Here is a 56994-nt window from a genome sequence, read left to right as displayed (position 1 = left end):
GGCGTGCGCGGCGAACACGGCGTCGAGCCGCACCCGCGCGTCGGCGGGAGCCGCGACGAAGGCCTGCCGGCAGGAGCGGCGCGACGCCACCCAGGCCGCGAGCGGATCGGCGACGGCGCCCGGCGCGAGCGTGGCGCGGGCGCGGCGGCGCGGCACCGTGGGCGGCGGATACGGCGCCGCCTCCGGCTCGGGAAGGCCCAGCTGCCAACCGTCGGCGCCCGCGGCGAGCTGCATGCCTTCCCAGGCCATGCCCAGGCCAAGGCTGGCGTCGCGGCCCACCGGATCGCCGGCGGCCAGCCAGCACGCCGGGTCTTCCCAAAGCTCGAGCTGCGCCCCCGCGAGCCGCCAGCGGGCCGGCTGCACGTTGTGCGCGCTCGGCGCACGCGCGGCCTGCGCGACCCAGTGCAGCAAGCGATCAATGCCGGGGGCGTTCATGGCAGGGATTTCCCGAACAGATGCAGGCGGTGGAGCGGGCGCGCGCCCAGCTTCTCGAGCTGGCGGAGGCTGGCGGCATTGCCGTCCGACACCCAGCTCACGCCCAGCTTGGCGTACCCGCCCGCGCGCAGCCCGGCGAACAACCGGTGCAGCATCACGCCGTTGACGCCGAGTGCATGGTGGCTGCGCCGCACCGAATAGAACACGATCGCGGCCCGGTCCGGCCGGCGGTGGCGCAGGAAATGGCAGGGCGCGCGCCAGCCGATGCGGTAGCCCATCGCGTGCATCATCGGGTTGAGGTCCGGCAGGCACAGCAGCACGCCCACCGGCTCGCCGCGGTGGCGCGCGAGGCAGCCCAGCCGCGGATCCATCACCAACGCCATGCCTTTGCTGGCGAACAGGAACTCGGCTTCGGTCAGCGGCACGAACATCGGGTTTTCGGCGAAACCGTCGTTGAGCACCGCGCAGGCGGCCCGCAGCGAGTCATCCAGTCGCCAGCGCCGGATCGGCTCGAAGTTCCAGTCGGGATCGGCCAGCAGTGCCTGCTGCCGCGGCCCGAGCAGCGCCGCTTCGGTCACGCCGGCGACATCCACTTCGAAGGTGCGCATCGGATACGACGGCGTGAACCCGCAGGCCGCCAGCAGGCCCGGCAGGTAGGGCGGCGACCAGTCCTGGTAGGTGTAGGGCGCGTGCTCGTGGCCTTCGGTCAGGGTGCCGATCATCTGGGTGATGGTCAGGTTGAAACTGCCCATCAGCTCGTCGCAGCCGCGCGCCGCGACCCAGCCGGCGCAGGCATCGAGCAGCGCCCGGGCGACCGCCACGTCGTCGATGCAGTCGAGCATGCCGAAACTGCCGCGGCGCCAGCCGTGCAGGCGATTGGACGCATCGTGAACCGAGGCGACCACGCGCCCGACCACCGCGCCGTCGCGGTGCGCGGTGAACCACGTGAGCCGAGCGCGGCCCTCTTGCAGCAGCGGATTGCGGGCCGGATCCAGCGCCGCGCGGAGGTCCGGCTCCAACGGTGACGAAATCCGGGCGTCCGGGCCGTAAACGGCGAAGGGCGCGGCGAAGAAGGCCGCGAAGTCGCCTTCGACGATCCCCGGCGCACTCATCCGCGCGCCGCCAGCGAGCGGCCGAGGCGCTGGACCACCGCCGCCCGGAGGTGGGCCAGGCTGCCGGCCGACGACGCCGACAGGTCGACCAGCACCACCAGCGGCGGATCCGCGCGCAGCGGCAGCGCGTGGTTCATGTCGTGCCGCTCCAGCAGGTCGCGCCATTGCTCGCCCGCTTCCGCCAGGGCGGCATCGGGCGACGCCGCCGCGGCGCGGGCGCGCACCAGCGAGACCGGCGCATCGGCCAGCCGTCCCAGCACGGCGGAGTCGTAGCCGGCGAGGTCGGGCCCCTGCAGGCGAAGGTGCTTGCGCATCGGCAGGTAGTCGCCGAGCGCGCCGAGCAGGCGGTCGAGGTCGTCCAGCGGCGCGGCGCGCAGCCAGCGCAGGAACTGGCCCTCCGCGCTCGCCAGCGACAGCGCCCGGCTGCTGGTGACGATGGCCGCCAGCATCAGCATGGCGATCGCCGCGGGCCAGGCCGCGAGGGCATGCCGCCACAGCGCCTCGCCGCCGAAGCCCATCACCCAGGCAAACGCCAGCGCCAGCGCGAAGCCCTGCACGGCCCACGCGAAAATGCGCCCCACCAGCTCGCGCAGCAGGCTCAGGCGCGCCTCGGCCGCCAGCATCACGTGGATGAAAAGCATCGCCGCGAGGCTGCCCAGGCGCACCGGCGGCCAGCCCAGCAGGGTCCGGAAATCGCTGACGATCAGCGGTGCCGCGATCAGCGCCACCAGCACCAGCACGCGCGCCAGGCGCCGCTGCTCGACGCCGAGGTCGCGGTCGGTGGCGCGCAGCAACAGCAGCGCGTTGCAGGCCATCACCGCCGCGAACGCCCCGGCGAAGGCCACCGTCCACGTTTGTCCCTGCGCCAGCGGCGTGACCAGGTTGATCGTGAAGAAACCAGCGGACACGCCCAGCGCCAGCACCTTGAGCCACAGCGGATGGTGCCGGCGCAGCAGGCGCTCGCAGAACAGCGTGGTGACCAGCGGCAGCCAGGTGGCGACCGCAAAGGTCAGCCGCCCCAGCCAGGGCGCGACCTGCAGCCAGTCGAAGCCGCGCAGCGCCAGCAGCAGCCCCATCAGCACCACCAGCGCCAGCGCGGCCCGACCGCCCGCGGGGGATTCCGCGCGCCACAGGAAGCGCAGGTAGGGAAGGCAGGCGAGCGCCGCGATCCAGGTGAGCGCGACGTCGCTGGCGAGCGCGTCAGTCATTCATCAGCCTCGCCATGAACCGCCGGACCAGCCAGCGGCGCACCGCGGCCACCGGCGCCGGGTACGGCCGCTCGACCCGCATCGTCCACGGATTGAAGAAGTAGCCGCGCGCATCCGCGGCCGGCCGCCGGCCCAGCAGTTGCTTGGCGACCTCGAAGGCCATCAGGTTGCCGGTGGCGATCACCATCGGCGCGAACGACATGCGCTTGCGGGTGCCGGCGATGAGCGCCCTGGCGACGCCGAGGTCGATGTGATTCGCGGAGCTCGAGTGCACCATCACGTACTCGACCTCGCGCTCGAAGCAGGCGCGCAGCATCGCCTCGTCGAAGCCTTCCGGCGGCACGCCGAGCGTGGGGTAGCCCAGCCGCCGTTCGGGCCGCGGGTCGCCCGGCCCCACCACGATCACCGAGGGCAGCGGCGAGGTGTAGGCATCGATCACGGTGGCGCCGTGGCGCGCGGCGGCGCGGTAAAGCCGCACGCCCATCGCGATGTCGTCCATGCCGTTGACCACCACCCGGTGCGTCGCCAGCAGCTCGTCCAGCCGGCCGGACCACTCGGCGCCCAGCACCTGCAGGTCGAGACCCGGGTTGATGCGGCGCAGCGCCGCGGCGGTGGCCTGCGCCTTGTCCTGCCCCACGGTGTCCAGCGTGGCGAACACCTGGCGGTTGAGGTTGGAGACCTCGAAAGTGTCGATGTCGGCCAGGGTCAGCGCGCCCACGCCCATCCGGGCCAGGGCCTGCACCGCCGCGCCGCCCATGCCGCCGACGCCGATCACCAGCACGCGGGCGGCGCGCAGCCGCGCCTGCTCGTCGGCGTTGATGAAGCCCAGGTTGCGGTCGGTGAACTCGGCGTAGTCGAAGGCGTGCATCGGGCTCAGTCCTCGCCGCGCGGGCGCAGCGCGCCCATCGCGACCTGCGGGTCGAGCCAGTGCAGCAGCGGCAGCAGCACCTGGCCCAACATCAGGAACAACAATCGGAACGACAGCGCCGGCAGCGAGTGGCGCGGCACGTCGCGCAGCAGGTAGCGGCGCGCGGCCGGCAGGTCGAAGCGGGCCACCTGCAGGAAGTCGTCGCCGCGGGCGTAGTCGAGGCTGTCGCGGCACAGCGCGTTGGCGCGCTCGTCGCGGTGCTTCTGGGCCTGATCGAAGGTCTTCTTCAGGTTGTCCGAACCGCCGGTGTAGGCATCGGTGATCACGAAGCGCGCCTCGTCGAAGCCAGCCTCCGGCCCCACGCCGAACACGGCGCGGTGCCGGCGCATGATCTCCCGCGCCACGCTGAGGTGGTCGAAGCTGCGGCGGACGCTGGCGAACGGGTTCGGCCAGGCGGTGACGAAGGCCTCGGCGACCTTGCCGATGATCGCCGGCACCTGGGTCACGTTGCTGATCCACAGCGGGCGCAGGCCGCGGCGCACGAAGATCAGCATGCAGGTCAGGCCGTACAACACCCAGGACAGGCCCTGCGTGCGGAACGCCGGGTCCACGACCACCAGGCCCAGGTGCAGGGCCCGCGCCGGCACGCCGCGCAGCTCCAGGTCCATGTACGACAGCGCGTTGAACGCGACCGGCTCGCCGGTCTTCGCATCCGACAGGATCGTGATCACCGCCTGCCGCAGGCGCTCGGGATCGCCGGTGACGATGCCGTAGTCGAGGTCATGGCCGATGCCGCGGCGCACGATGCCGCGAAGCTGAGCCAGCAGCGACTCGAGCTCTTCCGGCGCCATCCACAGCCCGGGCTGCTCGACCACCCGCACCTGCACCCCGCCCCGCACCTTCCAGCGCAGGTCGAGGTGGCGCATGCGGCGGGTCAGCCTCCCCAGGCCAGCCACGGGGCGCGCTTACCAGACCAGGTCGTCGGGGACCTGGTAGAGCGGGTCCGCGTAAGGGTCCTCGCCCGCGGGCGCGTTGGGGTCCACGCGCAGGGCCACGGCCGGTGCGAAGACCTTCTCCGCCTCGTCCAGCAGCGCGGCGGTGACCAGCAGGTAGCGGCCGTCGAGCTGCAGCACGCCCAGCTCGCCGGCGTTGAGCTGCTTGAGCTGGGCCGCGGTGACGTGGATACGCTTGATCTTGCCGCCGTAGGGGAAGTGCCGGGCGATGTCGGCGTCCTTGTCGTTGAGGCCCTGGTCCTTCACCAGCTCGGCGAGCTTCGCCTTGGCCTCGCGGCGCAGGCGCGCCTCTTCCTGCTTCACGCGCTCGGCCTCGATGCGCTCTTCCTTTTCCTTCTGGGCGCGGATCGCGTAGGCCTTGGCCAGGTCGATCTCCTCCTGGCTGCGCGGCTTGCCGCCGCGGCCTTCGCCGGGCTTCCCGGGACCCCGGCGTGCGCCGGTGCGCTGCTCACCCGCCCCGGCCGGACGCGGGCCACGGCCTTCACCAGGCTTGCCGTCGGGGCGCGGGCCGCGGGATTCGCCGGGCTTGCCGTCGCGACGCGGGCCGCGCGACTCGCCGGGCTTGCCGTCGCCACGCGGGCCGCGCGACTCCCCCGGCTTGCCGGGCGGACGCGGACCGCGGTGCTCGCCAGGCTTGCCGCCGCGGTGCTCGCCGGGCTTGCGTGCCTGCCCGCCCTCGCCCGGGCGACCGGCCGGCTTGCGCTCGGGCCTGGCTTCCGGCTCGGGCGCCTTGAAGCCCAGGCCCATCAGTTTCTCGCGCAGCGAATTGCTCATGCTTGGATCGTACTCAGTAGTGGGGCGGCGGCGGCTCGGCGCCGGGGTCGGCGTACAGCAGGCCGCGCAGTTGCTTCAGGTCGCCCAGGGCGCGGACCAGCTGTTCGCTGGCGCGCGCGGTTTCCATGCGGGTTTCGGCCAGCGCGTCGCTGAGTTCGGACAGCGCCAATTCCTGGAAGGCGATGCGCGACTCCAGTTCGGCGATGCGGTCCTCGAGTTCGGGACCGCTGGCAGGCGTGTGGGACATGGCGGGGGTCTCAGTCGTGCCGCAGGGTGCGGCCGCGTCCGATGCCATAGTAGGCCAGGCCGGCTTCCTCGACGGCATCGGGCGAGAACAGGTTGCGGCCGTCGAAAACCACCCGCCCGGCCAGGCGGCGGGCCATGGCCTGGAAATCCGGGCTGTTGAAGGCCTTCCATTCGGTCACCAGCACCAGCGCATCGGCGCCCTCGACCGCGGCGTCGGGGCTGTCGCAGAACACCAGGTCGCCGCGCTCGCCGAAGATGCGCGCCGCCTCGTCCATGGCCTCGGGGTCGTGCGCCCGCACGCGCGCACCGGCCGCCCACAGCTGCGCCAGCAGCGTGCGGCTGGGCGCCTCGCGCATGTCGTCGGTGTTGGGCTTGAAGGCCAGGCCCCAGACCGCGAAGGTCTTGCCCGACACATCGCCACCGAAGTGGCGCGAGATGAGTTCGAACAGCTTGCCCTTCTGCGCGTCGTTCACCGCCTCGACGGCAGCCAGGATGCGCGCCGGGTAATCATGCTGGCGGGCGATGCGCTCGAGCGCCTGCACGTCCTTCGGGAAGCAGGAGCCGCCGTAGCCCGGGCCCGGGTAGATGAAGTGGTAGCCGATGCGCGGGTCGGAGCCGATGCCGTGGCGCACCATCTCGATGTCGGCGCCAACGCGCTCGGCGATGTTGGCCATCTCGTTCATGAAGCTGATCTTGGTGGCCAGCATGGCGTTGGCCGCGTACTTGGTCAGCTCGGCCGAGCGCTCGTCCATCACCACCACGCGGTCGTGGCTGCGGTTGAAGGGCGCGTACAGGCGCCGCAGCTGCTCGACCGCGCGCGCGCTCCGCGAGCCGATGATGATGCGGTCGGGGCGCATGCAGTCGTTGACCGCCGCGCCTTCCTTCAGGAATTCGGGGTTGGACGCCACTTCGAAGGCGACGTCCGCGCCGCGGGCCGCCAGGGCGGCGCTGATGGTGGCGCGCACCTTGTCGGCCGTGCCCACGGGCACGGTGGACTTGTTGACGACCACCGCCGGGCGCGACAGGTGCTCGCCGATGCTGCGGGCGACCGCCAGCACGTATTGCAAGTCGGCGCTGCCGTCCTCGTCGGGCGGCGTGCCGACGGCGATGAAGATCGTGTCGCCGTGCGCGATCGCGGCGGCGGCATCGGTGGTGAATTCGAGGCGGCCGGCGCCGTGGTTGGCGCGGACCATGGGCTCCAGGCCCGGCTCGTAGATGGGGATGACGCCGCGGTTGAGACCCTCGACCTTGGCCTGGTCGATGTCCACGCAGACCACGTGGTTGCCGACCTCGGCCAGGCAGGTGCCCGTGACCAGGCCGACGTAGCCGGTGCCGAAAACAGTGACTCGCATGACTTTCCCCTACGGTGCCCGGCAGGGCCGGGACCGGGTGTCGCGCGGCCGGTGGCCGGCCGCGCGATTTTCCGCGGACATCGTTACTTGACGATTTCCAGCAGCTCGACTTCGAAGGTCAGCATCGAGTTCGGCGGGATCGGACCGCCGCCGCTCTCGCCATAGGCCAGCGAGGCCGGGATCCAGAAGGTGTACTTGCTGCCGACCTTCATCAGCGCCACGCCCTCGGACCAACCCGGGATGACCTGGTTGAGGCCGAACTCGGCCGGCTCGCCGCGATCGTAGGAGCTGTCGAACACGGTGCCGTCGAGCAGCGTGCCCTTGTAGTGCACCTTCACCACGTCGGTCGCGGCCGGCTGGGCGCCGTTGCCCGCGCGCACGACTTCGTACTGCAGGCCGGACTCGGTGGTCTGCACGCCCGGCTTGTCCTTGTTGGCAGCCAGGAACTCGTTGCCCTTGGCCAGGTTCTCGACCGCGGCGGCCTCGGCCTTGGCGGCGGCCTGCTCCTGCATCTTGGTGGTGAAAGCCTGCTGCACCTGCACCATCTGCTCGTCGGTGAGCTTCGGAGCTTCGCCGTTGAAGTGGGCGACCATGGCGTCGGTCATCACTTCGATGTCGAGGCTGTCCTTGATCGGCGCCAGCGACTTGGCCATGTCCAGGCCGATCATGTAGCTGACCTGCTTCTTCTCGGTCTCCTGGCCTTCGATGCCGGCGACCACGGCCGGCGCATCGGCGCCCGCTTCGCCTTCGGCGGCTTCGGTGGTGGCGGTTTCGGACTTCTCTTCGGCTTCGGGCTTGCAGGCGCTGAGGGAGAGCACCAGGCTGGCGAGGACCAGCGGCGCGGCGTAACGCAGGGCGGAATTCATTGCGGAAGGACTCCTGAGGGGGCGGGCCGGAACGGCGCGTCGCGCGCTATTGTCGCGGCGCGCGGGCCGGACGGCAATGCGCCGGGCCGGAATCGTTCAGCCGGGCCCGACCACCAGTGCCACCAGCGCCAGCGCATGGCAGGCCACAACCGCCAGCCCGAGGCCCAGCCGCAGTCGCCGGAAGGCCGTCGGGGCCGGGAGCGCGTCGCCGCGCGCGTCCCAGGCGCCGGCCAGCACGAAGCCCGCGGCCAGCGCCACCAGCGCCGGCTCCAGCGACAGCAGGCACCAGGCGGCCCAGGCCCACAGGCTGGGAACGACGGCGCGGGCGTACTGCCACGCGCCTGCGCCCGCGGCCAGCGCCCGGCCCCAGCGCACGCCGCCGAGGAAGGACAGGATCGCCACCGAGTAAGGCAGGAATGCCGACATGGCCTGCGCCCGCCATTCCGGCGAAAAGCCCGCGAGGGCCAGCACCAGGAAAGGGACCACGCCGGCCCAGCCCAGGACCAGGGCGCCCGGGGCCATCGGCGGCGTCGAATCGATGCGTGCTTCGGTCATGCTGTCCTCACCTGTCCGGGAGTGGAATGCCGCCATGGAAACGCTGGAAAAATTAAAGCAGATTCGCAGCCGCCACCCCGCCCCGCCCGCCGGAAGCGCGGCGGAAGCGCAGGCGCTGGCCCGGTTCGCGCAGTTCTTCTCCAGCTTCGCGCCGGACCGGGTCGACAAGCTCGTGCCGCAGACCTATGCCGAGGACGTCTACTTCAACGACACGCTCAAGGCCATCGAAGGTCGCGCCGCGCTGTCGCACTACCTGCGCGAGAGCGCCGAGGCCGTGGAAGCCTGCCGCGTCGAAATCCACGAGACCACGCGCACGGCCAACGACGAACACCTGGTGCGCTGGTCGATGATGATCCGCTTCAGGAAATTCCGCCGCGGCGTCGACACCTGGACGGTCGGAATGAGCCACCTGCGCTTCGACGCCGAGGGCCGCGTGGTCTACCACCAGGATTACTGGAACGCGGCCGACGGCCTGTACCAGCACATCCCGGTGCTGGGCACGCTCATCAACGCGATCAAGCGCCGGCTCTGAAGCCGGCGCTGTCGCGCCTCAGGCCTTGGGCGCCGGCTTCGCGGGCGCCGGCGTGGCGAGCAGCTTCTCGATCTCGGCCACCAGCTTCGGATCATCCGGCTTGGTGCGGCTGCCGAAGCTGGCCACCACCTTGCCCTCGCGATCGATCAGGTACTTGTGGAAGTTCCAGCCCGGCGCTTCGCCGGTGGCCGCGGCGAGCTCCGCGTACAGCGGCGTGGCGCCGCTGCCGCGCACCTGCACCTTCTCGAACATCGGGAACTTCACGCCGTAGGTGAGCGTGCAGAACTCCTGGATTTCCTCCTCGCTGCCCGGCTCCTGCCCCATGAAATCATTGGACGGGAAGCCCAGCACGGCGAAGCCCTGCTCCTTGTACTTCGCGTACATCGCCTCGAGGCCTTCGTACTGCGGCGTGAAGCCGCACTTGCTGGCGGTGTTGACCACCAGCAGCACCTGGCCGCCGTAAGCCTCCTGCAGGTTCACCGTTTCCTTGCCCGCCAGCTGGCGGAAGCTGCGGTCCAGCAGCTTTTCGCCCGCCAGCACGGGGGTGGCGGCCAGCAGGCCCGCCATCGCGACACTTGCCCAGATCTTCATTCGACGCCCTCCCCCGGGGCCATCCCGGGTCTATGCCATCAGTTTGGGCGCTTTCACGTGCAGGAGGTGTTGACAGGTCTTTTTGTAGTGTTATAGTTACCTACAACACCTATCCAATACGTCACCAAGACGGGAGGCGCCATGTACGCCAAGTTCAAGACCAACCTGATCGGACTGACCGTAGCCCTGGGATTCGTCCTGGCCGGCTATGCCCTCGGCGAGCCGCCGATGGCCAGCCAGGCCCTCGCCTCCCCGGAGGCCGGCCTGGCCCAGGCCGACGAGGCCGCCGGCAAGGCCCGCCGCGGCGCCCTCAAGCGCCACCTGGCCATGCCCTACGTGTCGCTGGCCGCGCTGCTGCCGCGCCGGGAGTCCTGAGATGAACATCGCCTGGAATGACAGCGCGCCGATCTACCGGCAGCTCAAGGACAAGGTGGTGGCCATGATGCTCGACGGCGACCTCAAGGCGGGCGAGGCCCTGCCCTCGGTCCGCCAGATCGCCGCCGAGTACCAGCTCAATCCGATCACCGTCTCCCGCGCCTACCAGGAGCTGGCGGACGAAGAACTCGTGGAAAAACGAAGGGGACTTGGCATGTACGTGACCGAAGGGGCGCGCGAGAAACTCCTGGCTTCCGAGCGGGACCGCTTCCTGAAGGAAGAGTGGCCGCTGGTCGTCGAGCGCATCCAGCGCCTGGGGCTGGACTTCCAGAAGCTGGTGGATCGCGCCGACAAGGAGAACAAGTGATGAGCGCCGTGATTTCCGCCCGCAACCTCAGCAAGCGCTACAAGGGCAAGCCGGCCGTCGACGGCATCAGCTTCGACATCCCGGCCGGCCGCATCGTCGGCCTGATCGGCCCGAACGGCTCCGGCAAGACCACCACGCTGAAGGCGGCCCTGGGCCTGGTGCCCTTCGAGGGCGAGCTGAAGGTGCTGGGCAAGGACCCGCGCGGCGAGCGCGATGCGCTGATGCAGGAAGTCTGCTTCATCGCCGACGTGGCCGTGCTGCCGCGCTGGCTGAAGGTCAAGGATGCGGTGGACTTCGTCGCCGGCGTGCACCCGCGCTTCGACCGCAAGAAGGCCGAGGCCTACCTGGCGCACACCAAGCTGGCCCCGAACATGCGGGTCAAGGAGATGTCCAAGGGCATGATCGTGCAGCTGCACCTGGCGCTGGTGATGGCGATCGACGCCAAGCTGCTGGTGCTGGACGAGCCGACCCTGGGCCTGGACATCCTCTACCGCAAGCAGTTCTACCAGAACCTGCTCGAGGACTACTTCGACGAACAGAAGACGATCGTCGTCACCACCCACCAGGTCGAGGAGATCGAACACATCCTCACCGACCTGATGTTCATCCGCGACGGCAGGATCGTGATGTCGGCGACGATGGACGAAGTGGGCGATCGCTTCACCGAGGTGATGGTCGGCGCCGACAAGGCCGAGGCGGCCCGGGCGCTCAAGCCGATCGATGAACGACAGGTGTTCGGCAAGTCCGTGATGCTGTTCGACGGCATACCGCGCAGCCAGCTCGCCCAGTACGGCGAGACCCGCAACCCCGGCATCGCCGACCTGTTCGTCGCCACCATGAAGGGAACCTACGCATGAACACTTTCAAATGGCTCCTCAAGCGCGAGTACTGGGAAAACCGGGGCGGTTTCTTCTGGGCACCGATCGTAGTGGGCGGCATCACGGTGCTGTTCTCCACCGTCGCGGTCGTCGCCGGCGCGATCCTTGCCCGCGAAAACCAGGTCAGCGCGCATCTCGAGGGCAGCCCGGCAGAGTTGGCCGAGCACTCGGCGCAGCTCGGAGGTATGGGCGACCTACTGCTGGCCAGCGGAGTCATCACCGCGCTTCTGGTGATGGCTTTCGTGATCTTCTTCTACGCCCTGGGCTCGCTCTACGATGACCGCCGCGACCGCAGCATCCTTTTCTGGAAGTCGATGCCGATCACCGACGCTCAAATGGTGATGTCCAAAGCAGCCTGGGCCCTGGTGCTGGCCCCGCTGGGTGCAGTGGCTATCGGCCTGCTGATTGGTGTGATCCTGTGGCTGGTGGTCCTGGTCGGCAGCGCAGCATCGGGCGTACCTGGCGCGACCAGTGTTATCACCCACTCCCATCCACTGAAGGTTCTTGCCACGCTGTTCGCAGCGCTGCCAGTGCAGATCCTGTGGTCGCTGCCGACTATCGGCTGGCTGATGTTCTGCTCGGCATGGGCCCGCCGCCTGCCTTTCCTCTGGGCTACGGCCGTACCCCTGCTGACCTGCGCGATGATCAGCTTCACCGACATCTTCCCGGGCATCGAGATCCCGCACGACAACCTCTGGTACACGGTGGCTTACCGCGGCCTGCTCAGCATCGCCCCGGGCGCCTGGATCCCGACCATTGCCCAGGAACCGACCGGCCCGTTCGATGGCCCCAAGGACATCTCCGGACTCGTGGACATCACCAGCAGCTGGGCCACCTTCGGCCAGGCCGATATCTGGATCGGCGCTGCGATCGGTGCCCTGCTGATCTACGCCGCCGTCTACTTCCGCCGCAACCGCGACGAAGGTTGACGAGACGCCCCCGGGCGGGAGGCCCTGGCCTCCCGCCCGTTTTCCTTCCCGGAGAACGCCATGACCCGCCTGATTGCACAGCCCCTCCTGCTCGCCGCCCTCCTCGCGACCGCCGCCTGCTCGGGCAAGGACGAAGCCCCCGCCGCCGACGCACGCGACGGGTTCGCCGGCCTGGCCGACAAGGCCGTCAACGAGATCCGCGAAGAGTTCGCCACCGAGGACATGGACCTCGGCCGCGGCCGCAACGACGAGCCCGCGGCGAAGCTCAGCCCGCAGGGCGACCTGGTCATCGGCGGCGACAAGGTCGCCATGGACGACGGCCAGCGCGAGATCGCCCTCGCCTACCGCAACGCGCTGGCCAAGGTCGCCGAGACCGGCGCCCGGATCGGCCTGCAGGGCGCGGCGCTGGCCGGCGATGCGCTGAAGCTGGCCGCCGCCAGCGCACTCAGCGGCGACGGCACGACCGTCGAGGAACAGCTCAAGGGCCAGACCGCCGAGCTCGAAGCCGAGGCCAAGGCCCTGTGCGGCCTGCTGCCCGACCTGTACGCACGCCAGCAGCGCTTCGCCGAGGCCGTGCCGGCCTTCGCGCCCTACGCCAACATGGACGAGGCCGACATCGAGAAGTGCGGCGACGGCAAGTTCACGCCCTGACCGCGGCGGGCCGGCTCAGCCGGCCCCGCCCCCCGGCTTGCCGTGGATGCCGCCCCGGGCGAGCCCCGCCGGATCCAGCATCTTCCTGAGCACCTTCTCGTCCAGCCCCGTGGCCTCGCGCGCCACCGCGAGCACCGGGCGGCCCTCGCGGTAGGCCTGCTTCGCGATGGCGGCTGCTTTCTCGTAGCCGATCACCGGATTCAATGCGGTCACCAGGATCGGATTGCGCGCCAGCGCCTCGTCCAGCCGGGCCCGGCGCACCGTGAACCCGGCGATGGCCGCGTCGGCCAGGTGTCGCGCGCCGTTCGCCAGCAGTCCGATCGACTGCAGCAGGTTGTGCGCCACCACGGGCAGCATCACGTTCAGTTGGAAATTGCCGCTGGCCCCCGCGATCGTCACCGTGGCGTGGTTGCCCATCACCTGGGCGCAGGCCATGCACACGGCCTCCGGGATCACCGGGTTGACCTTGCCGGGCATGATCGAACTGCCCGGCTGCAGTGTCGGCAGCTCGATCTCGCCCAGCCCGGCCAGCGGGCCGGAGTTCATCCAGCGCAGGTCGTTGCCGATCTTCATCAGCGCCACCGCCAGCACGTTGAGCTGGCCCGACAGTTCCACCGCGCCGTCCTGGCTGGCGATGCCCTCGAACAGGTTGCCGGCCTGCACGAAGCGGGCGCCCGAGCGCGAGGACAAGGCCGCCGCGACCTTCTTGCCGAAGCGCGGGTCGGCGTTGATGCCGGTGCCCACCGCGGTGCCGCCGATCGGCAGCCGGCGCAGGCGTTTGAGGCTGTCCTCGATGCGCTCGATGGCGCTGGCGAGCTGGGCTGACCACGCGCCCAGCTCCTGCGCCAGCGTCAGCGGCATGGCATCCATCAGGTGGGTGCGGCCGGTCTTGACCACCTTGCCCAGGCCGCGGGCGCGCCGGTCGATGGTCGAGCGCAGGTGTTTCAGCGCCGGCAGCAGCTGCTCGCGGCAAGCAAGCACGGCCGCGACCTGGATCGCGGTCGGCACCACGTCGTTGGAACTCTGGCCCATGTTGACCTGGTCATTGGCGTGCACGGGCTTGCCGAGGCGCCGCGTGGCCAGGCTGGCGATGACCTCGTTGGCGTTCATGTTGCTGGAGGTGCCCGAGCCGGTCTGGAACACGTCGACCGGGAACTGGCCGTCGAGGTCACCCGCGGCGACCTGCTCTGCGGCGTCGGCGATTGCGGCCGCCACGCCCTTGGGAAGATGGCCCAAGGCCGCGTTGGCGTCGGCGGCCGCGGCCTTGACCAGCCCGAGCGCCCGGATGAAGTCGCGCGGCATGCGCAGGCCCGAGATCGCGAAGTTCTGCACCGCGCGTTGGGTCTGGGCCCCGTAAAGCGCCTCGGCGGGGACCTGCAGTTCGCCCAGGCTGTCCTTCTCGGTGCGGGTGGTGCGGGCCATGGTGGTCTCCCTTCGAGATGCCCGGAGCATACCGCCCCTGTAGGAGGGACTTCAGTCCCGAAGCTTTCCGGCCAAGGGCTTCGGGACTGAAGTCCCTCCTACAGGGAGCGGGTAGAATGGCGGCCTTCCCCGCCTTGCCGAGCCCGACGATGTCCGATCCCGCCCTCACCGCCCTGTCGCCGCTCGACGGCCGCTACGCCGCCAAGGCCGAGGCCCTGCGGCCGATCTTCTCGGAGTACGGGCTGGTCAAGGCCCGGGTGCGGGTCGAGGTGGAGTGGCTGCTGGCGCTGGCCGCCGAGCCGGGCATCGTCGAACTCCCCGCCTTCGGCGACGCCGCCGCGGGGCGCCTGCGCGCGCTGGCCGAAGGCTTCTCGGTCGCCGATGCGGCCCGGGTGAAGGAGATCGAGCGCACCACCAACCACGACGTCAAGGCGGTCGAGTACTTCATCAAGGAGCGCCTGAAGGACGACGCCGAGCTGGGCCCGGCGCTGGAGTTCGTGCACTTCGCCTGCACCAGCGAGGACATCAACAACCTCAGCTACGCGCTGATGCTGCACGAGGCTTACACCACGGTCATCGCCCCGAAGACCTGGGAAGTGGTCGAAAAACTGCGAGCGATGGCGCACGAGCACGCCGCGCTGCCGATGCTCTCGCGCACCCACGGCCAGACCGCCTCGCCGACCACCGTGGGCAAGGAGATCGCCAACGTGGTCGCGCGCCTGCAGCGCCAGGTCGCGGTGATGCACGGCATCGAGTTCCCCGGCAAGATCAACGGCGCCGTCGGCAACTACAACGCGCACGTGGTGGCCTACCCGGAAGTGGACTGGCCGGCGCTGGCGCAGCGCTTCGTTGAATCGCTGGGCCTGGACTTCAACCCCTACACCACCCAGATCGAACCGCACGACGGCATCGCCGAGCTGTGCGACGCCCAGCGCCGCATCAACACCGTGCTGGTGGACCTGTGCCGCGACGTCTGGGGCTATATCTCGCTGGGCTACTTCAAGCAGGCGGTGAAGGCCGGCGAAGTGGGCAGCTCGACTATGCCGCACAAGGTCAACCCGATCGACTTCGAGAACGCCGAGGGCAACTTCGGCCTGGCCAACGCGCTGCTCTCGCACTTCTCGGAAAAGCTGCCGATCAGCCGCTGGCAGCGCGACCTCACCGACTCCACGGTACTGCGCGCGCTCGGCACCGCCTTCGGCCACTCGCTGATCGCGCTCGATGCGCTGATGCGCGGCCTGGGCAAGCTCAGCGCCAACCCCGAGCGCCTGGCCGCCGACCTCGACGCCGCCTGGGAAGTGCTGGCCGAGCCGGTGCAGACCGTGATGCGCCGCCACGGCCTGCCCAACCCCTACGAGCAGCTCAAGGCCCTCACCCGCGGCCAGGGCATCACCGCCGAGTCCATGCGCGCCTTCATCGAATCCCTCGACCTCCCGGCCGACGCCAAGTCCCGACTGCTGGCGATGACCCCGGCCTCGTACGTGGGCCACGCCGCGTCGCTGGCGCGGGACATCTGAGTTTGAACGCGGATCAGAGCGGATGGGCGCGGATAACAGCGGATAAAGCGATTGCTTGCTTTGGCCCCGGGAACCTGGGGCGGCTCCGCACCGACGAGCACCTCCGGACACCCGCGCCCCAAACTTCAACTGATCCGCTTTTATCCGCGCCCATCCGCTCTGATCCGCGTTAAGACCTTTATGCCCCCACTCCCGATCGAAGTCACCGGCACGCCGGACCAGCCGCTGGGCATGGCGCCGGAGGTTTTCCTGCGGGATTACTGGCAGAAGCGGCCGCTGCTGATCCGCGCGGCCTTCCCCGGGTTCGTGTCGCCGATCTCGCCCGAGGACCTGGCCGGGCTGGCCTGCGAGGAGGCGGCGCTGGCGCGGGTGGTGTTGCACGACCGCAAGCGCGATCGCTGGGAGCTGCGCACCGGCCCCTTCAGCGAGGAGTCCTTCCCGAAACTGCCGAAGCAGGACTGGACCCTGCTGGTGCAGGACGTGGACAAATGGGACATGGACATCCGCGCCCTGCTCGGCGCGTTCCGGTTCCTGCCGGCCTGGCGGGTGGACGACGTGATGGTGAGCTTCGCCGCGCCCGGCGGTTCGGTGGGCGCGCACGTGGACCAGTACGACGTCTTCCTGCTGCAGGCGCACGGCCATCGCCGCTGGCAGATTGATACCCGTCCGGACGCGCCGCGCGGCTTCCGCCCGGATGTCGAGCTCAAGCTGCTCAGCCAGTTCGACCCCGACCACGACTGGGTGCTGGCCCCGGGCGACATGCTTTACCTGCCACCGGGCGTGCCCCACCACGGCGTCGCCGAGGATGCCTGCCTGACCTTTTCGGTCGGCATGCGCGCCCCCTCGCAGGCCGAACTGATGGTGGACCTGGCCGAGGAGCTGGCTGCCGCCCTGCCCGAGGACTCCCGCTACGCCGATCCGGACCTGGCCCTGCCAACGGACCCCTGGGAAATCGACGAAGCCGCCTTCGGGCGCGTGCGCGCGGCGCTGCGCGGCCTGCAGGACCTGGACGAGGCCGCGCTGCGCCGCTGGTTCGGCCGGTTCATCACCCAATACCGCGCCGCGGGCGAGCTGGGCCGCCCCGCGCGCCCGCCGTCGCTGGCGAGCCTGGAGGCTGAGCTGGCCAAGGGCGGCCAGCTGCTGCGCCACCCGCACGCCCGCCACGCCTGGGCCCGCGATGGCCAGCGCGCCTGCCTGCACGCCAACGGCCTGTCGCTGCCCATGGGCGTCGCCGCGGCGCGCCGGCTGGCCGGTGCGGACACGCTTTCTACGGACGACGTGGCCGCCCTGGACGCCGACGGCCGTGATGCGCTGGAAAGCCTGGTGGCGGCAGGCCACTATCAGCTGGTCAAGCCACGACGCCGACGGTGACGCCATGATCCCGACCGACTTCCGCATCGATCCCGCCGACTACCAGACCGACTTCCAGGACCTGCGCTCGGTCCGGGAAACGGTCTTCGTGCTCGAGCAGAACGTGCCGCTCGAGGAAGAGTGGGACGAGCTCGACCCGCGCTGCCACCACGTCATCGCCCGCGATGCCAATAACCAGCCGATCGGCACCGGCCGGCTGACGCCCGAACACAAGATCGGCCGCATGGCCGTGCTCAAGCCCTGGCGCAAGAAGGGCGTGGGCGATGCGCTCCTGGTCGCGCTGATGAACCAGGCCCGCAGCCTGGGCTGGACCGAGGTCAGCCTCAACGCCCAGGTCAGCGCCGAGGCCTTCTATGCCCGCCACGGCTTCCAGCCCTACGGCGAGCGCTTCATGGAAGCGGGCATCGAGCACCAGGCCATGCGCCGGACGCTCGAGCCGCTGGCTGCGCCCGAGCGCGGGCCGGCGGCGCCGCGCGGGCCGTCGGTGCCCTCGGTCGAGTTCGATTCCCTGCACGAGGCCACCGACGCGACCCTGGCCGTGGTCCAGGGCGCCCGGCGCGAACTGCGGCTGTTCACCCGCGACCTGGACCCGGTGCTGTACGGCCAGCCCGCCGTGCTCGAGGCCTTCAAGCAGTACGCGATCGCCGGCCGCGGCGGCGTGGTGCAGGTGATCGTGCTGGACCCGGCCGCGGTGCAGGGCCAGGCGCACCCGCTGCTGGGCCTGGCCCAGCGCATGACCTCGGTGTTCCAGTTCCGCACGCCGGTGGACGACGTCGACCTGCAGATTGCCTCGGCCTTCCTGGCCAACGACCGCGACGGCTACCTGTTCCGCGCCCTCGGCAGCCGCTGGGAAGGCGACTGGAGCCCGGCCAACCCGGCCCGCACGCGCCAGCTGCTCGAGCACTTCGGCCGGGTCTGGGAGCGCTCGCGCCCCTGCAGCGAGTTCCGGGCCCTGGGCATCTGAGCCCGCGGCCCCGGCGATTCGACCAAGGTCCAGCCCCAACCGCGGCTGACCCGGGTCCTGATCGGGTTCTAAAGCCCCGTCACGCCAGCTATAATCGCGGACCTCGTCGGCGCCCGCGCCGGCTGCCCGACATCCCATTCCATCAATCACTTACCTGCCATTGCGGCGGGCCAGGCCAGGGTCGTGGACAGTCTGATCAAGCAGTTTAAGCAGACCTCTCAGCTTGCCGGCGGCAACGCCGCCTATATCGAAGACCTGTACGAACAGTACCTGGTCGATCCCGACGGCATCCCCGCCACGTGGAAAACCTACTTCGACGGCCTCAAGGGCCGCGAGGCCGGGGATGTCCCGCACTCGGCCGTGATGGCCAGCGTGCAGGCGGCGGCCAAGGCCGGCAAGCACGCCGGCGGCGGCGCCATGGACGACGAGGCCGCGCGCAAGCAGGCCGCCGTCGGCAAGCTGATCACGGCCTACCGCTCGCGCGGCCACCTCGGCGCCCGCCTCGACCCGCTGGGCATGATGGCCAAGAAGGACGCGCCGGACCTCGAGCTCGCCTTCCACGGCCTGACCGACGCCGACCTGTCGGCCGAGTTCACCACCGACACCTGGTTCCCCGAGAAGAAGTTCAAGCTGGCCGACCTGCTGGCCAAGCTGCGCGCGTCCTACTCGGGCAGCATCGGCGCCGAGTTCATGCACATCGCCGACGCCAACCAGCGCCGCTGGATGCAGCAGCGCCTCGAGGGCGCGGCCGGCAAGTACGGCTTCCAGGCCGAAGAGAAGAAGCGCCTGCTTGAGCGCGTCACCGCGGCCGAAGGCCTGGAGCGCTACCTTCACACCGCCTTCGTCGGCCAGAAGCGCTTCTCGCTCGAAGGCGGCGACGCGCTGATCCCGCTGATGGACACCCTGATCCAGCGCGGCGGCACCGACGGCGTGCGCGACGTGGTGATCGGCATGGCCCACCGCGGCCGCCTGAACGTGCTGGTCAACACGATGGGCAAGCCGCCGCACAAGCTGTTCGATGAGTTCCGCGGCCAGTGGGAGCACAACGACGACCCGGCCCACTCCGGCGACGTGAAGTACCACATGGGCTACTCGTCCAACGTGGTCACGCCGGGCGGCCCGGTGCACCTGGCGCTGGCCTTCAACCCGTCCCACCTCGAGATCGTCGACCCGGTGGTCGCCGGCTCGGTGCGCGCGCGCCAGATGCGCCGCGGCGACGCCAAGCGCCAGCAGGTGCTGCCGGTGCTGGTGCACGGCGACGCCGCGTTCGCCGGCCAGGGCGTGATCATGGAGCTGTTCCAGATGTCGCAGGCCCGCGGCTTCGCGGTCGGCGGCACCGTGCACGTGGTGATCAACAACCAGGTCGGCTTCACCATCAGCCGCCAGGACGACGCCCGTTCCACCTACTACTGCACCGACCCGGCCAAGATCATCGGCGCGCCGGTGCTGCACGTGAACGGCGACGACCCGGAGGCCGTGGCCTTCTGCGCGAAGATGGCCTTCGACTACCGCAAGGAGTTCGGCCGCGACATCGTCATCGACCTGGTCTGCTACCGCCGCCACGGCCACAACGAGGCCGACGAGCCGGCGGCGACCCAGCCGCTGATGTACAAGAACATCCGCGCCCGCAAGACCACCCGCGAGCTCTACGCCGAGCAGCTGGCCGCCGAGGGCGTCGTCGACGCCGCCGGCGCCAAGGCGCTGGTGGATGCCTACCGCGACAAGCTCGACAACAACGTGGTCACCACCGAGCTGGCCCAGGTCGGCCCCGACCCGTTCGCCGTGGACTGGTCGCCCTGGCTCAAGGGCAAGCTGTCAGACAAGGTGGACACCGGCATCCAGCGCGCCGAGCTCGACGGCCTGGCCCAGCGCATCAACCAGCTGCCGGCCACGCTGAAGCTGCACCCGCGCGTCGCCAAGATCTACGAAGACCGCCTGAAGATGGCGTCCGGCGAGCTGGCCATGGACTGGGGCTTCGCCGAGAACCTGGCCTACGCCACCCTACTGGCCGGCGGCTACAAGCTGCGCCTGGTCGGCCAGGACGCCGGCCGCGGCACCTTCTTCCACCGCCACGCGGTGCTGCACGACCAGGCCACCGGCGAAGCGAACATGCCGCTGCGCGCGCTGGCCGCCAACCCCGAACACGTGATGGTGATCGACTCGCTGCTGAGCGAGGAAGCGGTGATGGCCTTCGAATACGGCTACGCCACCGCCGAGCCGGGCACGCTCAACATCTGGGAAGGCCAGTTCGGCGACTTCGCCAACGGCGCCCAGGTCGTGATCGACCAGTTCATCACCTCGGGCGAGTCCAAGTGGGACCGCCTGTGCGGCCTCGTGCTGTTCCTGCCGCACGGCTACGAAGGCCAGGGCCCCGAGCACAGCTCTGCGCGCCTGGAGCGCTTCCTGCAGCTGTGCGCGCTCGACAACATCCAGGTCTGCACGCCCACCACCCCGGCGCAGATGTTCCACATGCTGCGCCGCCAGATGCTGCGCGGCACGCGCAAGCCGCTGGTGGTGATGACGCCGAAGTCCATGCTGCGCAACAAGCTGTCGGTGTCCACGCTGGACGAACTGGCGAAGGGCGGATTCCAGTCGCTGATCCCGGATTCGACCGCGAAGGACGCCAAGAAGGCTCGCCGCGTGATCGTCTGCGGCGGCAAGGTCTACTACGACCTGGTCGAGGCGGCCGAGGCGAAGAAGATCACCGACGTCGCCATCGTGCGCGTCGAGCAGCTCTACCCGTTCCCGCGCCCGGAGCTGGCCGCCGAGCTCAAGCGCTTCGCCGGCGCCAAGGAAGTGGTGTGGTGCCAGGAAGAGCCGATGAACCAGGGCGCGTGGTACCAAATCCGCCACCACCTCGACTTCTGCCTCGGCAAGGGCCAGTCGCTGAGCTACGCCGGCCGCAGCCGCTCGGCCTCGCCGGCCGCCGGCCACCTCAACACGCACAACGAAGAACAGGCCCGCCTGATCGAGGATGCCCTCGTCAACGCGCCCAACACCCATACCGCCGAATAACCCCCATTCAAGCCACAGGGCCTCGTCCATGAGCATCGAAGTCAAAGTCCCGGTCCTTCCGGAATCCGTGTCCGACGCCACCATCGCCACCTGGCACAAGAAGGCCGGCGACAGCGTGCGCCGCGACGAGAACCTGCTCGACCTCGAGACCGACAAGGTCGTGCTTGAAGTGCCCTCGCCCGTGGACGGCGTGCTCAAGGAGCTCAAGTTCAAGGAAGGCGACACGGTGACCAGCCAGCAGATCGTGGCGATCATCGAGGAAGGCGCCGTGGCCGCCGCCGAGCCGGCAAAGGCCGCGCCCGCCGCCAAGGCCGAAGCCCCGGCGAAGGCCGAGCCCGCCAAGGCCGCCGCCCCCGCGGCCTCGAAGTCCGGTTCCGCCGAGCTGCCGCCGGGTGCCGCCGCGCACGCCGCGCGCAACGGCGTGAACCCGGCCGACGTCGCCGGCACCGGCCGCGGTGGCCGCGTGACCAAGGAAGACGTGGTCAACCACATCAAGGTCGGCGGCGGCGCCCGCCCCGAGCAGCGCGTGCCGATGACCCGCATCCGCCAGCGCATCGCCGAGCGCATGATGCAGTCCAAGAACTCCATCGCCATGCTCACCTCGTTCAACGAAGTGAACCTGTCGAAGGTGATGGCGATGCGCAAGGAGCTCGGCGAGGGCTTCGAGAAGTCGCACGGCATCAAGCTCGGCTTCATGAGCTTCTTCGCCAAGGCCGCCGCCAACGCGCTGCAGAAGTACCCGGTGGTCAACGCCTCGGTCGACGGCAGCGACGTGATCTACCACGGCTACGCCGACATCTCGATCGCGGTCGCCACCGACAAGGGCCTCGTGACCCCGGTGCTGCGCAACGTCGAGAACATGAGCTTCGCCGACATCGAGGGCTCGATCGCCGGCTACGCGAAGGCGGCCCGCGAGGGTGGCCTCAAGCTCGAGGACCTGCAGGGCGGCACCTTCACCATCACCAACGGCGGCACCTTCGGCTCGCTGATGTCCACGCCGATCGTGAACCCGCCGCAGTCGGCGATCCTCGGCATGCACGCCATCAAGGAGCGCCCGATCGCCGAGAACGGCCAGGTCGTGATCGCGCCGATGATGTACATCGCGCTTTCGTATGACCACCGCATCATCGACGGCAAGGACGCGGTGCTGTTCCTGGTGGACATCAAGAACCAGCTCGAAAACCCGCACCGCATGCTGCTGGGGCTCTGACCATGGCCGATAACTTCGACGTCGTCGTCATCGGTGCCGGCCCCGCCGGCTACCACGCCGCCATCCGCGCCGCCCAGCTGGGCATGAAGGTCGCCTGCATCGACGCCGCCCTGGGCAAGGACGGCAAGCCGGCGCTGGGCGGCACCTGCCTGCGCGTGGGCTGCATCCCGTCCAAGGCGCTGCTCGACAGCTCGCGCCAGTGGCACAACCTGCAGCACCTGTTCGGCGAGCACGGCATCACCGCCAAGGACAGCAAGATCGACGTCGGCACGATGGTTGGCCGCAAGGACAAGATCGTCAAGCAGTTCACCGGCGGCATCGCCCAGCTGTTCAAGGCCAACAAGATCACCGCGTACTACGGCTTCGGCACGCTGCACCCGGGCAAGGTCGTCAAGGTGAAGCAGCACGACGGCACCGAGGTCGAGCTGGCCGGCAAGCACGTCATCCTGGCCGCCGGCTCGGATTCGATCGAGCTGCCGTTCGCCAAGTTCGACGGCAAGCACATCGTCGACAACGTCGGCGCGCTCGACTTCACCGAGGTGCCCAAGCGCCTGGGCGTGATCGGCGCCGGCGTGATCGGCCTCGAGCTCGGCAGCGTCTGGAAGCGCCTGGGCGCCGAGGTCACCATCCTCGAAGCCATGCCCGACTTCCTGGCCGCGGCCGACGCCGAGGCCGCCAAGGTCGCGCTGAAGGAATTCAAGAAGCAGGGCCTGGACATCAAGCTCGGCGCCAAGGTCAGCAAGGCCGAGGTCAGGAAGAACGAGGTCCACCTCACCTACAACGACGGCAAGGCCGACGCCCAGCTGGTCGTGGACAAGCTGCTGGTGGCCGTGGGCCGCAAGTCGGCGTCCAAGGGCCTGCTGGCCGACGGCACCGGCGTGAAGCTCAACGAGCGCGGCCAGATCGAAGTGGACGACCACTGCTTCACCGGCGTCGAAGGCGTGTGGGCGGTCGGCGACTGCGTGCGCGGCCCGATGCTGGCGCACAAGGGCTTCGAGGAAGGCATCGCGGTCGCCGAACTCATCGCCGGCCTGCCGGGCCACGTCAACCTCGACACGATCCCCTGGGTCATCTACACCGAGCCGGAGATCGCCTGGGTCGGCAAGACCGAGCAGCAGCTCAAGGCCGAGGGCATCCCGTTCAAGACCGGCAGCTTCCCGTTCGCCGCCGTCGGCCGCGCGGTCGCGATGGGCGAGCCCGCGGGCTTCGTCAAGGTCATCGCGCACGAGGAAACCGACCGGATCCTCGGCATGCACCTGGTCGGCGTCAACGTTTCCGAACTGGTGCACGAAGGCGTGCTGGCGATGGAGTTCCACGGCTCGGCCGAGGACCTGGCGCGCATCTGCCACGCCCACCCGACGCTGTCCGAGGCCATCCACGACGCCGCCATGGCCGTGGACAAGCGCGCCATCCACAAGGCCAACTGAGCCCCGGTGGCCACCCGACGAGAGGCGCCCCCGGGCGCCTCTCTGCGTTAAAGGAGCCTGCATGACCGTTCCCGCCAGCTTCCGTGCCTTCCGCATCCATTCCGAGGGCGGCCACCGCGCCGGCCTCGAGTCGGTCGCGCTCGACGACCTCTCGCCGGGCGAAGTGGTCATCCGCGCCGCCTATTCGAGCGTGAACTACAAGGACGCGCTGGCCGGCACCGGCAGCGGCAAGATCCTGCGCCGCTTCCCGCTGGTGGGCGGCATCGACGTGGCCGGCCACGTGCTGGCCTCCACCGACCCGCGCTTCAAGGAAGGCGACGCCGTGCTGTGCACCGGCAGCGGCCTGTCCGAGACGCGCGACGGCGGCTATTCCGAAGTGGTGCGGCTGCCGGCCGAGTGGACGATCCCCCTGCCCGCCGGCCTGTCGCTGCGCGAGGCGATGATCCTGGGCACCGCCGGCTTCACCGCGGGCCTGTCGCTGCTGCGCATGGAGATGAACGGCCAGGTGCCTGCGATGGGACCGGTGGTGGTCACCGGCGCCACCGGCGGCGTCGGCAGCCTGGCGCTCGACATCCTCACCCGCGCCGGCTACGAGGCGCACGCGATTTCCGGCAAGGCCGGGCACGCCGACTTCCTGCGCAAGCTGGGCGCCACCGAGGTGTTCCCCCGCGACACCCTGGACAGCGCCACTCGCCCGCTGGAAAACGCCCGCTGGGCCGGCGCCATCGACAACGTCGGCGACCCCGCGCTGGCGGCCCTGACCCGCGTGATCCAGCCCTACGGCAACATCGCCAGCTGCGGCCTGGCCGGCAGCCCGGGCCTGTCCACGACGGTGATGCCCTTCATCATCCGCGGCGTGTCCCTGCTCGGCATCGCCTCGGCCGGCACCGCCCGCGGCCAGCGCGAGCAGGTCTGGGAGCGCCTGTCCGGGCCCTGGAAGCCGGCCCACCTGGACGCGATCTGCACCCGGGAAGCCGCGCTGGACCAGCTTCCCGACGTTTTCCCGGCCATGCTGGCCGGCCGGTCCTTCGGACGAACGGTCGTCCGGATTTGACCGAGGTTGCACCCTGACCGCCCCCCCGGCATACAATCACCTACCCGTTGGAGGCCCATTCATGGCACGCATCCTGATTGTTGATGATTCCCCGTCCCAGCTCATGGGCATGAAGCGCATCGTTGAGAAGCTCGGCCACGAGGCCCTGACGGCCGAAGACGGCGCCGCCGGCGTCGAAGCCGCCAAGGCGCACAAGCCCGACCTGATCCTGATGGACGTGGTGATGCCGAACCTCAACGGCTTCCAGGCCACGCGCGCGATCTCGAAGGAAGCGACGACGGCCCACATCCCCATCGTCCTGGTCACCACCAAGGACCAGGAGACCGACAAGGTCTGGGGCATGCGCCAGGGCGCCAAGGCCTACATCACCAAGCCCTTCAACGAAAACCAGCTCATCGACGTCATCAACGGCCTGCTCTCCGGCGGTTGATGCGGGTTGGCGTGTCCGAACGCGGATCAAAGCGGATGCGCGCGGATAAAAGCTGATTCAATCGAATAGAAGAAAAAGGCCTCGCATCAGCGAGGCCTTTTTCGTGTGGCGGACTTCAGATCCAAGTCTTATCCGCTCTTATCCGCGCGCATCCGCTTTGATCCGCGTTCAAACCCAGAGGCTCAGGCCTTGCGGGGATCGAAGTCGAAGGCGTCGGCCATCTGCTGGTACAGGGCTTTCTGGGCGTCGGTGGTGGCCTTGGGGGCGCGAACTTCGAGTTCGACGATCTGGTCGCCGGCGGCGGGCTTGCCCGGCAGGCCGCGGCCGCGCAGGCGCAGCTTGCGGCCGGTGTCGGAGTCGGGCGGGATGCGCAGCTCGACCGCGCCGCCCAGGGTGGGCACGCTGAGCGTGGCGCCCAGCGCCGCCTGCCACGGCGCCAGCGGCAGCGTGCAGAGCACGTTGCGGCCGTCCACTTCGAACTGCGCGTGCGGGCGGTAGTCGATTTCCAGCAGCAGGTCGGTCGGCCGCGGCCCGCCGCGGTGGCCCTGCCCGGCCAACCGGATCACCTGGCCCGGCGCTATGCCGGCGGGCACGTTCACTTCCAGCGTGCGGCCGTCCACGGTGATGCGCTGCTTGCCGCCGGTGTAGGCCTGCTCGAGCGAGATCGCCAGCTTGGCGCGCACGTCGCCCTGCGGCGCCTGCTGCCGGCCGGGCCCGCGGCCGCCGCCGAACAGCGACTCGAAGAAATCGCTGAAGCCGCCGCCCCCGCCGAAGTCCTGCTCGTAGCGGAAACCGCCGCCACCGAAGCCACCGCCGCCAAAGCCCGGCGGCGGGCGGAACTCCTCGCCCGGCCGGTAGCCCTGCGCGCGCAGCTGGTCGTATTCGGCGCGCTTGTCCTTGTCGCGCAGCACCTCGTAGGCCTCGTTGACTGCCTTGAAGCGCTCCTCGGCGCCGGCTTCCTTGCTCACGTCCGGGTGGTACTTGCGCGCGAGCCGGCGGTAGGCGGTCTTTATCTCCGCCTCGCCGGCCGTGGCTTCCACGCCGAGGGTGTCGTAGTAATCCTTGAATTGCATCGTGTGGCCTTGCGAAAGAAGTGGACCCGCAGGCCGAGCCCGCGGGTCCAGTTTATGCCTTCGGGGCGATCGGGGCTGAAGCCCCTCCCACAGGTCACATCACCTGGATGCGGCGCGGGGTGGTCTCCGGGCGCTTGGGGATGCTGATCTCGAGCACGCCGTGCCTGCCGGTGGCGGTGATGCCTTCGGGGTTGGCGCTGTCGGGCAGCGCGAAGCGGCGGTAGAACACGCCGTGCGCGCGCTCGATGCGGGAGTAGCGGTCGCCCTCGGTCACCGATTCCGTCTGGCGCTCGCCCTTGATCGAGAGGATGCCCTTGTCCATCTGCACCTCGATCGCGTTCGGGTCCACGCCCGGCAGGTCGGCCAGGATCAGGAAGCGCTCGGCCTCCTCCTTGATGTCCACGCGCGGCACCCACTGGCTGGTGACGACGCTCGAGGCGTCGGTGTCGTCGCCGTTGAAGAACTTGTCGAACACCTGCTTGATCTCGTCCTGCAGGTGGCGCGGGGCGGTGGTCGGGTAGCGGGTCAGGCTCATGTTCGTCTCTCCGTGTCAGCGGCGGCCAGCCCGGCCGCCATGTCCGGAACATAGGGTCCTGCACCTCGGCTTCAAGCCCCCACCCGGGCGTCACGCGGGATGGTTAAACTCGCGTTCCGTTTCCCTCCCCTTCCCCGGAGCTGCCATGACCATCCAGATCGGCGACAAGATTCCCCAGGCCACCCTCAACATGCTCAAGGACGGCGTGCAGGCCGTGGACACGGCCGATCTGTTCGGCGGCAAGAAGGTGCTGCTGTTCGCGGTGCCGGGCGCGTTCACCCCGACCTGCTCGGCCAAGCACCTGCCCGGCTACGTCGAGCACTTCGATGAATTCGCCAAGCGCGACATCGAGGTCGCCTGCCTGTCGGTCAACGATGCCTTCGTGATGGACGCCTGGGCCAAGAGCCAGGACGTGCCCGCCGGCGTGCACATGCTGGCCGACGGCAACGGCGCGTTCACCCAGGCCATGGGCCTGCAGCTCGACGCCACCGCCTTCGGCATGGGCCTGCGCGCGAAGCGCTTCGCCCTCTACGCCGAGGACGGCATCGTCAAGCAGCTCCACGTCGAGGCCCCGGGCGAATTCAAGGTCTCCTCCGCCGAATACGTCCTCGAGCACCTGCCGGCGTAAAAGCGTTTTTTGCCACGGATGAACACGGATCAAAGCAGATAAGGCAATGCGGTTTGGGCTGGCATAGCCAAGTGCGGCTCACTCGCCGAAAACCAAACAAGTTCTTCTGCTCTATCCGTGTTCATCTGTGTTCATCCGCTTTTATCCGTGGCAACGCCTTTCTCTACCGCACCACGCGGAGGTTGAGTTCGGCCCAGGCGCCGGTGTCGGCCAGGGCGGTGATGCGTTGCGGGCCCGGGTCCGGGAAGGCGTGGGTCCAGTAGCGGGCGCCGCGGGTTTCGCCGGCGAGGCGGTCGTTCACCAGCCAGCGCACGCGCGACTCGGTGCCGATCGCGCGCAGGCGCAGCGTCGCGGGCGTCGGGCTGCCGGGCGTGCGCGCCAGGCGCGCGCCCTCGCCCGGGCCGTCGATGCGCAGGGATTCCATGGCCGCCAGGGCGTCCGGCGCGCAGTCGGTCGCCAGCGGCGGGATGGCGCTGGCGCGCCGCGTGGCGGCCGGTAGCCAGGGATAGGCCAGGCTGGGCCAGCGGGCCACCTCGAGGCGTTCGCGGGCGTGGACGCGCGTACAGGCGGCCGAGAGGCGCTGGCCGGTGCGGGCATCCACCGACAGCACCAGGCGCCCGGCGCTCCACTGCCGCGCCTCGCGTTCGGGCAGGGTCGGCGGCAGCACGCCGGCCAGCGCCAGCGCGTCGTGCCGGCGGTGGCACAGGCCCGGCGCGGCCGCATCCTCGGCCAGCCCCAGCGGCCAGCAGATCGCCACTTCGCGAACACCCGCGGGGCGCGCTCGCCGCGCCGCGTCGGCCGGCGCCCGCGGCAGGCTGTCCACCACTTCGAACAGCAGCGGCAGCGCGGTGATCGCGCCGTACTGCCCGGGCAGCGGCGTGCCGTCCGGCCGCCCGACCCACACGCCCACGGTGTGGCGCGCCGTGCCGCCCAGCGCCCAGGCGTCGCGGAAGCCGTAGCTGGTGCCGGTCTTCCAGGCCACGCTCGGGCGGCCGCCGGTGTCGAAGGCCTCGTCGCGCTGGCCCGGCCGCCCGTGCTGCTCGAGGATTTCGCGGATGATCCAGGCCGCCTCGGGCGACAGCAGCCGGCGCTCCTGGCGCGGCGCGTCGGGCCGGTAGCGCACCTTGCCGGCGAGGCCACCGTGGTTGAGCGCGCGGTAGGCGCCCACCAGGTCCTCGAGCCGCGTGCCGGTGCCGCCGAGGATCATCGACAGGTTCGGCTGCGCGCCGCGCGGCAGCTGCAGCACCAGGCCCGCATGCGCCAGCCGCGCCGCGAACCGTTCCGGCCCGACCCGGTCCAGCAAATCCACGGCCGGCACGTTCAACGACAGCCTCAGCGCCTCGGCCACGGTCACCGGGCCATTGAAGGTCGGGTCGAAGTTCGCCGGCCGGTAGTCGCCGAAGCTCTGCGGCGCGTCCACCAGCAGGCTGGCCGAGTGCACCAGGCCGTCATCGATCGCCAGCCCGTACAGGAAGGGCTTGAGCGTCGAGCCCGGCGAGCGCGTGGCCCGCACCATGTCGACGTGGCCCAGGCGGCGCGCATCGCCGAAAGCCAGCGAACCGACGTAGGCGCGCGCCTCCAGCGTCTCGTTATCCACCACCAGCAGGGCGGCCGAGGTGCGTTCGGGCAGGCGCGAGAAGTACGCCGCCACGCGCTCCTCGAGCACGCGCTGCAGGCCGGCGTCGAGCGTGCTGCGGATGCGCGCGGCGCGCGGGTCGGCGCCGCGCAGCCGGCCCGCGAGCAGCGCGGCCGACATCGGCGGCTGCAGCTTGCGCGCGACCACCGGCTCCAGGCGCGCGTCGGCCACTTCGGCGGGCGACCAGGCGCCTCGCGCGACCATCCGCGCCAGCACCTTGTCGCGCGCGGCCTGCGCGGCCTGCGGATGCCGGTCGGGGCGCAGCCGGCTCGGCGCCTGCGGCAGCACGGCCAGCAGCGCGGCCTCGGCGCGCGAGAGTTCGCGCGCCGGCTTGCCGAGGTAGGCCCAGCTCGCCGCCTCGACGCCCTCGATCGGGCCGCCGAAGGGCGCGTGGTTGAGGTACAGCGCCAGGATCTCGTCCTTGTCCATGCGCCACTCCAGCTGCAGCGCGCGCAGCGCCTGCCGCAGCTTGCCGGCCGGCGTGCGCCGGTGCGGCTCGAGGATGCGCGCGACCTGCATGGTCAGCGTTGAACCGCCGGACACCACCCGCCCGTTCGCGAGCCACTGGCCACCCGCGCGCGCCAGGGCGAGAGGATTGACGCCCGGGTGGCGCCGGAACCAGCGGTCTTCGTAGGTAAGCAGCGCTTCGATGTAGTGCGGCGAGACCTCGTCCACCGTGACCGGATAGCGCCACACGCCGTCGCGCCCCGCGAAGGCGCGCAGCGGCGAACCGTCCGCGGCCAGCACCACCGCGCCGGCACCCTCGGCCGCGGGCAGCGGCGGCGGGAACAGGCGGTCGAGCACGAACGCCACCGCGAGCAGCGCCACCAGCGCCGCGACCCAACGCCCGCGCCGCCTGCCGCGGCGGCGCGGTGCGGACGCCGCCGCGTTCAGGGCTGCACGACGGTCACCGTCGCCGGCACCGCCCTGCCGACGCCGCGCAGCTCGGCCCGGTACATGTCCTCGACCTGCGGCGGCGGCACCACGTAGGTGCCGGGCGTCACCGCCCGCACCAGGTAGAACAGCTGCGCCGGCTGGCCTGCGTAGAGCTTGAGCGCGGCCACGTAGCGGTCGTCGCGGTACTCCTCGTGCAGCTTCTCGGCGTGATCGCCGCGGTCGGTGAGCGTCACGCCCTCGATCACCACGTCGGCCCATTGCGCCGGGTCCGTGAGGTTGAGGTTCTCGATCTCCAGGCCCGCCGGCAGCAGGTCCACCAGCAGCGCATCGGGCATCGCCTCGCGCGCCTCGATCCGCAGCGCGGCCACCAGCACCTGGCCCTCGCGCAGCGGACCCGGCGTCCAGCGGGTGCCGTCCGGGTTGAACCAGGTGCGCTGCACGCTGATCTTGCTGTCGTCGGGCGCGGGCGCGGTGCGCGGCACGCCGGCGACGTCGATGCTCGCGAACACCGGCGCCTCCGCCTGCGGCACGAAGCGCACGCCGGCCGAGAGGTCGCCGAACCCGTAGTCGCGGCTGAGCACGCGGTCGGCCTCCAGCGTCTTTTCCTCCGCGCCCACGGCCAGCACGCCGGAGAACGTGGCCTCGCTGTCGAGCGCCAGGCCGCGGCCCAGGCGCGCGAGCGCGATCTTCTCCTGCGTGCTCAGCCAATAACGGCTTTTGCCCAGGCGCGCCTGCAGGTCGCGCGACAGCGCCAGCAGGCGGGCATCGCGGTCGCCGTCGGCGCGCTTGTTCTCGCCCAGCAGGGCCAGCATCAGCGCCTGGTCGCGCAGCGGCGTGCCGTAATCGCCCAGCCAGCGCGGCCGGCCGTCGGGCTTGGCCAGCGCCTCGCGCACGGCGACCGCGGCGCGGGCCTCGTCGCCCTGCAGCGCCAAGGCCAGGCCCAGGTGCATCAGCGGCAGCCCGGTCAGCGACTTGCCGCGCTGGTTGTCGTGCAGCGCGCGCAGCGTGCCCAGCGGCGCGCGATTCACCTTGGCCAGCACGTAGCCCGCCTGGGCCTGGTAGGCGAAACGCAGGTGGTCGGCGTCGTCGTACTGGTAGAAAGGCACGCCGCCGGTAAGCAGGTCCTCGCCCAGTCGCTCGAGCGTCTTCTGCAGCAGCGCCTCGGGCACCGCGAAGCCGGCCTCGCGCGCGGCCAGCAGGAACTCGGCGACGTAGGGCGTGAGGATGGGCATGGTGTCGCTGCCACCCCACATCGAGAAGTGGCCGTTCGGCGCCTGCAGGGCCGCGAGGCGGCTGAAGGCGCCTTCGAGCTGCTGGCGGCGCGCGGCTTCATCGAGGCCGGTGAAGCCCATGCGCCGGGCGCTGTCGGCATCGAGCAGCAGGGCCGCGTAGCCGCGCGTGGTGGTCTGCTCGACGCAGCCGTAGGGATAGGCCAGCAGGTCCTGCAGTGCGCGCGCGAACGGGATGGGTGGCTGGGTGGTCAGGGTCATGCGCGCCGACACGGTGCCCGGCATCAGGCCCTCGGCCAGCGCGCGGTCTAGCGTGAGCGCGCTGCCAGGCGCCACCGTGCGCGCCTGCGAGCGGGCGATGTCGCCCCAGGCCGCGCGCACCGGCACGTCGAACTCGCGGTTCACGACGTGGCCACCGCCCTCGACGCGCAGCACCAGCGTGCCGGTGCCGAAGCCTTCGGTGCCGCTGAGCGCGAACTCGAGCGTCTGCTTGGCCTCGGCCGCCAGCCTTACCTCGCGGCGGCCGGTGGCCACCGCGATCGGGCCGCGGGTCTGCAGGTCCACCTGGAAGGCGCCCTCGGCGCCGGTGAAGTTCTGCAGGTCCAGCGTCACCAGGCTGCGGTCGCCGGGCGCCAGCACGCGCGGCGCGCTGACCTCGGCCAGCACGGGCGCGCGCAGCACCGACTCGCTGCTGCCCTGCCCGTACACCTCGTCGCTGAAGACCAGGGCCGAGACGCGGAGCGTGCCGTTGAAGTCGGGCACCGCCACGTCCACCGTCGCGCGGCCCTGCGCATCCAGCGCCACCGGGCCGGCGAACAGGTCCACGGTCTGCACGCGCGCGGTCGGGCGCCGCGCCTGCGGCAGCGCCGGCAGCGCCATGTCGCCGCCGAAACGCAGCTGCGCCACTTCGCCGTCGAAGCTTTCGATCACCCGGCCGTACAGGTCGTGCGCCTCGACGCCCAACCGGCGCTGCGCGAAGAAATGCGCCGCGGCGTCGGGCACCGGAAAGCGCGTGATGTTGAGGATGCCCAGGTCGACCGCGGAGATCGTCGCCCACGCGGTCTTGCCGGCCAGCGCCGGCGCGCTGACCACCACGGGAAGCGGCTGTTCGGGCCTCGCCTGCGCGGGCGCCTGCACGGTCACGGGCACGCGGCGGTCGGCGCGGTCCATCGGCACGTGGGCCACGCCGACGGCGCGCGCAGGCGTCACCTTCTCGACCGCCGAGCCACCGCGCAGGACGAGCGCGGTGATGTAGACGTCGTGCCGCTCCCAGTCCTCGGTGACCTTGATCTCGTAGGTCTCGCCGGGCTTGGCCAGCAGCGGCTGTACGTGCAGCAGCTGGTCGGTCTCGACCAGCAGCAGGCCCTGGCCGGGCTGCGGCGGGGTGACGGTGACGCGCAGCGTGTCGCCGGCGCGGTAGGCGGTCTTGTCCAGCGCCAGCTTGACCTTGTCGGGGCGCGCGTCGAGGCCGCGGTTCTGGTTGTCCCAGCTCCAGCCGGCCACGAAGGGGAGGCGCGTGAGCAGGCCGGTGGCCGGGTCGCGCACCTCGAGGCGGTATTCGCCCCACTCCACCGGGAAATCCACGCGCACGTCGCCGTCGGCGCGCACGGCGAGCTCGCGGGTTTCCACCGTCTCGAAGCGCGAGGTGTAGTCGAAGCCCCAGCCGCCGCCCGGGTCCTGGCGCCAGTGGTAGTCGCGGCGTTCGCGCACCAGGCTCACCTGCAGGGCCGCGCCCGCGACGCGCTGGCCGTCGGCGCGCGCGCGCAGCAGCGAGAAGCCGGCGACGCCGTTGGCCGGCGCGCCCTCCTTCGGATCGAACATCGGCCGCACGCCGACCAGTTCGGGGGCCGGCCACAGCACGCGCTTGAGGCTGCGGCTGACCGGGCGGCCGCCACTTTCGTACACGCTGCCGCTGGCGACCACGGCCACGGGCGCCGCGGGCTTGGCGACTTCCTCGGGCAAGGGAATGGACGCGCTGAGCTTGCCCTGCGCGTCCAGCGCCTCGTCCACCGCGTCCTTGGCCTCGCGCGGCAAGGCCAGCGTGGGGTCGCCGAAGAAATGATCCGGGAAGGCTTCGAGCGGATGCTGCTCCGCGCTCACCGATACCCTTGCGGTGAAGCGGTTGCCGGCCGCAGGCGCGCCGTAGAGATAGGCCGCGGTGACGTCCAGCGCCAGCGGCTTGCCGGGCGTGAGCACCTCGGCGGCGCTCGCCAGCTCCAGCTTCATGCGCTCGGGCAGGAATTCCTCGACCCGCAGCGACATGCCCTGCACCACGTCCTTGGCGCCGGGCGCGGTGCGGAACTCGACCTGCCAGCGGCCGGTCGGCACGTCCACCGGCAGCGCGTGGCTCCAGCGATAGTAGCCGCCTTCCTCGGCCGCCAGCTGGGTTTCCAGGAACACCTTGCCGTCGGGCTGCTTCAGGCTCAGGAACAGCGGCTGCGCCTTCACCGCGCGGCCGTCGTGGTCGCGCATCAGCGCCGACACCCGCAGGGTCTCGCCCGGCCGGTAGAGATCGCGGCCCGACCACGCGAACACGTCGAACCAGGCCTGCGGCCGCCCCGCGACCGAGAACTCGGACAGGTCCAGCGCCGGCTGGTTGAGCGGCAGCATGGACACGTCGTTGCCGCTGCTGGCCACCAGCACGTGGTTGGCGTCGAGCGTGTAGGCGATGCGGGCGTTGCCGGCGCCATCGGTGGTGGCGCGGGCCACCACTTCGCCCTTGCGGTCGAGCACCTGCAGCGCGACGTCGCCGGCGGGATCGCCCGACTTCAGCGAAGCCGTGTGCACCAGCACCTGATCGCCGTAGGCGCGCAGGTGCAGGCCGATGTCGCTGATGAAGAAGATCGCGGTCTCGTAGGCCTCGTCGTAGTCGCCCACGCGCCGCATCAGCGCGAAGTACACGCCGGGCTGCTGCAGCTCGGCGATGTTCTGCACCGGCAGGTAGCTCAGCCGGCGCTCATTGTCGGCGCCGCCGAGCACGAAGCGGTTAAGGTAGACCGAATCGGCGACGCGGGTGATCGCGGGGCGCTCTTCCCACTGGCTTTCGCCCAGCTCCCAGCCGCCGCGGCGGCCGCCGCGCTGGTAGCTGACGAAGAAATTGGCGACCTCGCTGTCGCGCACGCGCAGGAACTCGACGTCCACCTCGGGCACGTTCACCGATACCACCGGCAGGCCGCGGGTGTCGCGCGCCGGCAGCACGCTGCCCTGCGACGCGAAGCCGACGGCGGGCTCGACCGGACCGGTGTTGACCTTGCGGCGCTCCTCGCGCCCCAGCGCCTTGCCGTCGGCCGCCACCAGGCCGGCGCGCAGCAGCACTTCGTAATCCTTGCTGGCCTCGACGTAGGGGAAGCGCAGCGCCTGCGCGTCGCCGTCGAGCACCCAGCTGCCTTTCACCACCGCGCCGTCGGCATCGGTCACCACCAGCAGGTCGTCGAAGGCCTGGCTGGCCGCGAGCGGCTGCGAGAACTGCAGTTCGATCGCGAGCTGGCCCTGGTGCTCGCCGCGCCCGGCGGCCAGCAGCCCAAAGCCCTCGACCGCGGGCCGCGCATCCACCGCGTCGCCGCCCTGGAGTTCGGGCACCTGGTTGGCGTCGCGCTTGCAGCCGGCGGACACCAGCACGGTGGCGAGGATCAGCAGCGCGAATGCGCGGCGGAGGGCGGACATCGAAGGCATGGGCCGGCTCCCGGGGGGTGGCGGCCAGTATAGGTCGCGACCCGCGCCGCCATGGCGCCACGGAATCGCCGATGCGAAGCGGTCAGCGCCCCGCGATCGGCAGCTTCGCGGCCTGCGCGGTGGCCGCGGCGACCTTGTCGACGGGCGTCATCCGCAGCGCCATGTCGGCGAAGTCCAGGCCCAGGCCGGTGCCGCGCTGGCGCGTCACCGCGGCCAGGTCGATGTCCACGTAGCCCATCGGCCGGCCGTCGTGCGAGAAGGCCAGGCCGGGCACGCCGTCCACCAGCAGGCGGAAGGTCGGGTTGCGGGTTTCGCCCAGCACCAGGCCCGGGCGGAACACCGGCACCGCGCCCCACTCGTCCGAGGTGCGCAGCAGCGAGAAGAACACCATGCCCGGCTCCGGGCCGACGCCCTTGGCCAGGTCCACGAACGGCAGCGCGCCCGGCGGCCGGCGCAGGCGCAGCCAGGCCAGGCCGAGTTCGCCGTCGCGGGTGACCAGGTCGGCCGGCAGCCAGTCCTCGCTGTCGGCCAGGCGTACGCGGAAATCGCTGGACGTGGCGACCGGCGAGGCCTGCCCCGGCGTGGCGTTGCCCAGCGCGGCGAAGTCGACGCTCACCGCGCGCTCGGGCACCAGCAGCAGGCCGTCGGCGCTGACCACGATGGCCTGGGTGCGGTCCTCGATGCTCTGCTCGTTGCCCGAGCTGGTCACCGACATCACGAACTTCACCGTCACCACCGCGCCGGCGTGGCGCTCGACCAGGTCGCGGTAGATGGCGCGGTAGTCGTCGAAGGACGCGTCCGGCGTCGCGGCGGGCAGAGACGCGGCGAAGGCCAGCAGGCCCACGGCCGCGAACAGGCGAAGCATCGGGGTCATGGCGTCTCCGTGAGCCAGTAGCGTTCGAGGTAGAGGATGCGGGTTTCGCCGCCGCGGATCACCTGCAGCGGGATCACGCTGCCGTTGCCCTTGGCCAGCGCGGCATCGAGCGCGGCGGCCAGGCCGGGCGGATCGCGCACGTCTTCGCCGGCGAGGCTGATGATGATGTCGCCGCCCTGCAGGTGGGCCAGGCCGGCCGGGCCGCCCGGCTCGACGCCGTCCACCACCACGCCCTGGCGCGAGGCCGGCAGGCGGCGCGCGGCGCGGTCGTAGAAGCCCAATTCGCGCAGCTGGGCGCGCAGTTTGGCCAGGGCCAGCGTGCGCAGGCCGGAGGTGTTCACCGGCGACTCGCCCAGGGTGACCTCGAAGGTGCGCGGCTTGCCGTCGCGCACGGCCTGGAACACCGCCTCGCTGCCGATCGGCAGGTCGCGCACCCGCTGGTGGTAGCCGTCGGCGGCGGTTTCGTTGGCGGCGCGCAGCGGGGTGTCGTTGATGCCGGTCAGCAGGTCGCCGACGCGGGCGCCGGCGGCGGCCAGCGGGCTGCCGGGATAGACCCGGATGATGCGATAGCCGGTCGCCTGCAGGCCGAGGTCGCGGGCGAGCGAGGCGGTGACCGGCTGCACCTCGACGCCGGACCAGGCCTTGGCCAGCTCCGGCAGCGGCGTGCGCAGGCGGTCGCCGTGGATCGGCACCAGCACGGCGAGCCGCTGCTCGGCCTCGCGCTGGAACTCGACCACCAGCGGGCCGCCCGACGGCGACGGCGCGCCCGCGACGGCCTCGAGTTCGGCCAGCGTGCGCACCGGCTGGCCGCCCGCGCGGCGGATCACGTCGCCCGGCGCCAGGCCCGGCCGGGCGATGGCCGCCGGGCCGCCGGGGCGCACGCCGGTGACCAGCAGGCCTTCGGCGCCATCGAGGTTGCGGCGCCGGCCCATCGCCGGCGTCAGCGGCTTGAGCGAGACGCCGAACGGTGCGAACGCACGCTCTTCGCCCGGGTCCTCGGCCTGCGCATCGGCGAGCAGGCGCAGCTCGCTGCGGCGACCGTCGCGGTCGATGCCCAGGCGCAGCGCTTCGCCGGCCGGCAGCTCGGCGATTCGGCGCTGGAGCGCCGGCACGTCCACGGGCTGGCGCGCGTCCACTTCCCCGCCCTGCAGCGTGAGGATGCGGTCGCCGGCGCGCAGGCCGGCCTTCTCGGCGACCGAGCCGCGCTCGACCGCGTTCACCAGCACGCCGCGGTCCAGGCCCGTGCCCTTGAGCGAGCGCAGCCGGAACCCGAACTGCGCGCGTCGGATGCGCCCGTCGGCCACCAGCGCACGCACCACGTCGCGGGCGTCGGGGCCGGGGATGGCGAAGGCGAGGTCGCCGCCGAAGATCATGCCGCGGGTATTCACGCCGACGATGCGGCCGGAGAGGTCCACCAGCGGACCGCCCGAATTGCCCGGGGCGATGGCGGCGTCGTGCTGGATCCAGGCGTAGTAGCGGCCGGTGGGCTCGTCGACGCCGAGCCGGTCTTCGTAGTCGGCTTCGTCGTCGAACAGCGAAACCAGCAGGCGGCGCGGGTTGTTCACCACGCCGGCGCTCATCGAGTTCGACAGGCCCCAGGGCGCGCCCATGGCCAGCACGGTGTCGCCCGGCTGCAGATCCAGCACGTCGGCGAACTGGGCGTGGGCGAAGGTCTCGGGCTTGGGCGGCAGCGCCTGCAGCACGGCGAGGTCGGACAGGGTATCGGTGCCCACCAGCCGCGCCGGCAGCTCGCGGCCGTCGGCGAAGACGACGCGGAAGCTCTTGCCGTTCTGGGTGACATGGGCATTCGTGGCGATGTGGCCCTGCGGCGTCACCACCGTGCCGCTGCCGCTGGACACGCTGAGCACGGGCTCGCCCTGCTGGTGGTCCTCGCGCACGGTGAGGATGCTGACCACCACCGGCAGCACGCGGTCACGGGCCGCGCCGATCCGGTCGGCATCGCTGGCGCGCACGCGGGGCATCGCCTCCTGCGCCGCCACCGGCGTGGAAACCAACAGCCAGGCCACCGCCAGGCCCGTCACGACGCAACGAACAAAACCCATTGAACTCTCCCTGTTGAACCACGGGGCCGGGTTCCGAACCCGACCCCGCGCCATGCGCTACAGGGTACAGGCGGCGCCGGAAGTTCCGCGAGGCGGGGCCGGGGATGACCCCGGCCCCGATGCCTCAAGCCTCGGGCTGGGGCTGCGAGGGTTCCGTGACGACGGCGCCGGGAGTGGCGTCCTCGTCATCCACCTCGAGCACGTCCACGCGCTCGACGGCGATCAGCTTCTCGTCCTCGGCCACGCGCATCAGGGTGACGCCCTGGGTGTTGCGGCCGACCTGGCTGACCTCGGAGGCGCGGGTGCGCACCAAGGTGCCTTGGTCGGAGATCAGCAGGATCTCGTGCTGTTCGGTGAGCTGGATCGCGCCGACCAGCTCGCCGTTACGGTCGCTGGTCTGCATCGCGATCACGCCCTGGGTGCCGCGGCCCTTGCGCGGGAACTCGGACACGGCGGTGCGCTTGCCGAAGCCATTCTCGCTGGCGGTCAGGATGTCGCCGTCGCCGTCCACGACGATCATGGACACGACCTTGGCGCCCTGCCCCTCCTCGTCTTCCTTCAGACGCATGCCGCGCACGCCGGTGGCGGTGCGGCCCATCGGGCGGACTTCGGACTCATCGAAACGCACGGCCTTGCCGTTGCTGGCGAACAGCATCACGTTGCGCTCGCCGTTGGTGAGCTGCACGTCGACCAGGCCGTCGCCCTCGTCGAGGTTGATGGCCCAGATGCCGGTGGAGCGCGGGCGCGAGTAGTCGCTGAGCGGGGTCTTCTTGACCGTGCCGTCGCGGGTGGCGAAGAACACGAAGTGCGACTCGTCGAACTCACGCACCGGCAGCACGGCCTGCACCTTCTCGCCTTCCTGCAGCGGGATCCAGTTGATGATCGGGCGGCCGCGCGAGTTCGGGCCGGCGTCGGGCAGCTGGTAGACCTTGAGCCAGAACACGCGGCCGGTGCTGGTGAAGGTGAGCAGGGTGTCGTGCGTGTTCACCACCCACAGGCGGTCGATGAAGTCTTCTTCCTTCACCGCCGTGGCCGAACGACCCTTGCCGCCGCGCTTCTGGGCGCGATAGGTGGTGAGCGGCTGGCGCTTGGCGTAGCCGGCGTGCGAGAGCGTGACCACCACGTCCTCGGACTCGATCAGGTCCAGGATGTCGAGGTCTTCCTCGCCCGGGCGGATCTCGGTGCGGCGGGCGTCGGCGTACTCCTCGCGCAGGTTGCGCAGCTCGGTGCGGATCACCTCGAGCAGCACGTCCGGGTTCTCGAGGATCTCGATCAGGCCGCGGATGACCTCGAGCAGCTGCTTGTATTCGTCGGTGAGCTTTTCCTGCTCCAGGCCGGTGAGGCGGTGCAGGCGCATCTCGAGGATCTGCTGGGCCTGGGTGTCGGTAAGCTGGTAGCCGTTGGCGACCAGGCCGACGCCGGCCGGCAGGTCTTCCGGGCGCGAGGCCTCGGCACCGGCCGCGGCCAGCAGCGCGCCAACCAGGCCGGGCTGCCAGGTGCGCGCCAGCATGCGTTCCTTCGCGACCACCGGGTTCTCGGAGGTCTTGATCAGCTCGATCATCTCGTCGATGTTGGCGAGCGCGACCGTCAGGCCCTCGAGGATGTGGGCGCGGGCGCGGGCCTTGCGCAGCTCGAAGATGGTGCGGCGGGTCACCACCTCGCGGCGGTGGCGGATGAAGGCCTCGAGCATCTGCTTGAGGTTGAGCACCTGCGGGCGGCCGTCGACCAGGGCCACCATGTTGATGCCGAACACCGACTCCATCGGCGTCTGCAGGTAGAGGTTGTTGAGCACCACCTCGGCCGAGTCGCCACGTTTTACCTCGATGAAGATGCGCATGCCGTCCTTGTCGGACTCGTCGCGCAGCTCGCTGATGCCTTCGAGCTTCTTCTCCTTGACCAGCTCGGCGATCTTCTCGATCAGCCGGGCCTTGTTCACCTGGTAGGGCAGCTCGGTGACGATGATGGCTTCGCGGCCGTTGTCCTCGTTGACCTCGACCTCGGCCTTGGCGCGCATGCGCACCCGGCCGCGGCCGGTGTGGTAGGCGGCGTGGATGCCGGCGGCGCCGTTGATGATGCCGGCGGTCGGGAAGTCCGGGCCCGGCACGTACTGCATCAGGTCGCCGATGCTGGTGTCCGGGTCGTCGATCAGCGCGATGGTGGCGTCGATCACTTCGCCCAGGTTGTGCGGCGGGATGTTGGTGGCCATGCCGACGGCGATGCCGGCGGAGCCGTTGACCAGCAGGTTCGGGAAGCGCGACGGCATCACCGTCGGCTCGAGCTCCTTCTCGTCGTAGTTGGGCTGGAAGTCGACCGTGTCCTTGTCGATGTCGGCCATCAGCTCGTGCGCCAGGCGCGACATGCGCGCCTCGGTGTATCGCATGGCGGCGGCGGAGTCGCCGTCGACCGAGCCGAAGTTGCCCTGGCCGTCCACCAGCAGGTAGCGCAGCGAGAACGGCTGGGCCATGCGCACCAGCGTGTCGTAGACCGACTGGTCGCCGTGCGGGTGGTACTTGCCGATGACGTCGCCGACGATTCGGGCGGACTTGTAGTAGGGCTTGTTGCTGTGGGCGCCGAGCTCGTTCATGGCGAACAGGACGCGGCGGTGCACGGGCTTGAGGCCGTCGCGGACATCCGGGAGGGCGCGGCCGACGATCACGCTCATGGCGTAATCGAGGTAGCTCTTGCGCATCTCGTCTTCGAGGTTGACCGGGATGATTTCCTTCGCGAGATCTGCCATTCGTGCTTCCGTTTTCGACGTTCGGGCGGGTGCCGCGGCCAGGGCCGCGGACGAGGGCTTTCAGGGACACGAAATCATAACAGAAACGGCCCCGCGAAGGGGCCGTTTTGGAGCCGAAAAACAAGCACTTAGGCGCTCATCCGGGTCCGAAAAGCGCCTGCATCCGCGCCCGGTCCGGGGCCATCACCACGCCGCGCTCGGTGACGATGGCATCGATCAGCCCGGCGGGGGTCACGTCGAACACCGGATTCCACGCCTGCACGCCCTCGGCGACCGTGCGCGTGCCCGCCACGGACAGCAGTTCGGCGGGGTCGCGCATCTCGATCTCGATGTCGTCGCCGTGCGCGGTGGCCATGTCCACGGTGGACGAGGGCGCCACCACCATCACCTTCGCCCCGTGGTGGCGGGCGGCGATGGCGTGCGAGTAGGTGCCGATCTTGTTGGCGGTGTCGCCGTTGGCGCAGATGCGGTCGGCACCGACGATGACCCACTGCACCGCGCCGGTCTTCATCAGGTGCGCGGCGGCGCCGTCGGCGATCAGGGTGGCGGCGATGCCGTCCTGCAGCAGCTCCCACACCGTCAGGCGGGCGCCCTGCAGCCAGGGCCGGGTCTCGCTGGCGAAGACCCTGCCGATGCGACCCTCGGCCACGCCGGCGCGGATGACGCCCAAGGCGGTGCCGAAGCCGGCGGTGGCCAGCGAGCCGGTGTTGCAGTGGGTCAGCACGCCGCTGCCGGGTTCGATCAGGGCCGCGCCCAGCGCGCCCATGTGGCGGTTCGCGGCCAAGTCTTCGGTTTCGATCGCGCGGGCCTCGGCTTCCAGCACCGCGGCCCAGTCGGCGCCGGCAGCGGCCAGCACGCGGCGCAGGCGGGCCAGGGCCCACATCAGGTTCACCGCGGTCGGGCGCGCGGCCTGCAGGCGGTCCAGCGCCGGGGCGAGCCTGGCCAGTGCGGCGGCGCCGTCGACGGCGTCGACGCCGCGCGCGGCCAGCACCGCGCCCCAGGCGGCGGCGATGCCGATGGCGGGCGCGCCGCGCACGACCAGGTCGTGGATGGCGCGGCCGACGGCCTCGCTGTCGCGGCAGGCCACGTGCTCGACCACGAAGGGCAGCCGGCGCTGGTCGAGCAGCGACAGCTGGTCGCCCTCCCAGCGGATCGGGCGGATGCGGTCGTAGCGTTCGAAGTCCATGCGAGGGTCCGTGCAGCGGGGCCCGTGAGTTTACCAACACGGGCGCCGCGCTATGCTCGGCCCATGAGCACCCGCCCTGCCCGCCCCCGAACGCGCAAACCGCCGCCGCTGGACGCCGGCATCGAACCGATGCTGCACGCGGCCTGCGTCAAGGCGGGCGCCGGCGCCGCGCTGCAGGTCGGGCTCGATCGCCTGCCCCTGCTCAAGCCCTTCCTGCCGGTCGCGATCCGGCGCGCGGGCAGCACGGAGTCGGCCGAGGACATCCAGCGCAAGCTGGTGGAAGCTATCTACCGGCGCTACAAGCTCAAACCCGCGGGCTGGGAGGTCGAAGGCGTGCTGGCCGTGGCGCAGACGCAGGCGGTGCTGAGCCCGCTGGCCACGCGCGAAGGCCTGCGTTCGCTGCTGCGCGGCTGGCTGCCGGCGGCAGTCAGCGGTCCGCTGATGCGCTACACGCCGCTGGAACCGCTGGTCACCGCGACCGTGCGGGCCGTGGCCTCGACCTGGGCCGCAGGCCGCTACGCCGACAGCGTCTGCCGCCTGCGCAAGGCCGGCGCCGACTGGCTGCCGGCGCCGCTGGCCGGGGCGCTCAACCTGGCGCCCTCCACCCTGAAGGCCTGGAGCGCCGAGGCGCTGGCGCTCGCCATGCCGCCGCTGAAGCTCGCCAGTGCGCTCGGCCGCCAGCTCGGCAAGGCCGTTTCCGCGGGCGCCCGCCCCGCTCCGCCGCGCAAGACGGCGGGCAAGGCGGCGCCGGGGCGACCCAAGAAAAAGCCGGCGCCTCCGGAGAAGGCGCCGGCCAAGGCTCGCGTCCGCCTGCGGACGCCGTGAGTCAGTAGACGATGAAGTCGGCGCGGCAGCCGCGGTCGACCCAGATGCCGCGGCGGTTGAAGCCCCAGCCCTCGCGGTAGGTGCAGTCGGCCTTGCTCAGCCGGCGCTGGATGTCGACCGACTCGATGCGGCCGCCCGGCACCGGGCAGAAGTTCTCCCGGCCCCGGACCGACTCGCAGCGCACGATGCGCGGCCCGTGATCCGGACGATCGTAATCAGGACGGCCGTAGTCGGGGCGGCCGGGACGCGAACCATAGGCGCCGCCGACCTCGAACTCGGCCCGGCACCCGCCGGTGACCCATATGCCGCGGCGGTCGTAGCCCCAGGTGCGGCCTTCGATGCACGGCCCCTTGTTGTTCGAGACCTGGCGCGCCAGGCGTACGCCGCCGCGGGTGTCGACCGGGCAGAAGCGATCACCGTAGTTGTCCGAGTTGCAGCTCACGATCACCTGCGCCGGCGGCCGCGGGTAGTCGCCGCGGTAGCGCGCGTCGTAGCGATCGGTGGCCTGCGCCGCCAGCGGCAGCGCGACGGTGGCGAGGGTGGCCAGGGCGAATAGCAGGCGGTTCATGGCGGGACTCCGGAGCGGCGGCCAGGGTGGCCGGCTGTTGGCGAAAGTAACGGGGCGAACATTAATCGCCGGTCAACCCGGGCGGCGCGGGTAAAGGCGCTTACCGGGGGTTCATGCCCGCTCGAACGGGAAGGCGACCACGTCGGCGATCTTGTCGGTGCCCATCAGCGCCATCATCAGCCGGTCGATGCCCAGCGCCACGCCGGCGCAGGCCGGCAGCTTGGGCAGGCTGGCCAGCAGGCGCTCGTCCATCGCCGGCTCGCTGGCATGGCGCGCGCGACGCCGCGCGAGGTCGGCCTCGAAGCGGGCGCGCTGCTCGGTGGCGTCGTTTAGCTCGTGGTAACCGTTGGCCACTTCCAGCGGGCCCAGGAAAGCCTCGAAGCGCTCGGCCACCGGCGGATCGCCCGGGCGCAGGCGCGCCAGCGCGCACTGGCTGGCCGGGTAGTCGTAGACCAGCAGGATGCGGCTGGCCGGGATGCTGGGCTGGATGAGGTGGGTCATCAGCAGGTCCAGCCAGTCGTCGCGGGTCAGCCCTTTCGGGTCGATGTCGTAGACGCCCAGCGGCGAGCGCAGCTCTTCCTCGGGCGCCACCAGCGGATCGAAGCCGAACTTGTCGAGGTAGAGCTGGCGGAAGCTGGTCTCGCGAACGGTGGCGCGGCGGCCCGCCAGCGCCATCGCGGACTTGAGCAGTTCGGCGGTCTCGTCCATCAGGCGGTGGTGGTCCCAGCCGACGCGGTACCACTCGAGCATCGTGAACTCGGGGTTGTGGCGCTTGCCGGCCTCGCCGTTGCGGAACACGCGGCCCAGCTCGTAGCAGTCGCCCACGCCGGCGGCGAGCAGGCGCTTGAGCGGGAATTCGGGCGAAGTGCGCAGCCAGCGCGCGCCGGCGCCGGCGGCCTTGGGGCCCTCGAACTCGAGCGCGAAGCTCTCGATGTTCGGGTCGGTGTTGCCCGACGCCGACATCACCGGCGTCTCGACCTCGAGCACGCCGCGCTCGGCGAAGAAATGGCGGACCAGCGCGTAGAGCTCGGCGCGCAGGCGCAGGGCCTTGAGGTTGGCGGTGGGTTTCCAGTCCTTCATGTGAATACTTTACGCCCGGCCAGCGGCGGCCGGACGCACCCCGGACTCACCCGGCGGGGTTGGCGTTCAGGAATTCGAGCAGGCGCGCCTCGTCCCAGACCTCGATGCCCAGCTCGCGGGCCTTGTCGAGCTTGGAGCCGGCCGCCTCGCCGGCGACCACGAAGCTGGTCTTCTTCGACACGCTGCCGGCCACCTTGGCGCCCAGCGCCTGCAGGCGGTCGCCGGCGGCGTCGCGGCTCATCGCCGTCAGCGCGCCGGTGAGCACCACGGTCTGGCCGGCCAGCGGGCCTTCGACCGAGCGCTGCGGCGGGCCCTCGGGCCAGCGCACGCCGGCGGCGCGCAGGGCCTGCACCACCTCGCGGTTGTGCGGCTCGGCGAAGAAGCCCGCGATCCGGGCCGCCACCACCGGGCCAACGTCCGGGATCTCGACCAGGCCGGCCTCGTCGGCCGCCATCAGCGGATCGAGCGCGCCGAACCAGCGCGCCAGCGTGCGCGCCGTGGATTCACCGACGTCGCGGATGCCGAGCGCGAACAGCAGGCGCTCGAGCGAGGTGGCCTTGCTGGCGGCGATCGCCGCGACCAGGTTCTCGGCCCACTTGCTGGCGATCTTGCCGGCCTTGACGGTCTCGGGCACGGTGCCGTCGCGCTCGTCGGCGCGCTGCTTCATCTCGAGGAAGCGCTCGACCGTCATCGCGTACAGGTCCGCCACCGTGGCGACGTAGCCGAAATCCACCAGCGCCTCGATGAAGGCTTCGCCGAGGCCCTCGATGTCCATCGCCTTGCGCGAGGCGAAGTGCACCAGCGCCTGCTTGCGCTGCGCCGGGCAGAACAGGCCGCCGGTGCAGACGATGGTGGCGCCTTCGGCGTACTCGATGCCGCCGGCCTTGGTGCTCTTGAGCACCTTGCGCACCGCCTCGGTGTGCGAGCCGCAGGCGGGACAGGCGGACGGGAATTCGTAGGGCGCGTGCAGCGGATCGCCGCGCGCATCCCGCGGCCGCTTCTCCGGCAGCACCCGCGCGACCTCGGGGATCACGTCGCCGGCGCGGCGCACGATCACCGTGTCGCCCACGCGCACATCCAGGCGCGCGATCTGGTCGGCGTTGTGCAGCGTGGCATTGGTGACGACGACGCCGGCCACCTGCACCGGCGCCAGCCGCGCGACCGGCGTCAGCGCGCCGGTGCGGCCGACCTGCACCTCGATCGCCTCGACCGTGGTGAGCTGCTCCTGGGCCGGGAACTTGTGCGCGATCGCCCAGCGCGGCGCACGCGAGACGAAGCCCATCGCCCGCTGCTGGTCGTGCGAATCGAGCTTGTAGACCACGCCGTCGATGTCGTACGGCAGCGCGTCGCGGCGCGCACCGATGGCGGCGTAGTAGTCCAGCAGGCCCTGGGTGCCGTGCGCCACCGCCACCTCGGGCGAGACCGGGAAGCCGATGTCGCGCAGCGCCTGCAGCACCTGCGAGTGCCGCGGCGGCAGCGCCCAGCCCTCGGTGACGCCGAGGCCATAGGCGTAGAACGCCAACGGCCGCGAGGCCGCGATGCGCGGGTCGAGCTGGCGCAGCGACCCGGCCGCGCCGTTGCGCGGGTTGGCCAGCACCTTGCCGCCGGTCTCGCGCATGCGCGCGTTGTAGGCCTCGAAGCCGGCGCGGGGCATGTAGACCTCGCCGCGCACCTCCAGCACCGCCGGCGCGTCGCCGCGCAGCCTCAGCGGGATGGCCTGGACGGTGCGCAGGTTGGCGGTGACGTCCTCGCCGGTGGCGCCGTCGCCGCGGGTGGCGCCGCGCACGAACACGCCGTGTTCGTAGCGCAGGCTGATGGCCAGGCCGTCGAGCTTGGGCTCGACCGAGAATGCGGGCGCGGCTTCGCCCAGCTCTCGCGCGATGCGCTGCACGAACTCCCCGACTTCTTCATCCGAGAACGCGTTGTTGAGCGACAGCATCGGCTGCGCGTGCGTGACCTGCTCGAAGCCGTCGAGCGGCAGCCCGCCGACGCGCCGGGTCGGGGAATCAGGCGTGCACAGCCCGGGGTGGGCGCACTCGATCGCCTCGAGCTCGCGCAGCATCGCGTCGTACTCGGCGTCCGGGATGGCCGGGTCGTCGAGCACGTGGTAGCGGTGGTTGGCGTCTTCGAGCAGCGCGCGCAGTTCGGCGGCGCGTTCAGCGGGCGTGGTCATCGCCGGGCCTCAGCGCGTGGTCCGCAGGTCCCACTTCTGCTGCTTGCGGTCGTAGTTGCGCAGGTCCTCGCGGATGTGCGCGATGCGCTGGCGGCCGAGCGCGTTGCGCTCCTCGTCCAGCAGCACGCCGTCGAGCAGCTCGGCCATGCGCTGGGCGGTGGGCAGCATCGCGTCCCAGGCGTCGAGCGCCGACAGCGGGCCCGGCAGCGCCATGAAGAAGCTGATGCCCGGCGTGCGCAGGTCCTGGATGTTGGCCATCTCGAACGAGCCGGGCTTGACCAGGTTGGCGACCGAGAAGATCGGGCCCTGCTCCGGATGGTTGTCCACCAGGCGGTGGAAGATGTTCATGTGGCCGTAGACCAGGCCGGCCTTCTCGGCCGCGACCACCAGGTCGGGACCGTGCAGGGCCTGGCCCGCGCGCGCGGCCAGGAAGACGCTGACGACCTTGTCGAAATTCTCGTCGGGGCGGGCGCCCGGCAGCGGCGCGGGCGCCGGGCGGCGGTCGGGGACGTCTTCGCCCGCCAGGGTCTTTTCCAGCAGGTCGAGTTCGGACTGCTCGATCGCGGCGGCCTCGTCGCCGGTGGCGGCGTCGGCTTCGATCAGCTCGCGCAGCGTGGGCTCCTGGCGCGGGCCGCCGGCGGCCTCGCCGCGGGCCGGGGCGGTGCGCTTGCCCTGCTGGCCCGCCGGCTTGCGGCTGGTGTACACGATGACCGCGAACAGCACCAGCGCGGCGACGCCGATGGCGATGCGCAGCAGCGTGGTCTCGCTGAGTCCGTCGAGCATGGTGCCTCTCCCTGTCTGGCGTCGGGCCGGATCCGCGGCCCGCGTTGGAATGATGCCCTAAACCGGCGGCGCGGTCAGGCCGCGCCCACCAGGCGGGTGGCCTCGGCCAGGTCCACCGACACCAGCCGGCTGCAGCCCGGCTCGCGCATGGTGACGCCGGAGAGCTGCTTGGCCGCTTCCATCGTCGCCTTGTTGTGGGTGACGAACAGGAACTGCACCTTCTCGCTCATCTCGGTGACCATGCTGCTGAAGCGCCCGACGTTGGCTTCGTCCAGCGGCGCGTCCACCTCGTCGAGCAGGCAGAACGGCGCCGGGTTCAGGCGGAAGATCGCGAACACCAGGGCCACCGCGGTCAGCGCCTTCTCGCCGCCCGAGAGCAGCGAGATGTTGGACACGCGCTTGCCGGGCGGGCGCGCCATGATCGAGACGCCGGTGTCGAGCAGGTCTTCGCCGGTGAGCTCGAGGTAGGCATGGCCGCCGCCGAACAGGCGCGGATAGAGCTCCTGCACGCCGGCGTTGACGCGGTCGAAGGTTTCCTTGAAGCGGCCGCGGGTTTCCTTGTCGATCTTGCGGATCGCGGCTTCCAGGGTTTCCAGGGCCGAGGTGAGGTCGGTGTTCTGGGCGTCGAGGTAGGTCTTGCGCTCGCTCTGCTCGCCGTATTCCTGGATCGCGGCCAGGTTGACCGGCTCGAGCCGGCGCATCTTGGCGTCGATGTCGGCCAGGGTCTTCTGCCAGCCGTCGAAATCGGCCTGCGCCGGCAGCGCCTGCAGCACGTCCTCGAGCACCAGCCCGGCGGCGACGATCGCCTCGGACAGCTGGCCGGCGCGCAGGGCCAGGGCCTGCTCCTCCATGCGCTTGGCGGAGATCGCCTCGCGCTGGGCGAGCGACTGCTGGTCGCGCTGCTGGCGGGTCTGTTCGTAGCCGCGCATCTCGGCCTCGATGCCGTCGAGCGCGGAGCGGGCCGCGGCCAGGTCCTTCTCGACGATCACGCGCTGGTCGAGCGCGGCCTGGCGCTCGGCCTGCAGCGCCACCACCGGCGCATCGCCGTCGGCGAGCTGGGCCACGAGTTCGTTCAGGCGCACTTCGAGCTGGGCCTTCTGGCTGCCCATGCGCGCCAGCGACTGGCTGAGCGCGATCACGCGGGCACGCTGCGATTCCAGCGTGAGCGCGAGCTGGTGGGCGGCGTCGCGGACCTCGCGGGCGCTGTTGCGGGCGGCGTCGCGCTGCTCGCCGAAGCTGCGGCGCTCGGCGTCCAGGCGCTGGCGCTCGGCCTCGAGGTCGCCCATCTTCGCCACGGCCTGCTCGAGGCGGGCGCGGGCCTCGCGGGCGTTGGCCTGCGATTCCTCGAGCGTGGTGGCCAGCGTGGCCAGTTCGGCATCGATGCGGGTGACGCGGGCCTGGGCGGATTCAAGGCGGCTCTTCTGGCCCTGCAGCTGGCCGGCGAGTTCGGACACGCTGCGGTGCGCGAGGTACAGCGCGCGCTGGGCGTCCTCGCGGTGCTGCTCGGCTTCGAGCAGCTTGTCGCGCATGGCGGTGAGGCCTTCGTTGATGGTCTGCTCGCGCTTGCCCAGCGCCTCGATCTCGGCGCGCAGGGCCTGGATCTCGCGCTCGCGGGCCAGCGCGCCCTGCTGCGCCTCGCCGCTGCGCAGCACGCGCAGCCAGCCGGCGCCGAGCCATTCGCCGCCGCGGGTGATGACGGCCTCGCCCTGCCCCGGCGCCAGCGCGCGCGCTTCGGCGGCGGATTCGACGGCATGGATGCTGGCGAGCAGGCGGCGCACGGCGGCCGGGCCCTGAACCTTCGCGGCCAGGGAGCCGGCGGGCACGGACACGGATTCGGTGGAGCTGCTGACCAGCGCGACGCGGCCCTGGCCGAGGCTCGACAGCGCGTCCAGGAACTCGTTCGGCGTGTCGACGGTGACGGCTTCGAGCAGGCTGCCTAGCACGGTCTCGACCGCGGTTTCCCAGCCGGCGTCGACGGTGAGCGCTTCGCCGAGGCGGACGTTGCCGTCCAGGCCCTGCTGCTTGAGCCAGTCGAGCGCGACGTTCTTTTCCTGGCCGAGCGCAGCGTGCTGCAGCGCCTCGAGCGAAGCGAGGCGGCCGCGGGCGGCCTGGCCCTGCTTGCGCACGTCGGCGAGTTCCGACTGCTGCTGGCGCTGCTGTTCCTGCAGCGCGGTCAGCGCGGCCTTGCGCTGCTCCAGCGTCTCGCCGAGGCCATCGAGGCCGGCCTTCTGCTGGTCGTGGTCGGCGACCAGGCGCGACAGCGCCTCGGTGACCGCGCTGGTGTCGAGGCCGCTGCGCTCGCCGGCCAGCGCTTCGCGCCGGCGGCCGGCGTCCATCGCCTGCTTCTCGAGGTATTCGATCTTGGTGCGCTCGACCTCGGCCCAGCGCGCCGCCTCGGCCTGCGCCTTGGCGTAGGTGTCCCAGCGCTGCTGCCAGTCCTGCAGCGCCGCTTCGGCGGCCTTCAGGGCGTCCTGGCGGCCGGTGTCCTCGGTGCGCATGGCCTCGAGCCGCGGCTCGGCGGCGGCGATGGCGTTGTGCAGTTCGGCCAGCTGGCGCTCGTCGCCGCTGATGTGTTCGCCGACCTGGGCGAAGGCCGCGTCGGCCTCGGCGCGGGCGGTTTCCAGGCGCTGGCGCAGTTCGCGCTGGTGCTGGATCTGCTGCTCGATGCGGGCGAGCTCGCCGCCGACGCGGTAGACCTCGGCCTGGGCCTTGCCCAGCGCTTCGCTGGCTTCGCCGTGCTGGCTGCGGCAGGCCTCGATCTGGGCCTCGGCCTGGCGCTGGTCGGCCATCAGCGACTGCAGCTTGATCTCGTCCTGGGTCAGGGTGTCGTGCAGGGCCTTGAGCTGGCCGTCGTAGCGGCGGAACTCGAGCGCCTTGAGCTGGGCGTCCTTGTTCAGGCGCTCGGCCTGCAGGGCCTGGTACTGCTCGGCGGCGCGGGCCTGGCGCTTGAGGTGCTCGAGCTGCTTGTCCACTTCCTCGCGCAGGTCGTTGAGGCGGTCGAGGTTCTCGCGCGTGCTCTTGATGCGCGACTCGGTTTCCTTGCGGCGTTCCTTGTACTTGGAGATGCCGGCGGCTTCCTCCAGGTACACGCGCAGGTCCTCGGGCTTGGCCTCGATGATCTGGCTGATCATGCCCTGCTCGATGATCGAGTAGCTGCGCGCGCCCAGGCCGGTGCCCAGGAATAGGTCGGTGATGTCGCGGCGGCGGCAGCGGGCGCCGTTGAGGTAGTAGTTGCTCTGGCCGTCGCGGCTGACCGAGCGCTTCACCGAGATCTCCGCGTAGCGCGCGTACTCGCCGCCGATGCTGCCCTCGGAATTGTCGAAGATCAGCTCGACCTGGGCCTGGCTGACCGGCTTGCGGGTGGACGAGCCGGAGAAGATCACGTCGGTGAGCGAATCGCCGCGCAGGCGGCTGGCCGAGCTCTCGCCCATCACCCAGCGCACCGCGTCGATGATGTTCGACTTGCCGCAACCGTTCGGACCGACCACGCCGGTCATGTTGGTCGGCAGGTGCAGCACCGTGGGGTCAACGAAGGATTTGAAGCCGGAGAGCTTGATCGTGGAAAGGCGCATTCGTCGGGGTTCTCAAGCAGCCGGCCAGTAGTCGCCGGCCACGGGACGCCGGGGGCGGCCCGCCGCAGGGTCGATGGGAAGCTCGCGGGCGGGTCCGCGGTTCGGCCAAGTCGTTGATTCCACTGGCAGAGCGCGATCCCCGGCACGCGGCCGACGGGCAGTATAACAGCGGCTTCACCCGCCTCCGCGAGTGCCCCGGCTCAGGCCTCGGACGGGGTCCGGGCCTGGATCGAGAGGGCGTGGATTTCGGTCTCCATCAGCCCGCCCAGGGCCGCGTAGACCCGGCGGTGGCGGGCCAGCGGCGCCAGCCCGGCGAAGGCCTCGCTGACCACCGTGACCGCGAAGTGGCCACGGCCGTCGCGGGCCCCGGCGTGGCCGGCGTGCTTGTGGCTCTCGTCCACCACCTCCAGCGCCACCGGGGCCAGGGCGGCCTCGAGCGCGGCGCGGATCGCGGCCGGGCGCTGGTCGCGCGGCAGGCTCACGGCAGCACCGGCCGGAACGGGCTGACATCGACCCGGGCGTAGACGCCGCCGGCCAGGTAGGGATCGTCCGCGGCCCAGGCATTGGCCTCTTCCAGCGAGCCGAACTCGGCCACGATGATGCTGCCGGTGAAGCCGGCCGGGCCCGGGTCCTCGGCGTCGATGGCGGGCAGCGGGCCCGCCAGCTTCAGCCGGCCCTGGTCGCGCAGCGCCTCCAGCCGCGCAAGATGGGCGGGCCGGTGCTGCTTCCGGCCAGCCAGCGAATTCGGCAGGTCGATGCCGTGGATCAGGTACCACATGGTCGTTCCTCAGGGCGCGGCCGGGGCCGCGGCGGGTTGGCCGGCGTGGGCGTCGAGGAAGGCGAGCACGCGCCGCGCCCAGTCCAGCCGGTTCTTCATCTGATAGTAGCCGTGCGCCTCGAGGTCGTATATCGCCACCTGCGGCTCGGCGTCCGCGGCCTTGAGCCCGGATTCCATGGCGCGGGTCTGCTCGAGCGGCGTGGTTTCGTCGAGCGAGCCGGCGCCCAACAGCACGGGGTCGCGGATGCGGTCGGCGAGCCGCGCCGGTGAAATCGTCCCGAGGTCGACATCGCCCAGCGCGGTGTCGAAGTAGTCGCGGCCGTAGCGCGTGGCCGAGCGCTCCTTGTACATCTTCACGAGGTCGTAGAGGCCGACGTTGCCGATGCCGCAGGCATACAGGTCAGGCTCGCGAACCAGGCCCATCATCGCGGCATAGGCGCCGTAGCTGGCGCCGTACAGGCAGATGCGGCCAGGCGCGGCGATGCCCTGCTCGATCGCCCAGCGGGTGGCATCGGTGACGTCGTCCTGCATCTTCGCGCCCCACTCGCCGTTGCCGGACTCGCGGAAGGCGCGGCCGTAGTTGCCCGAGCCGCGGAAGTTCACCTGCAGCACGGCATAGCCGCGGCTGGCCAGCAGCTGGGTCTCGGCATCGAAGCCCCAGCGGTCAAACACGCCCTTGGGGCCACCGTGCGGCATCACCACCAGCGGCACCGGCTTGCCGCCTGCGTCGCGCGGCACGGTGACGAAGCCCTCGAGCTCCACGCCATCGCGGGACTTGAAGGTGAAGGTGCGCATCGGCGCCATCACGTTCGGATCATGGCGCTCGTTGGCGGCGATCACGAAGGACGCCTCGCCGGTCTGGTGGTCGACCCGGTAGTACTCGCCGGAATTGATGTCGGAGCTGACGAAGTAAATGCCGGTGCGACCGTCGCGGGTGTAGGACGTCGGGGTGACGTAGGAACCGGGGAAGGCGCGCATCACCCGCGCCAGCGACTTGGCGAACGGATCCTCGGGCGCGATCCACTTCACCTCGGGCTTGCCGGCGTAATACACCACGCCGATCACGCCGCCATCGAGCGGCGAGCGCAGCACGTGGCCGACGTCCGCCCGCGCGTGGCGCGCGACCAGGGTGCGCTCGCCGGTGGCCATGTCGTAGGCGTAGAACCCGTCGGGGCCGTCGTCCTGCTCGATGATCAGGTAGGCGGTCTTGTTGTCGGCCGAGAAGCCGCGGAAGTAGAGCTGGACGCCGGTCTCTTCCTCGACGTTGATTTCGCGCCACTCGCCGTCGGGGTCGCGCTGGAACTGGCGCGACCGGATCTCGTAGTCCTTGTAGCCCGAGGCGAAGCGGACAACGCCGGCGTTGTCGGAGTGGTAGCTGCCGTGTTCGAGCGGGTGCTTGACCTGCTCGCCGACGAACTTGCCGGTGCTGACGTTCAGCTTGACCAGCCGCGGCGAGCCGCCGGCGCTCTGGCGGATGACTTGGACGTGCTCGTCGTCGTCGCGCAGCGTGTGGTGCAGGAAGGCCAGCTCGGTGACCACCGGGGCCGCGTCGCTGCCGTCGGCGTTCATCTTGTACAGCCGGCCGCTCACCCGCGGCGCGGCCAGCGGGCCCATGCGGCGGGCGTCGGAATACACCAGCTGGCGGTCGTTGACCCAGTTCACGTCGATGACGTGGGTTTCGGCCTTGAACATCGCGTAGCCGCTGCGCTTCATGTCCGAGCGGCGCAGCACGACCAGGGCCGTGCGGTCCTCCAGCGGCACCGTGGCGGCGTAGTGCTCGCCGTCGGGCGAAATGATCAGGTCGGCGATGTCACCGGGCGCCAGGAAGGCCTCGGGCGGCAGCGGCTGGGCCAGCGTGGACCCCGCCAGGGTCAGGAGTGCCAGGAGGCAGGCAAGCGACGTACGACGCATCTAGCGGTTCCGGCGGCAACAGGGACTCGCAACATATCCAGCCCGCAGTTGAATTGGAATGCGAAATTCCCCACCCTCGCCCAGCGCCCCCGGCACAAGGCACAATCGGGCATGGCAGATCGCTTGCACGTCCACCCCGTCAACCCCCAGTCCCGCCTGATCGACAAGGCGGCCGCGGTGCTCAAGGCCGGCGGCCTGGCCCTGGCGCCCACCGATGCGGGCTATGCGCTGGTCTGGGGCCTGGAGTCCAAGGCGGCCGAGGAACGGGTCCAGCGCCTGCGTGAACTGGACAGCAAGCACCCTTTCACCTTACTCTGTCGCCAATTGAGTGAGGCCGGCCGCCTGGCCCGGCTCGACGATCCGGCCTTCCGGCTGATGCGATCGCTGACCCCGGGACCCTGCACGTTCATCCTTCCGGCCTCCGCGGACCTGCCCAAGCGCATCAAGAACAGCGGCCGAAGCAAGCGCCGCGACATCGGCATACGCCTGCCCGACCACGTGGTCACCCGGGCGCTGCTGGAAGCGATGGGCGAGCCCTTGCTGTCGACCAGCCTGTTGCTGCCGGACGAAACCGACCCGGCCAGCCACGAGGCCGAGGTGGTGGCCGAGCGCTGGTTGCGCTGGGCCGACGTGATGCTGGACGCCGAGGACTGCGAGCCCGGCCCCACCAGCGTGGTGGACTGCACGGGGGACGCCCCCGAGGTCGTCCGCCAGGGGTTCCATCCCGTTGCACTGTAAGGCGACCCGGCCTGGCCATGACGTCGCGAACCTGCAGTACCGAAGCATCGTTGCACCCCGGCCCCCGCGGGCCAGCTCGACCCGAGCCCAACCTTTGCCCGAGCACTTGATGAGCGAACCCACCGCGATCCCAGCGGAGCAGCCGGCATTCCCGGTCCAGCCGCAGCAGCAGGAAATGCCGCTGGCGGTGTTCAAGGGCCAGCCCGTGCTGCAGATGCCGCAGGACCTGTACATCCCGCCGGATGCGCTCGAGGTCATCCTCGAGGCCTTCGAAGGTCCGCTGGACCTGCTGCTGTACCTGATCCGCCGCCAGAACCTGGACATCCTGGACATCCCGGTCGCCGAGATCACCCGCCAGTACGTCGACTACATCGGCGTGATGGAGGACATGCGCTTCGAGCTGGCCGCCGAGTACCTGGTCATGGCCGCCATCCTGGCCGAGATCAAGTCGCGCATGCTGCTGCCCCGCCCGCCGTCGGAGGAAGGCCTGGAGGCCGACCCGCGCGCCGAGCTGGTGCGCCGCCTGCAGGAGTACGAGCGCTTCAAGAAGGCCGCCGAGGACATCGACACCCTGCCCCGCCAGGACCGCGACACCGTAGTGGTGCACGCCCACGTGCCCGAGCGCGCCGTGGCCAAGGTGCCGCCGCCGGTGGACCTGCGCGAGATGCTGCTGGCGCTGCGCGACGTGCTCAAGCGCGCCGACCTGTTCACCCACCACGCGATCCGGCGCGAGGCGCTCAGCGTCCGCCAGCGCATGGGCGAGGTGCTGGGCCGGCTGGCGGACGGCCAGTTCCACGCCTTCGAGAGCCTGTTCAACGCCGAGGAGGGCCGCCTTGGCGTGGTGGTGACCTTCCTGTCCATCCTCGAGCTGGCCAAGGAACAGCTGCTCGAGATCGTGCAGGAAGCCCCGCCCGCGCACGCCGACCTGCAGTCGCCGCGGCCGCTGCTGGCGCCGATCTACATCAAGTCCCTGGCCGCCGGCGACGGCGAGCCCGAGCTTCCCACCCCGACCTCCGACGGCGTCGACGATGACTACGCCTGAGGACCGCAGCCCCGAGACCATGGACCAGACCCTGATCCGACGCATCGTCGAGGCCGCCCTGCTGGCGGCGCCGCAACCGCTCACCCTGGCCCAGCTGGCCGGCCTGTTCCCCGACGACGAGCAGCCGCCCAAGGGCAGCCTCGAGCTCGCCATCGAGGAACTGCGCGAGGCCTGCGCCGAGCGCGGCGTCGAGCTGGTCGAGGTCGCCTCGGGCTTCCGCTTCCAGGTCAAGGCCGACGTGCACGCCTGGGTCGCGCGCCTGTGGACCGAGCGCCAGACCAAGTACACCCGCGCCACGCTGGAAACGCTGGCGCTGATCGCCTACCGCCAGCCGATCACGCGCGGCGAGATCGAGCAGATCCGCGGCGTCAGCGTGAACGCCAACATGATCAAGATGCTCGAGGAGCGCGAGTGGATCCGCTCGGTCGGCCATCGCGACGTGCCGGGCCGGCCGGAGCTGTTCGGCACCACCAAGGCCTTCCTCGACTACTTCGGCCTGAAGTCGCTCGACGAGCTGCCGCCGCTGGCCGAACTCAAGGACATCCCGGAGCTCGAGCCGCAGCTGCCCTTCGACATGGCGCCCGCGGGCGTCGCCAGCGCCGCGCTGGCCGCGAGCCTCGACGACGAGGTCGAGGGCGGTGGCCACGCCGTGGGCGACGACGAGGACGATGACGGCGATGGCCTGGCCGGCAACGGCCATTTCGTCGCCGACGAAGAAGACTTCGCCAATGAAGGCGACGAGAACCACCCCGACACCGGCGTCGCCCCGACGACCGATGGCGACGACGCCGATGGCGACGCCGCGAACCTTTCCGACCCTGAGGCCGGCGACACCGCCGAGCCGGAGCAAAAGTAATGAGCGACAAATCCAAGAAGACCCTCTCCCTTCGCGCCAAGGGCGGTTCGCCCGCGGCCAAGGCCGAGGAGCGGCTGCACAAGGTGCTGGCGCAGGCCGGCCTCGGCTCGCGCCGCGCGCTGGAAGAGCGCATCGCCCAGGGCCTGGTGAAGGTCAACGGCGCGGTCGCGCAGACCGGCCAGTCGGTGAAGGGCGGTGACCGCATCGACCTCGACGGCAAGACCTTCGTTGCCACCGCGCTGACCGAGCCGGCGAGCGTGCTGCTGTACAACAAGCCCGAAGGCGAAGTGACCACGCGCGAAGACCCCGAGGGCCGCCCGACCGTGTTCGAATCGCTGCCGCGCCTGAAGGGCGCGCGCTGGATCGCGGTCGGCCGCCTCGACATCAACACCACCGGCCTGCTGCTGCTCACCACCGACGGCGAGCTCGCCAACGCGCTGATGCATCCGTCGAGCGGCATCGCCCGCGAATACGTCTGCCGCATCCACGGCGAAGTGCCGGACGAAGTGGTGCACCGCCTGGCCAAGGGCGTGCAGCTCGAGGACGGCCCGGCCAAGTTCGACGAGATCGAGCGCATCGGCAGCTCGGATTCGCACGCCTGGTTCAAGGTGGTGCTCACCGAGGGCCGCAACCGCGAGGTGCGCCGCCTGTGGGAATCGCAGGGCTACAACGTCAGCCGCCTCAAGCGCGTCAAGTACGGCAGCGTGCACCTGCCGCGCCTGCTCAAGCGCGGCCATTGCGAGGAGATGCCGTCCGAGCAGGTCGAGAAGCTGCGCGCGCAGTTCCAGCTCGAGCAGAATCCGCCGGTGCTGACCCTGCAGCCGGTGATCGGCCAGCGCAAGTCGCGCCCGACCGAGATCCGCGTCGGCAAGGACCGCAAGCAGGCGTCCTACGTCAACGGCGCGGTGGACGACGAGGCGCGCGAACTGCGCCGCTTCGACACCTTCCGCGAGGACAAGCCCGGCGGCCGCGGCCG

At 70.9% G+C, this 56994-nt stretch carries 47 protein-coding genes and 1 pseudogene (1 of these 48 only partly in view); 20 read left to right on the top strand and 28 right to left on the bottom strand.

The window, feature by feature from the left end:
* From N787_RS03970 to N787_RS03925, 10 genes are all read right to left on the bottom strand, one after another.
* A protein-coding gene (locus N787_RS03970) for a nitroreductase family protein (protein ID WP_034210949.1) crosses the window boundary here: on the bottom strand, positions 1 to 435 show its start. 585 nt of this gene lie to the left of the window's left edge; 435 of the gene's 1020 nt are visible here — the first part of the coding sequence; the start codon lies at positions 433 to 435; its stop codon lies off the left edge, out of view.
* Positions 432 to 1547, bottom strand: a complete 1116-nt coding sequence (locus tag N787_RS03965) for a GNAT family N-acetyltransferase (RefSeq protein WP_034210948.1) — start codon at positions 1545 to 1547, stop codon at positions 432 to 434. Before N787_RS03965 ends, N787_RS03970 begins: the two co-directional genes overlap by 4 nt.
* Positions 1544 to 2755, bottom strand: coding sequence for a hypothetical protein (locus N787_RS03960; protein WP_034210947.1), 1212 nt, complete (start codon positions 2753 to 2755; stop codon positions 1544 to 1546). The genes N787_RS03965 and N787_RS03960 overlap by 4 nt, the downstream gene beginning before the upstream one ends.
* The gene (locus N787_RS03955; protein WP_034210946.1) at positions 2748 to 3623 is read right to left on the bottom strand and encodes a ThiF family adenylyltransferase; all 876 of its coding nucleotides are present in this window, start codon (positions 3621 to 3623) and stop codon (positions 2748 to 2750) included. The genes N787_RS03960 and N787_RS03955 overlap by 8 nt, the downstream gene beginning before the upstream one ends.
* Positions 3624 to 3628: 5 nt before the next feature.
* Positions 3629 to 4549 (bottom strand): hypothetical protein, encoded by a 921-nt coding sequence (locus tag N787_RS03950; RefSeq protein WP_034210945.1) that lies wholly within the window; start codon positions 4547 to 4549, stop codon positions 3629 to 3631.
* A gap of 39 nt (positions 4550 to 4588) precedes the next feature.
* On the bottom strand, positions 4589 to 5410 hold the full coding sequence (locus N787_RS03945; protein ID WP_034210944.1) for a DUF2058 family protein: 822 nt from the start codon (positions 5408 to 5410) through the stop codon (positions 4589 to 4591).
* Positions 5411 to 5423: 13 nt separating this feature from the next.
* Positions 5424 to 5657 carry a SlyX family protein gene (locus N787_RS03940; RefSeq protein WP_034210943.1) on the bottom strand — a complete coding sequence of 78 codons (234 nt, stop codon included), beginning with the start codon at positions 5655 to 5657 and terminating at the stop codon, positions 5424 to 5426.
* A 10-nt stretch (positions 5658 to 5667) separates the two neighbouring features.
* Positions 5668 to 7008: a UDP-glucose dehydrogenase family protein gene (locus N787_RS03935; protein WP_034210942.1), complete on the bottom strand. Its 1341-nt coding sequence runs from the start codon at positions 7006 to 7008 to the stop codon at positions 5668 to 5670.
* An 83-nt stretch (positions 7009 to 7091) separates the two neighbouring features.
* A complete protein-coding gene (gene bamJ / locus N787_RS03930) occupies positions 7092 to 7874 on the bottom strand; it encodes a BamJ family beta-barrel-assembly machinery protein (RefSeq protein ID WP_034210941.1) in 783 nt (260 codons plus the stop codon).
* A gap of 96 nt (positions 7875 to 7970) precedes the next feature.
* Positions 7971 to 8429, bottom strand: coding sequence for a DUF3429 domain-containing protein (locus N787_RS03925; RefSeq protein WP_052575109.1), 459 nt, complete (start codon positions 8427 to 8429; stop codon positions 7971 to 7973).
* A 34-nt stretch (positions 8430 to 8463) separates the two neighbouring features.
* Here N787_RS03925 and N787_RS03920 point away from each other — a divergent pair, with 34 nt between their 5' ends.
* On the top strand, positions 8464 to 8961 hold the full coding sequence (locus N787_RS03920; RefSeq protein WP_052575108.1) for a nuclear transport factor 2 family protein: 498 nt from the start codon (positions 8464 to 8466) through the stop codon (positions 8959 to 8961).
* 18 nt (positions 8962 to 8979) lie between these two features.
* Here the strand turns inward: N787_RS03920 and N787_RS03915 are convergent, their stop codons facing one another.
* Entirely contained in the window at positions 8980 to 9552 is a 573-nt protein-coding gene (locus N787_RS03915; protein ID WP_034210940.1) for a glutathione peroxidase, read from the bottom strand.
* A 141-nt stretch (positions 9553 to 9693) separates the two neighbouring features.
* Here N787_RS03915 and N787_RS03910 point away from each other — a divergent pair, with 141 nt between their 5' ends.
* Genes N787_RS03910 through N787_RS03890 form a run of 5 tightly spaced genes read left to right on the top strand, consistent with a single transcriptional unit; the run spans position 9694 to position 12752 of the window.
* Positions 9694 to 9927 carry a hypothetical protein gene (locus tag N787_RS03910; RefSeq protein ID WP_034210939.1) on the top strand — a complete coding sequence of 78 codons (234 nt, stop codon included), beginning with the start codon at positions 9694 to 9696 and terminating at the stop codon, positions 9925 to 9927.
* Between the two features lies 1 nt (position 9928).
* Entirely contained in the window at positions 9929 to 10294 is a 366-nt protein-coding gene (locus N787_RS03905; protein ID WP_034210938.1) for a GntR family transcriptional regulator, read from the top strand.
* Positions 10294 to 11151: an ABC transporter ATP-binding protein gene (locus N787_RS03900; protein WP_034210937.1), complete on the top strand. Its 858-nt coding sequence runs from the start codon at positions 10294 to 10296 to the stop codon at positions 11149 to 11151. The genes N787_RS03905 and N787_RS03900 overlap by 1 nt, the downstream gene beginning before the upstream one ends.
* Positions 11148 to 12101 carry an ABC transporter permease gene (locus N787_RS03895; protein ID WP_034210936.1) on the top strand — a complete coding sequence of 318 codons (954 nt, stop codon included), beginning with the start codon at positions 11148 to 11150 and terminating at the stop codon, positions 12099 to 12101. Before N787_RS03900 ends, N787_RS03895 begins: the two co-directional genes overlap by 4 nt.
* A gap of 60 nt (positions 12102 to 12161) precedes the next feature.
* Positions 12162 to 12752: a YggN family protein gene (locus N787_RS03890; RefSeq protein WP_052575107.1), complete on the top strand. Its 591-nt coding sequence runs from the start codon at positions 12162 to 12164 to the stop codon at positions 12750 to 12752.
* Between the two features lie 15 nt (positions 12753 to 12767).
* Here the strand turns inward: N787_RS03890 and N787_RS03885 are convergent, their stop codons facing one another.
* On the bottom strand, positions 12768 to 14174 hold the full coding sequence (locus N787_RS03885) for a class II fumarate hydratase (protein WP_034210935.1): 1407 nt from the start codon (positions 14172 to 14174) through the stop codon (positions 12768 to 12770).
* A 149-nt stretch (positions 14175 to 14323) separates the two neighbouring features.
* On the opposite strand from N787_RS03885, the gene purB reads away from it, so the two are divergent.
* The 8 genes from purB (at position 14324) to N787_RS03845 (ending at position 25162) form a co-directional block, all read left to right on the top strand.
* The gene (gene purB / locus N787_RS03880; RefSeq protein WP_034210934.1) at positions 14324 to 15691 is read left to right on the top strand and encodes an adenylosuccinate lyase; all 1368 of its coding nucleotides are present in this window, start codon (positions 14324 to 14326) and stop codon (positions 15689 to 15691) included.
* Positions 15692 to 15871: 180 nt separating this feature from the next.
* Positions 15872 to 17062 (top strand): cupin domain-containing protein, encoded by a 1191-nt coding sequence (locus tag N787_RS03875; RefSeq protein WP_034210933.1) that lies wholly within the window; start codon positions 15872 to 15874, stop codon positions 17060 to 17062.
* Between the two features lie 4 nt (positions 17063 to 17066).
* Complete coding sequence (locus N787_RS03870) at positions 17067 to 18026, top strand: GNAT family N-acetyltransferase (protein ID WP_034210932.1); 960 nt, start codon at positions 17067 to 17069, stop codon at positions 18024 to 18026.
* A gap of 183 nt (positions 18027 to 18209) precedes the next feature.
* Positions 18210 to 21041 (top strand): 2-oxoglutarate dehydrogenase E1 component, encoded by a 2832-nt coding sequence (locus N787_RS03865; protein ID WP_034210931.1) that lies wholly within the window; start codon positions 18210 to 18212, stop codon positions 21039 to 21041.
* Between the two features lie 28 nt (positions 21042 to 21069).
* On the top strand, positions 21070 to 22251 hold the full coding sequence (sucB, locus tag N787_RS03860; RefSeq protein WP_034210930.1) for a dihydrolipoyllysine-residue succinyltransferase: 1182 nt from the start codon (positions 21070 to 21072) through the stop codon (positions 22249 to 22251).
* Positions 22252 to 22253: 2 nt separating this feature from the next.
* Positions 22254 to 23678, top strand: a complete 1425-nt coding sequence (gene lpdA / locus N787_RS03855; protein WP_034210929.1) for a dihydrolipoyl dehydrogenase — start codon at positions 22254 to 22256, stop codon at positions 23676 to 23678.
* 61 nt (positions 23679 to 23739) lie between these two features.
* The gene (locus N787_RS03850; protein WP_034210928.1) at positions 23740 to 24732 is read left to right on the top strand and encodes an oxidoreductase; all 993 of its coding nucleotides are present in this window, start codon (positions 23740 to 23742) and stop codon (positions 24730 to 24732) included.
* Between the two features lie 61 nt (positions 24733 to 24793).
* Positions 24794 to 25162, top strand: a complete 369-nt coding sequence (locus tag N787_RS03845) for a response regulator (RefSeq protein ID WP_034210927.1) — start codon at positions 24794 to 24796, stop codon at positions 25160 to 25162.
* A gap of 182 nt (positions 25163 to 25344) precedes the next feature.
* Here the strand turns inward: N787_RS03845 and N787_RS03840 are convergent, their stop codons facing one another.
* Together N787_RS03840 and N787_RS03835 are read right to left on the bottom strand one after the other, a co-directional pair.
* A complete protein-coding gene (locus tag N787_RS03840; protein ID WP_034210926.1) occupies positions 25345 to 26235 on the bottom strand; it encodes a DnaJ C-terminal domain-containing protein in 891 nt (296 codons plus the stop codon).
* A 94-nt stretch (positions 26236 to 26329) separates the two neighbouring features.
* Positions 26330 to 26770 carry an Hsp20/alpha crystallin family protein gene (locus N787_RS03835; RefSeq protein ID WP_034210925.1) on the bottom strand — a complete coding sequence of 147 codons (441 nt, stop codon included), beginning with the start codon at positions 26768 to 26770 and terminating at the stop codon, positions 26330 to 26332.
* 145 nt (positions 26771 to 26915) lie between these two features.
* Here N787_RS03835 and N787_RS03830 point away from each other — a divergent pair, with 145 nt between their 5' ends.
* The gene (locus N787_RS03830; protein WP_034210924.1) at positions 26916 to 27398 is read left to right on the top strand and encodes a peroxiredoxin; all 483 of its coding nucleotides are present in this window, start codon (positions 26916 to 26918) and stop codon (positions 27396 to 27398) included.
* A gap of 163 nt (positions 27399 to 27561) precedes the next feature.
* Here the strand turns inward: N787_RS03830 and pbpC are convergent, their stop codons facing one another.
* From pbpC to mtnA, 6 genes are all read right to left on the bottom strand, one after another.
* On the bottom strand, positions 27562 to 29928 hold the full coding sequence (gene pbpC, locus N787_RS03825; protein WP_034211376.1) for a penicillin-binding protein 1C: 2367 nt from the start codon (positions 29926 to 29928) through the stop codon (positions 27562 to 27564).
* Positions 29925 to 34832, bottom strand: coding sequence for an alpha-2-macroglobulin family protein (locus tag N787_RS03820; RefSeq protein ID WP_052575106.1), 4908 nt, complete (start codon positions 34830 to 34832; stop codon positions 29925 to 29927). The genes pbpC and N787_RS03820 overlap by 4 nt, the downstream gene beginning before the upstream one ends.
* A gap of 82 nt (positions 34833 to 34914) precedes the next feature.
* Positions 34915 to 35706: a hypothetical protein gene (locus N787_RS03815; RefSeq protein ID WP_034210923.1), complete on the bottom strand. Its 792-nt coding sequence runs from the start codon at positions 35704 to 35706 to the stop codon at positions 34915 to 34917.
* Positions 35703 to 37769: a PDZ domain-containing protein gene (locus N787_RS03810; RefSeq protein WP_169742278.1), complete on the bottom strand. Its 2067-nt coding sequence runs from the start codon at positions 37767 to 37769 to the stop codon at positions 35703 to 35705. The genes N787_RS03815 and N787_RS03810 overlap by 4 nt, the downstream gene beginning before the upstream one ends.
* A 124-nt stretch (positions 37770 to 37893) precedes the next feature.
* On the bottom strand, positions 37894 to 40506 hold the full coding sequence (gyrA, locus tag N787_RS03805; RefSeq protein WP_034210921.1) for a DNA gyrase subunit A: 2613 nt from the start codon (positions 40504 to 40506) through the stop codon (positions 37894 to 37896).
* A 136-nt stretch (positions 40507 to 40642) separates the two neighbouring features.
* Complete coding sequence (gene mtnA / locus N787_RS03800; RefSeq protein WP_034210920.1) at positions 40643 to 41692, bottom strand: S-methyl-5-thioribose-1-phosphate isomerase; 1050 nt, start codon at positions 41690 to 41692, stop codon at positions 40643 to 40645.
* A 63-nt stretch (positions 41693 to 41755) separates the two neighbouring features.
* Here mtnA and N787_RS03795 point away from each other — a divergent pair, with 63 nt between their 5' ends.
* Positions 41756 to 42517: a hypothetical protein gene (locus N787_RS03795; protein WP_034210919.1), complete on the top strand. Its 762-nt coding sequence runs from the start codon at positions 41756 to 41758 to the stop codon at positions 42515 to 42517.
* Position 42518: 1 nt separating this feature from the next.
* On the opposite strand, the gene N787_RS03790 is transcribed toward N787_RS03795, so the two are convergent.
* From N787_RS03790 to N787_RS03755, 8 genes are all read right to left on the bottom strand, one after another.
* Positions 42519 to 43085, bottom strand: a complete 567-nt coding sequence (locus N787_RS03790; protein ID WP_034210918.1) for a DUF3011 domain-containing protein — start codon at positions 43083 to 43085, stop codon at positions 42519 to 42521.
* 111 nt (positions 43086 to 43196) lie between these two features.
* Positions 43197 to 44165, bottom strand: coding sequence for an EF-P lysine aminoacylase EpmA (epmA, locus tag N787_RS03785; RefSeq protein ID WP_034210917.1), 969 nt, complete (start codon positions 44163 to 44165; stop codon positions 43197 to 43199).
* 46 nt (positions 44166 to 44211) lie between these two features.
* The gene (gene ligA / locus N787_RS03780) at positions 44212 to 46338 is read right to left on the bottom strand and encodes an NAD-dependent DNA ligase LigA (RefSeq protein WP_034210916.1); all 2127 of its coding nucleotides are present in this window, start codon (positions 46336 to 46338) and stop codon (positions 44212 to 44214) included.
* A gap of 9 nt (positions 46339 to 46347) precedes the next feature.
* A complete protein-coding gene (zipA, locus tag N787_RS03775; RefSeq protein WP_034210915.1) occupies positions 46348 to 47121 on the bottom strand; it encodes a cell division protein ZipA in 774 nt (257 codons plus the stop codon).
* A 74-nt stretch (positions 47122 to 47195) separates the two neighbouring features.
* Complete coding sequence (smc, locus tag N787_RS03770) at positions 47196 to 50693, bottom strand: chromosome segregation protein SMC (RefSeq protein WP_034210914.1); 3498 nt, start codon at positions 50691 to 50693, stop codon at positions 47196 to 47198.
* A 200-nt stretch (positions 50694 to 50893) separates the two neighbouring features.
* Positions 50894 to 51169 carry a BolA family protein gene (locus N787_RS03765; protein ID WP_034211372.1) on the bottom strand — a complete coding sequence of 92 codons (276 nt, stop codon included), beginning with the start codon at positions 51167 to 51169 and terminating at the stop codon, positions 50894 to 50896.
* 2 nt (positions 51170 to 51171) lie between these two features.
* Positions 51172 to 51471 carry a YciI family protein gene (locus tag N787_RS03760; protein ID WP_034210913.1) on the bottom strand — a complete coding sequence of 100 codons (300 nt, stop codon included), beginning with the start codon at positions 51469 to 51471 and terminating at the stop codon, positions 51172 to 51174.
* A 9-nt stretch (positions 51472 to 51480) separates the two neighbouring features.
* Positions 51481 to 53382: an alpha/beta hydrolase family protein gene (locus N787_RS03755; RefSeq protein WP_052575105.1), complete on the bottom strand. Its 1902-nt coding sequence runs from the start codon at positions 53380 to 53382 to the stop codon at positions 51481 to 51483.
* Between the two features lie 111 nt (positions 53383 to 53493).
* On the opposite strand from N787_RS03755, the gene N787_RS14875 reads away from it, so the two are divergent.
* From N787_RS14875 to rluB, 4 genes and pseudogenes are all read left to right on the top strand, one after another.
* Positions 53494 to 54120 (top strand): L-threonylcarbamoyladenylate synthase, encoded by a 627-nt coding sequence (locus N787_RS14875; protein ID WP_034210912.1) that lies wholly within the window; start codon positions 53494 to 53496, stop codon positions 54118 to 54120.
* 109 nt (positions 54121 to 54229) lie between these two features.
* The gene (locus N787_RS03745) at positions 54230 to 55162 is read left to right on the top strand and encodes a segregation and condensation protein A (protein ID WP_034210911.1); all 933 of its coding nucleotides are present in this window, start codon (positions 54230 to 54232) and stop codon (positions 55160 to 55162) included.
* A 19-nt stretch (positions 55163 to 55181) separates the two neighbouring features.
* Positions 55182 to 55973 (top strand): annotated as a pseudogene (gene scpB / locus N787_RS03740) (SMC-Scp complex subunit ScpB); the annotation flags it as partial.
* A gap of 44 nt (positions 55974 to 56017) precedes the next feature.
* The coding region (gene rluB, locus N787_RS03735; RefSeq protein WP_034210910.1) for a 23S rRNA pseudouridine(2605) synthase RluB at positions 56018 to 56994 on the top strand (977 nt) is incomplete at its 3' end.

Source organism: Arenimonas metalli CF5-1 (assembly GCF_000747155.1).
Taxonomy (GTDB): Bacteria; Pseudomonadota; Gammaproteobacteria; order Xanthomonadales; family Xanthomonadaceae; genus Arenimonas; species Arenimonas metalli.
Note: the sequence above shows the minus strand (reverse complement) of the source record. Positions and strands in the feature narration are given on the sequence as shown.

Bases quoted from the DNA above. Each gene is read 5' to 3' on its own strand.
- N787_RS03760 (WP_034210913.1), bottom strand. From the start codon at position 51,471: ATGTGGTACCTGATCCACGGCATCGACCTGCCGAATTCGCTGGCTGGC.
- N787_RS14875 (WP_034210912.1), top strand. From the start codon at position 53,494: ATGGCAGATCGCTTGCACGTCCACCCCGTCAACCCCCAGTCCCGCCTG.
- N787_RS03935 (WP_034210942.1), bottom strand. From the start codon at position 7,008: ATGCGAGTCACTGTTTTCGGCACCGGCTACGTCGGCCTGGTCACGGGC.
- N787_RS03910 (WP_034210939.1), top strand. From the start codon at position 9,694: ATGTACGCCAAGTTCAAGACCAACCTGATCGGACTGACCGTAGCCCTG.
- N787_RS03895 (WP_034210936.1), top strand. From the start codon at position 11,148: ATGAACACTTTCAAATGGCTCCTCAAGCGCGAGTACTGGGAAAACCGG.
- N787_RS03755 (WP_052575105.1), bottom strand. From the start codon at position 53,382: ATGCGTCGTACGTCGCTTGCCTGCCTCCTGGCACTCCTGACCCTGGCG.
- lpdA (WP_034210929.1), top strand. From the start codon at position 22,254: ATGGCCGATAACTTCGACGTCGTCGTCATCGGTGCCGGCCCCGCCGGC.
- N787_RS03835 (WP_034210925.1), bottom strand. From the start codon at position 26,770: ATGAGCCTGACCCGCTACCCGACCACCGCCCCGCGCCACCTGCAGGAC.
- purB (WP_034210934.1), top strand. From the start codon at position 14,324: ATGTCCGATCCCGCCCTCACCGCCCTGTCGCCGCTCGACGGCCGCTAC.
- sucB (WP_034210930.1), top strand. From the start codon at position 21,070: ATGAGCATCGAAGTCAAAGTCCCGGTCCTTCCGGAATCCGTGTCCGAC.
- N787_RS03920 (WP_052575108.1), top strand. From the start codon at position 8,464: ATGGAAACGCTGGAAAAATTAAAGCAGATTCGCAGCCGCCACCCCGCC.
- N787_RS03945 (WP_034210944.1), bottom strand. From the start codon at position 5,410: ATGAGCAATTCGCTGCGCGAGAAACTGATGGGCCTGGGCTTCAAGGCG.
- N787_RS03905 (WP_034210938.1), top strand. From the start codon at position 9,929: ATGAACATCGCCTGGAATGACAGCGCGCCGATCTACCGGCAGCTCAAG.
- epmA (WP_034210917.1), bottom strand. From the start codon at position 44,165: ATGAAGGACTGGAAACCCACCGCCAACCTCAAGGCCCTGCGCCTGCGC.
- zipA (WP_034210915.1), bottom strand. From the start codon at position 47,121: ATGCTCGACGGACTCAGCGAGACCACGCTGCTGCGCATCGCCATCGGC.
- N787_RS03815 (WP_034210923.1), bottom strand. From the start codon at position 35,706: ATGACCCCGATGCTTCGCCTGTTCGCGGCCGTGGGCCTGCTGGCCTTC.
- N787_RS03955 (WP_034210946.1), bottom strand. From the start codon at position 3,623: ATGCACGCCTTCGACTACGCCGAGTTCACCGACCGCAACCTGGGCTTC.
- gyrA (WP_034210921.1), bottom strand. From the start codon at position 40,506: ATGGCAGATCTCGCGAAGGAAATCATCCCGGTCAACCTCGAAGACGAG.
- N787_RS03960 (WP_034210947.1), bottom strand. From the start codon at position 2,755: ATGACTGACGCGCTCGCCAGCGACGTCGCGCTCACCTGGATCGCGGCG.
- N787_RS03745 (WP_034210911.1), top strand. From the start codon at position 54,230: ATGAGCGAACCCACCGCGATCCCAGCGGAGCAGCCGGCATTCCCGGTC.
- N787_RS03875 (WP_034210933.1), top strand. From the start codon at position 15,872: ATGCCCCCACTCCCGATCGAAGTCACCGGCACGCCGGACCAGCCGCTG.
- N787_RS03925 (WP_052575109.1), bottom strand. From the start codon at position 8,429: ATGACCGAAGCACGCATCGATTCGACGCCGCCGATGGCCCCGGGCGCC.
- mtnA (WP_034210920.1), bottom strand. From the start codon at position 41,692: ATGGACTTCGAACGCTACGACCGCATCCGCCCGATCCGCTGGGAGGGC.
- N787_RS03790 (WP_034210918.1), bottom strand. From the start codon at position 43,085: ATGAACCGCCTGCTATTCGCCCTGGCCACCCTCGCCACCGTCGCGCTG.
- N787_RS03795 (WP_034210919.1), top strand. From the start codon at position 41,756: ATGAGCACCCGCCCTGCCCGCCCCCGAACGCGCAAACCGCCGCCGCTG.
- N787_RS03850 (WP_034210928.1), top strand. From the start codon at position 23,740: ATGACCGTTCCCGCCAGCTTCCGTGCCTTCCGCATCCATTCCGAGGGC.
- N787_RS03830 (WP_034210924.1), top strand. From the start codon at position 26,916: ATGACCATCCAGATCGGCGACAAGATTCCCCAGGCCACCCTCAACATG.
- N787_RS03950 (WP_034210945.1), bottom strand. From the start codon at position 4,549: ATGCGCCACCTCGACCTGCGCTGGAAGGTGCGGGGCGGGGTGCAGGTG.
- N787_RS03870 (WP_034210932.1), top strand. From the start codon at position 17,067: ATGATCCCGACCGACTTCCGCATCGATCCCGCCGACTACCAGACCGAC.
- N787_RS03940 (WP_034210943.1), bottom strand. From the start codon at position 5,657: ATGTCCCACACGCCTGCCAGCGGTCCCGAACTCGAGGACCGCATCGCC.
- ligA (WP_034210916.1), bottom strand. From the start codon at position 46,338: ATGACCACGCCCGCTGAACGCGCCGCCGAACTGCGCGCGCTGCTCGAA.
- N787_RS03915 (WP_034210940.1), bottom strand. From the start codon at position 9,552: ATGAAGATCTGGGCAAGTGTCGCGATGGCGGGCCTGCTGGCCGCCACC.
- N787_RS03890 (WP_052575107.1), top strand. From the start codon at position 12,162: ATGACCCGCCTGATTGCACAGCCCCTCCTGCTCGCCGCCCTCCTCGCG.
- N787_RS03810 (WP_169742278.1), bottom strand. From the start codon at position 37,769: ATGGGTTTTGTTCGTTGCGTCGTGACGGGCCTGGCGGTGGCCTGGCTG.
- bamJ (WP_034210941.1), bottom strand. From the start codon at position 7,874: ATGAATTCCGCCCTGCGTTACGCCGCGCCGCTGGTCCTCGCCAGCCTG.
- N787_RS03845 (WP_034210927.1), top strand. From the start codon at position 24,794: ATGGCACGCATCCTGATTGTTGATGATTCCCCGTCCCAGCTCATGGGC.
- N787_RS03820 (WP_052575106.1), bottom strand. From the start codon at position 34,832: ATGCCTTCGATGTCCGCCCTCCGCCGCGCATTCGCGCTGCTGATCCTC.
- smc (WP_034210914.1), bottom strand. From the start codon at position 50,693: ATGCGCCTTTCCACGATCAAGCTCTCCGGCTTCAAATCCTTCGTTGAC.
- N787_RS03840 (WP_034210926.1), bottom strand. From the start codon at position 26,235: ATGCAATTCAAGGATTACTACGACACCCTCGGCGTGGAAGCCACGGCC.
- N787_RS03965 (WP_034210948.1), bottom strand. From the start codon at position 1,547: ATGAGTGCGCCGGGGATCGTCGAAGGCGACTTCGCGGCCTTCTTCGCC.
- N787_RS03900 (WP_034210937.1), top strand. From the start codon at position 10,294: ATGAGCGCCGTGATTTCCGCCCGCAACCTCAGCAAGCGCTACAAGGGC.
- N787_RS03885 (WP_034210935.1), bottom strand. From the start codon at position 14,174: ATGGCCCGCACCACCCGCACCGAGAAGGACAGCCTGGGCGAACTGCAG.